Below are 56,979 nucleotides of genomic sequence, written 5' to 3'. Positions count from 1 at the left end.
CGCGAGCTGGTCCACGGCGCGTGACGCGGCCTCGGCGGGCAGGCGCGTGATACCGGCGCACGGCCCGATCGTCACGCCGGGGCGCAAGCCGCCCGCCATGGCCGCGAGCCGGGACAACCGGGCCGGGTCGGAGGCGTCCGTGTGCAGGTCCACCGGGCAGCCGTGTTCGGAGGCCACATCCAGGACGGTCTCGACGTAACCCGTGGGATCGGGGTCCAGGTCGGGGCAGCCGCCCACCACGGAGGCGCCCATCTTGAGCGCGTCGCGCAGCATGGCCAGCCCGTCGGCCCCGGCCGCGCCGGTCAGCAGCCGCGGCATCGCCACCGTCGTCAGCTCCGAGAGCCCCCCGCAGCGAGCGCCGGGCGTGCAGGACGGCGCCCAGCGCGCCGAGCCCCTGGACGTCGCCCACGCGCACGTGCGCGCGTACCGCTGTCGCGCCGTGCCCGAGCTGCAGCAGGGCCGCCTCCGTCGCCCGGCGCTGCACGTCCTCCGGGGCGTACGACACCGGGCCGGGGTGTTCGGCGGACAGCGCGGTGTCGCCGTGGGCGTGCGGTTCGGCGGGAGCCGGCAGGAGCAGGTAGCCGCTCAGGTCCACGCGCGTGGCGCCCGACCGGGCCGGGCCCGGGGCCAGACTGCCCGCCGTGCCCACCGCCTCGATGCGTCCGCCTCCCAGCCGTACGTCCACGGTCCGGCCGTCGGTGAGCCGCGCCCCGCACAACAGCAGGGTGGCCGGGGCGGACTGGCCCGAGGATCCCGAGGAGTTCGACGGCGGGTGGGGTTGCGGCTGGCTGTCGGGCATCGCGCTCCAGGGTCGGTGCCGGGGGCTCGGGCGGGCCCTCGCGTCAGGGAGGCGCGGGCGCCCGAAGATCACGCAGAGTGAGTCGAGCCTAGGGTGGCGAGCCGCGCGGGGCGCGCAGGAGCGCAATAGTCGTACCGGTGTGGTCCGCCCTTGGCGGTACATCTGTCGCCCACCCGCGTGGCCCCAACCCGCCTCGGCGACGCCCACCCGAGTCGCTCCGGCCGCTTCCACGACGCGCACCCGAGTCGCTCCGGCCCACTTTCCCGACGCGCACCCGAGTCGCTCCGGCTCGCCTCGGCGACGCCACCGCGCGCGTGGGCGTCGCCCCTCCCGACGACGCCACCGCGCGCGTGCCCGCTCCGCTGCCGAGAGCGCGATGCTGTGCCACTCCGCGACGACGCCCCCGCGCGTGCCCGCCCCTCGCACCACGTGCTCGAGTTCGGCGCCCGGCGAGCGACGCGCACGCCCCGCTCCCTGACCGGCCCGGCCCCCTCTCCCGCGGCCGTCGGCCGGCCGCCGTTGCGGCTCATGAGGCCGTTGCGCGGGCCGGGATGGGAGGTGCGGTGGGCGGCCGGATACGGATTTGGGTGAACGGCGGCGGACCGTGTAATGTCTTCATCGCTCGCCCCAATAGCTCAGTCGGCAGAGCGTCTCCATGGTAAGGAGAAGGTCAACGGTTCGATTCCGTTTTGGGGCTCTGGTGTGAGAGGTTCCCGTCGAAAGGCGGGGCCCGATCGCATCGCAGCGGTGTAGCTCAGTCGGTAGAGCAAGCGGCTCATAATCGCTGTGTCACCGGTTCAAGTCCGGTCACCGCTACTGACAGTAGCCGATTGCGGGGTCGGTCCTTCGATCGGCTACTCTTTCTTGCGTTAAACCAGTCAATCCGTTCGTCTTAGGAGCACTCACGTGGCTGCCACCGACGTCCGCCCGAAGATCACGCTGGCCTGCGTGGAGTGCAAGGAGCGGAACTACATCACCAAGAAGAACCGGCGTAACAACCCGGACCGTCTTGAGATGAAGAAGCACTGCCCGCGTTGCAACGCGCACACCGCGCACCGCGAGACGCGATAAACAGGCTCATACGCGAGGCCGTCCCCTTCCGGGGGGACGGCCTCGCGTCGTTTCACCGGCTCGCCCGCTGGGCGGTCACCGGCTCACCCGCTGGTCGGCCACCCGTCCCTCGCGCAATTCCCGGCCGGGATCCGGCTAATTTGGGGCCAGCACAGTAAAGATCAGGAGGTGCCGGGCCATGGCGCTCGACCAGTCCTTCGTAGGACGGACCTACCCGCCCACCGCGCCCTATGAGGTGGGCCGGGAGAAGATCCGTGAATTCGCCGAGGCGGTGGGCGAGACCAACCCGGTGTACACGGATCCCGAGGCCGCGAAGGCGTTCGGCCATCCTGATGTGATCGCCCCGCCGACCTTCGTGTTCTCGATCACTTTCCGGGCCGCGGGACTGGTCATCGAGGACCCTCAACTCGGCCTCGACTACAGCCGCGTGGTGCACGGCGACCAGAAGTTCGCCTACAGCCGCCCGGTGCGCGCCGGCGACCGGCTCACGGTCACCTCCGCCATCGAGGGGATCAAGTCCCTCGCGGGCAACGACATCCTGGACATCCGCGGTGAGGTGCACGACGAGGCGGGCGAGCATGTCGTGACCGCCTGGACCAAGCTCGTGGCCCGCGCGGCCGAGGAGGCGTGAGGACCTGATGGCGGCGAAGATCGCGTACGACGACGTCGAGGTCGGCACCGAACTGCCGGCGCAGACCTTCCCCGTGACCCGTGCCACGCTCGTGCGCTACGCGGGTGCCTCCGGGGACTTCAATCCGATCCACTGGAACGAGAAGTTCGCCAAGGAGGTGGGCCTGCCGGATGTCATCGCACACGGCATGTTCACCATGGCCGAGGCGATCCGTGTGGTCACCGACTGGACCGGGGACCCGGGCGCGGTCGTGGAGTACGGCGTCCGCTTCACCAAGCCCGTCGTCGTGCCGAACGACGACCAGGGCGCCCTGATCGAGGTCAGCGGCAAGGTCGCGGCCAAGCTCGACGACAACGCCGTACGCGTGGACCTGACGGCGACCAGCGACGGCCAGAAGGTGCTGGGCATGTCCCGGGCGGTCGTACGACTGGCCTGACGGCTTGCGCGCAGTGCTGAGGTAAGGGGCGTCCTCCCGGTGGGGCGCCCCTTACATGCATGATGGGGGCGCCCCCTGTAGCCGGAGGCCTTGCCAAGTTAGTGATTGAGTACTAACTTACGATCCATGGTCAGGATGAGCGCAGAGGAGCGGCGCGAGAGCGTCATTCGTGCGGCGATCGAGGAGTTCGCGCAGAAGGGCTTCTATGGCACGTCCACGGAAGCGATCGCGACCCGCGTGGGCGTCTCGCAGCCGTACCTCTTCCGGCTCTTCGCGGGCAAGAAGGCGATCTTCGCCGCGGCGTCGCTGCGGTGCGTGGAGGACACCTGCCAGGTCCTCGAGGAGGCGGCCGAGGCCCTGGAGGGCGAGGAGGCCCTGCACGCCATGGCGAATGCCTATGTGCGGCTGATCACGGAGCAGCCCGAGAAGCTCCAGATGCAGATGCAGACGTACATCACGGTCGCGGCGGCCGAGGCGGAGGGTGGCCACGAGTTCGGTGAGGCCGTACGGGCCGCCTGGATGAGGCTCTGGGACACGGTTCACCTGCCGCTGGGAGCCGACGACGGCGAGACGACGACCTTCCTGGCGTACGGAATGCTCATCAACACCCTTGCTGCCATGGGGTTTCCGCCTGAACACCGGGTCTGGCAGGGAATGTACCCGTCGGCCCGGATCACCGGGCGGCTGGAGAAGTAGCGCATCGAGGCGGTGTCCCCGCCTCTTCAATGCCTGATTTCACGCCCGAAAAAGTTAGTTATCAATAACTAACTAGCGAATGCTCTCTGGGGGAGAGATGTCGGATCGGACAGCGCGGGGCAGCGCACGGCGCGGAAGCGCCGCCTGGGCCCTCGTCATCACCAGCGTCGCCGGATTCATGGCGGCCCTCGACAACCTCGTCGTCACCACGGCCCTGCCCTCCATCCGCAAGGATCTCGGCGGTGCGCTGGACGACCTCGAGTGGACCGTGAGCGCCTACACGCTCACCTTCGCCGTCCTGCTGATGTTCGGCGCCGCGCTCGGCGATCGCTTCGGGCGCCGCAGGCTCTTCATGGCCGGACTCGCCGTCTTCACCGGCGCCTCCGCCGCCGCGGCCATGGCGCCCGGCATCGGCTCCCTGATCGCCGCCCGCGCGGTCCAGGGCGTCGGCGCGGCCGTGATGATGCCGCTCACGCTCACCTTGCTGACCGCGGCCGTACCCGCCGCCAAACGCGGGACCGTGTACGGCATCTGGGGCGCCGTCAACGGGCTCGCTGTCGCCTCCGGACCGCTCATCGGCGGCAGCCTCACCGAGCACGTCTCCTGGCACTGGATCTTCTGGCTGAACGTTCCGCTCGGCCTGATCACGCTGCCGCTCGCCCGTCTGCGCCTCGCCGAGTCCCACGGCACCGGAGCCCCGCTCGACGTCCCCGGCACCCTGCTCGCCAGCGGCGGGCTCTTCGGGATCGTGTACGGCCTGGTCCGCGGGCCCGCCGACGGCTGGACCGACGCCGTGGTGCTCACCGCGCTGTTCGCGGGAGCCGCGCTGCTCGCGGGTTTCGTGCACCACGGCATCCACAACAAGAACCCCATGCTGCCCATGCGGCTGTTCCGGTCCCGCGCCTTTTCCGGGATCAATGCGGCCAGCCTGCTGATGTTCGTCGGCATGTTCGGCTCGATCTTCCTGCTCAGCCAGTACATGCAGGGCGTGCTCGGCTACTCGCCCACCGAGGCGGGTCTGAGGATGCTGCCCTGGACGGGCATGCCGATGCTCGTCGCGCCGGTGGCCGGGATCCTCTCCGACCGCATCGGCGGCCGGCCGGTCGTCGCCGTGGGCCTGTTGCTGCAGGCCGTCGGTCTCGGCTACATGGCCGTCGTGGCCACCGCGGACGCCTCCTACGCCGCCCAGCTGCCCGCCCTGATCGTCAGCGGGGTCGGCATGGCCCTGTACTTCGCGCCGGCCGCCAACCTGGTCATGTCCAGCGTCCGTCCGCAGGAGCAGGGCATCGCCTCCGGCGCCAACAACGCGCTGCGCGAGGTGGGCGGTGCGCTCGGTATCGCGGTGATGTCGTCGATCTTCTCCGCGCAGGGCGGGTACGAGAGCGCGCAGAGCTTCGTGGACGGCCTGCGGCCCGCCCTGGTCACCGGCTCGGCGGTGGTCGCCCTCGCCGCGGTCGCTGCCCTGGTGATCCCGGCCCGGCGGAACACCGCCAGGCTCGCCGCGGCGGACGGGCGGACACTCGCGACCGGCTCAGGAGCCTCTGCCGAGGCTCCCGCCTCGGAGACGCCCGCGACGGCCTCGTCGACCGCTGCTCCGCAGGCCACCGCCGTGGAGACCGCCGCCGTGGAGACCGCCGCCTCGGAGGCCAGTGCCATGGAGACCACTGCCGGCTGAAGCCTGCCCCGCAGCCTCGCCCCGTAACTCGCCCGGAAACCTCGCCACCAGGAGATCGCGATGCCCGGAATCCCGGCACTTCCCTGGATCGTGCCGAACACTCCGCCGCAGCACACCGAGGTGCACGTCTTCGCCTCGCGCTTCGAGACCCGCACCTTGTGGGGCGCGCTCCGCTTCCTCGTTCGAACGCCGGCCGTGTGGCGGCAGGTCGGCCGGGCACCCGGCGCCCACGGGGCCTCCCTCAAGGCACAGCCCTTGCGGAAGACCTTCTGGACACTGTCGGCCTGGGAGTCCGCCGACGCGCTGAAGGCCTTCACCCGCTCCGGTGTCCACCGGCCCGCCTCGCGTGCCCTGGCCGCCCAGATGCGCGACGCGGCGTTCGCCTCCTGGCAGACCTCCAGCGACCAGCTGCCCGTGAGCTGGGAGGAGGCGGAGCGGCGGCTTGCGTAGCCCGCCGGGCGGCCGTCCTTCGCTTCGCGTACGCGCGCGTGGGCTTCGAGAGGAGTCCACGCGCGCGTGTACGTGTGTCCCCACAGGGCAGCGGGTCCCCCCCGCGTGGATACGGCGCTGTCGGAGCCGTCTCGTAGTCTTGGGCCCGTGCAGGTACTCCACGACGCCCCTCTTGCCCCGCTGACCACCTTCCGGCTGGGCGGTCCCGCGACGCGGCTGGTCACCGCGGTGACCGACGCCGAGGTGATCGCTGCCGTCCGTGAGGCCGACGACAGCGGGACGCCGCTGCTGGTCATCGGCGGCGGATCGAACCTGGTCATCGGCGACAAGGGCTTCGACGGCACCGCCGTACGCATCGCCACGCGCGGTGTCGAACTGCGGGGCACGACGCTGGAGCTGGCGGCCGGCGAGGTGTGGACGGACGCCGTCGCCCGCACGGTCGAGGCCGGGCTCGCCGGGATCGAGTGCCTGGCCGGCATCCCCGGGTCCGCGGGCGCCACCCCGATCCAGAACGTGGGTGCCTACGGCCAGGAGGTCTCCGCCACTCTCACCGAGGTCGTCGCCTACGACCGGCGCGCCGGCGAGACCGTCGCGCTGACGAACGAGGAGTGCGCCTTCTCGTACCGTCACAGCCGCTTCAAGGCGGACCCGGAGCGCTATGTCGTGCTGCGTGTCCGCTTCGAGCTGGAGGACGCGGGCGGGCTGTCCGCGCCCGTCAAGTACGCCGAGGCGGCCCGCGCGCTCGGCGTCGAGCCGGGCGACCGGGTGCCGCTGGCCGACGCCCGCGCGACCGTGCTGAAGCTGCGGGCCGGGAAAGGCATGGTCCTCGACGCCGAGGACCACGACACCTGGTCCGCCGGGTCCTTCTTCACCAACCCGATCCTCACCGACGAGCAGTTCGACGCGTTCCACGCGCGCGTGCGTGAGCGGCTGGGCGACGGCGTCGAGCCGCCCGCCTACCGGGCGGGGGAGGGCCGTACGAAGACCTCCGCGGCCTGGCTGATCGACAAGGCGGGCTTCACCAAGGGCTACGGCAGCGGGCCCGCCCGCATCTCCACCAAGCACACCCTCGCCCTCACCAACCGGGGCGACGCCACCACCGAGGACCTGCTGGCGCTGGCCCGCGAGGTGGTCGCCGGGGTCCGCGAGGCCTTCGGGGTCACCCTGGTCAACGAACCGGTGACCGTCGGCGTGAGCCTGTAGCGCCCTGGTGGCCGTGGGCTAATAGGCCACGCCCACCCCCTGCTTCACCGTCCCCTCGTCGTCGATCATCGCCAGCATCGCGTGCGCGACATCCGCGCGTGCGATGAAGCGGCCCTTGCGCGGGAAGCCGCCGACGACGGTGCGGTAGCGGCCGGTGAGCGGTTTGTTCTGCAGGCGCGGTGGCCGTACGGACGTCCAGTCGGTGCTGCTGCGGGCCAGCTCGGCCTCTGTCCCGCGCAGGTCGGTGTAGACGTCCTTCAGGACGGCCGACACCACGCCGCGCATGGCCCGGTCCAGGGGGCCGTCGCCCTCGGGAGCGGGACCGACGGGAGCGGCGCTGACCACGAGCAGTCGGCGTACCCCCTCCGCCTCCATGGCGCGCAGGACCGTGCGGGTCAGCCGGGTGGTGACCCCGGCGTCCTTGCGGCTGCGCGCGCCCAGGCCGGAGAGGACCGCGTCCTGGCCCCGGACGGCGGCGCGCAGCTCCTCGGGGTCGGTCAGGTCGGCGCGGAACACCTCCAGCGCGTCCCCGGTGACGTCGAGCCGCGCGGGATCGCGGACCACGGCGGTCACCCGGTGCCCGGCGCCGAGCGCCTGACGCACGATCTCCCGGCCGATGCCGCCGGTGGCGCCGAAAACGGTGAGGTTCATGAGTGCTCCCGTACTCGGGATGGGTGGGTGAGTATTCACTCACCCCTGCTCCCTCTAGAGTGGGTAAGCACTCACCCACCCGTCAAGCCCGATTGGAAACCCCCATGGAGCCGAAGCCGGCGCGTGTCCGCATCCTCGACGCCGCCCACGAGCTGATGCTCACGGTGGGACTCGCCCGCGCCACCACCAAGGAGATCGCCCGCGCGGCCGGCTGCTCCGAAGCGGCCCTCTACAAGTACTTCGACAGCAAGGAAGAGCTGTTCGTGCGCGTGCTCCGCGAGCGGCTGCCCCGGCTCACCCCGCTCCTCAACAGCCTCGCCGCCGAACCCGGACAGGGCACCCTGGAAGGCAACCTCACCGAGATCGCCCGCGAGGCCGCCCTCTTCTACGAGCAGAGCTTCCCGATCGCCGCCTCCCTGTACGCCGAGACCCAGCTCAAGCAGCGCCACTTCGACGCGCTGCGCAAGCTCGGCGCGGGCCCGCACCGGCCCATCCAGGACCTGGACACCTACCTCCGCGCCGAACAGGCCCTCGGCCGCGTCCACGCCGACGCCGACACCCTCGCGGCCGCCTCGCTGCTGCTGGGCGCCTGTGCGCAGCGCGCGTTCGCCTACGACGCGACCGACGCGGGGGAGCGGCCACCGCTCGACGCATTCGCCGCGCGGCTCGCGAAGACGCTGCTGGGCGGAATCTCCGTCGCACCGGGCTCCGCGTGAGCATCACGCCGAGGGCATGACAAGCACATCCGGACTGGGGGCGTCCCGGCTCGGTACATCCGGCCCGGCACCTCAGAGCCCAAAGCCTCCGGCCTCTACGAGCACCGCGCCGTCCAGCCCCGGCAGCCGCTGCGCCAGACCTCGCTGCGCGACCCCGCCGAGTACGGCGTCCTGACCGGAGACGTCTCCACCGACACGGCGAAGTCCGACGCGGCCATGTCCGACGCGGCCATGTCCGACGCGGCCATGTCCGACGCGGCCAAGTCCGGCGCGGCCATGTCCTGCGCCCGCGCGCGGGCTGGGGCTCCGGCAGAAAGGGGTCGTCAAGGGGTCGTCTCCTCCTCACGGACCGCGTCCGGGGCCTCTGGACCGTGTCCGGGCCCTCGCGGACGGTCCCGCCAGCACCCCGCACAGTCCCGAACCCCGCCCAGTCCCGAGGTGCTGATCGGCTTCCAGGCCTGTCCGTCCTGGGCCCACCTCAGACGGCCGGGCGCGCCAGCCAGTCGTCGACGCCGGCCAGAAGGCGCGCCCTGACGTCCTCCGGGGCAGCCGAGGCCCGCACCGACTGGCGGGCCAGTTCGGCGAGTTCGGCGTCCGAGAAGCCGTGGGCGTGCCGGGCGATCTCGTACTGTGCCGCCAGCCGGGAGCCGAACAGCAGCGGATCGTCGGCGCCGAGGGCCATCGGGACGCCGGCCTCGAAGAGGGTCCGCAGCGGCACGTCCTCGGGCTTCTCGTACACGCCGAGCGCCACGTTCGACGCCGGGCACACCTCGCAGGTCACGCCCCGGTCGGCCAGCCGCTTCAGCAGCCGCGGGTCCTCCGCCGCGCGCACCCCGTGCCCGATCCGCGAGGCGTGCAGGTCGTCCAGGCAGTCGCGCACCGAGGCCGGGCCGGTCAGCTCGCCGCCGTGCGGAGCCGACAGCAGACCGCCCTCGCGCGCGATGTGGAAGGCCCGGTCGAAGTCCCGCGCCATGCCCCGCCGCTCGTCGTTGGAGAGCCCGAAACCGACCACGCCCCGGTCCGCGTACCGCACCGCAAGGCGGGCCAGTGTGCGGGCGTCCAGCGGGTGCTTCATACGGTTGGCGGCGACCAGCGCACGCATGCCGAGACCCGTCTCCCGGGAGGCGGTGTCCACCGCGTCCAGGATGATCTCCAGCGCCGGGATCAGCCCGCCCAGCCGGGGCGCGTACGACGTCGGGTCCACCTGGATCTCCAGCCAGCCCGAGCCGTCCTTCAGGTCCTCCTCGGCGGCTTCCCGGACCAGGCGCTGGATGTCCTCCGGTTCGCGCAGACAGGAGCGCGCCGCGTCGTACAGCCGCTGGAAACGGAACCAGCCCCGTTCGTCCGTGGCCCGCAGCTTGGGCGGTTCGCCGCTGGTCAGTGCTTCCGTCAGGGCCTCGGGCAGTCGTACGCCGTACTTGTCGGCCAGTTCCAGGACGGTCCCCGGCCGCATCGAACCGGTGAAGTGCAGGTGCAGATGGGCTTTCGGCAGCTCAGCGAGGTCACGTACACGCTCCATCCCAGGATCCTGCCGTACACACCTGTCACACCGGTAGCCGTTTCCCCGTACGTGGTCTTGCTCGCACACAGAAGCGGGCCGCCTCCCCCAGGGGAAACGGCCCGCACGCGCGCGTGGAGCGCAAAAACGGGAACTAGTCCCGCGCCTCCGCCAGCAGCTTCTGCATGCGGCTCACGCCCTCGACGAGGTCCTCGTCACCGAGCGCGTACGACAGCCGCAGATAGCCCGGCGTGCCGAAGGCCTCGCCCGGGACGACCGCGACCTCGGCCTCCTCCAGGATCAGCGCGGCCAGCTCGACCGTGTCCTGCGGGCGCTTGCCGCGGATCTCCTTGCCGAGCAGGGCCTTGACCGACGGGTAGGCGTAGAACGCGCCCTCGGGCTCCGGGCAGAGCACGCCGTCGATCTCGTTGAGCATCCGCACCATGGTCTTGCGGCGGCGGTCGAAGGCCTCGCGCATCTTCGCCACGGCCTCAAGGTCACCGGAGACGGCGGCCAGGGCGGCCACCTGGGCCACGTTGGAGACGTTCGAGGTGGCGTGCGACTGCAGGTTGGTGGCGGCCTTGACGACATCCTTCGGACCGATGACCCAGCCCACGCGCCAGCCGGTCATGGCGTACGTCTTCGCCACGCCGTTGACCACGATGCACTTGTCGCGCAGCTCGGGGAAGAGCGCCGGCAGGGACACCGCGGCGGCGTCGCCGTAGACCAGGTGCTCGTAGATCTCGTCGGTGAGCACCCACAGGCCGTGCTCCAGGGCCCAGCGGCCGATCGCCTCGGTCTCGGCCTCGGAGTAGACCGCGCCGGTCGGGTTGGACGGGGAGACGAAGAGCACGACCTTCGTCTTCTCCGTGCGTGCCGCCTCCAGCTGCTCGACCGTGACGCGGTAGCCGGTCGTCTCGTCGGCCACCACCTCCACCGGGACACCGCCCGCGAGCCGGATCGACTCCGGGTACGTCGTCCAGTACGGCGCCGGGACGATGACCTCGTCGCCCGGGTCGAGGACGGCGGCGAACGCCTCGTAGATGGCCTGCTTGCCGCCGTTGGTGACGAGGATCTGCGAGACGTCGGGCTCCCAGCCGGAGTCACGCAGCGTCTTCGCGGCGATCGCGGCCTTCAGCTCGGGCAGGCCGCCGGCCGGGGTGTAGCGGTGGTACTTGGGGTTCTTGCAGGCCTCTACGGCCGCCTCGACGATGTAGTCCGGAGTCGGGAAGTCGGGCTCGCCGGCGCCGAAGCCGATCACCGGACGCCCGGCGGCCTTCAGGGCCTTGGCCTTGGCGTCCACGGCGAGGGTGGCGGATTCGGAGATCGCGCCGACTCGGGCGGAGACCCGGCGCTCGGTGGGAGGGGTTGCAGCGCTCATGGAGCCCATCGTTCCAGACCGTAAACGTCCCCGGCACACGGGTTTCACGGACTGAACAGCCAGGGGTCTAGGCATGAACACGGATCCGAATCCGGGCTCCGGCCAGGACGATCTTTGGTCATGTGGCCCCGGACGGGCACTTTCTGTTCGACGCCGGGCCCCGGACCACGTACACTCTCACCTCGTTGGCCTTCAGCAGCCACCGCCGAAACCGGTGCACACCGCGCACCCGGCCGGATGCGGTACGTTGGGGGGCACACAGAGGGTCGTAGCTCAATTGGTAGAGCACCGGTCTCCAAAACCGGCGGTTGGGGGTTCAAGTCCCTCCGGCCCTGCTACACACACCGCCAGGATGTGTGCGCATGTACGTACAGCGATTGCACCGCCGTGCGGCTCAGACCGGGCGCGGCACGGCCACGACCCGGAATCAGGTGAGGCAGAATGACGGACGCCGTGGGCTCCATCGACACGCCTGATGCCCAGGACGAGGCGCTCGAGTCGAAGAAGAAGGCCCGCAAGGGTGGTAAGCGCGCCAAGAAGGGCCCGCTGAAGCGCCTTGCCACCTTCTACCGTCAGATCATCGCGGAGCTCCGCAAGGTCGTCTGGCCGACGCGCAACCAGCTGACGTCGTACACCACCGTGGTGATCTTCTTCGTCGCCATCATGATCGCGCTGGTGACCGTGATTGACTATGGGCTCAACCACGCGGCCAAGTACGTCTTCGGCTGAGCCAAGAGCGAAGGGCGCCGTGGCACCGGCGCCCGTTTTCGCATGTTCCACCCCTATGTATCCAGGAAGAAGCAGCCATCGTGTCTGACCCGAACCTGAACGACGACGCCATCGAGTCTCGCGGAACCGCTGCCGAGATGGTGGGCGACGAGCTCGACATCGTCGAGGGCGCGGACGAGCAGGACGAGTTCGAGGCTGCCGAGGCCGAGGCGGGGGAGCCGGCCGAAGAGGCTGCCCTGAACGTCGAGAACGAGGACGAGGCCGCCGAGGCCGAGGAGGCCGCCGAGGACGAGGCCGAAGAGCCTGCCGCCGAGGCTGCCGAGGAGGAGCCGGCCGAGCCCGTCGACCCCGTCGCGGCCCTGCGCGAGGAACTGCGCACTCTGCCCGGCGAGTGGTATGTCATCCACACCTACGCCGGTTACGAGAACCGCGTGAAGACCAACCTGGAGCAGCGCGCCGTCTCGCTGAACGTCGAGGACTACATCTTCCAGGCCGAGGTGCCGCAGGAAGAGGTCGTCCAGATCAAGAACGGCGACCGCAAGACGATCAAGCAGAACAAGCTGCCGGGTTACGTCCTGGTCCGCATGGACCTGACCAACGAGTCCTGGGGCGTCGTCCGCAACACCCCGGGTGTCACCGGCTTCGTCGGCAACGCCTACGACCCGTACCCGCTGACCCTGGACGAGATCGTCAAGATGCTCGCCCCGGAGGCCGAGGAGAAGGCCGCCCGCGAGGCCGCCGAGGCCGAGGGCAAGCCCGCCCCGCAGCGCAAGGTCGAGGTCCAGGTGCTGGACTTCGAGGTCGGCGACTCGGTCACCGTCACCGACGGCCCGTTCGCCACGCTGCAGGCGACCATCAACGAGATCAACCCCGACTCGAAGAAGGTCAAGGGCCTGGTGGAGATCTTCGGCCGCGAGACGCCGGTCGAGCTGTCCTTCGACCAGATCCAGAAGAACTGACACCTTCGGCGATAAAGCCACCGGCCAGGTCAGACGAGCTGTCACCGCTTGTCTGACCTGCTCGGTTTTTGGCCGCGCATCCATACCCGTTATCGTTGTGCGGTATGCCTGCGTCAGGATCGCGATCCTCTCGTGGGCATGGACCCGAATGAAAGGACCCGGAGAGCTATGCCTCCCAAGAAGAAGAAGGTCACGGGGCTCATCAAGCTCCAGATCCAGGCCGGTGCCGCCAACCCGGCCCCGCCGGTCGGCCCCGCGCTGGGTCAGCACGGTGTCAACATCATGGAGTTCTGCAAGGCCTACAACGCCGCGACCGAGTCGCAGCGCGGCTGGGTCATCCCGGTGGAGATCACGGTCTACGAGGACCGCTCCTTCACCTTCGTCACCAAGACGCCGCCGGCCGCGAAGATGATCCTCAAGGCCGCGGGCATCGAGAAGGGCTCCGGCGAGCCGCACAAGACCAAGGTCGCCAAGATCACCGAGGCGCAGGTCCGCGAGATCGCCCAGACCAAGATGCCCGACCTCAACGCGAACGACCTGGACGCGGCCGCGAAGATCATCGCCGGCACCGCGCGCTCCATGGGCGTCACGGTCGAGGGCTGAACCCACCCCCAGCAGTAATGCGGCCGTAGCCGGTCGCACGTGGCAGGGCCTGCTCGGCCCAGAGACCACGACTCCTTTCAGAACACACAGGAGCAAGTTGTGAGCAAGCGCAGCAAGGCTCTCCGCGCTGCGGACGCCAAGGTCGACCGGGAGAAGCTGTACGCCCCGCTCGAGGCCGTCCGTCTCGCCAAGGAGACCTCCACGACCAAGTTCGACGGCACCGTCGAGGTCGCCTTCCGTCTGGGTGTCGACCCGCGCAAGGCCGACCAGATGGTCCGTGGCACCGTGAACCTCCCGCACGGCACCGGTAAGACCGCCCGGGTCCTGGTCTTCGCGACCGGTGACCGTGCCGAGGCCGCGCGTGCCGCGGGCGCCGACATCGTCGGCGCCGACGAGCTGATCGACGAGGTGGCGAAGGGCCGTCTGGACTTCGACGCCGTCGTCGCCACCCCGGACCTCATGGGCAAGGTCGGCCGCCTCGGCCGCGTCCTCGGCCCCCGTGGTCTGATGCCGAACCCGAAGACCGGCACCGTGACCCCCGACACGGCCAAGGCCGTCACGGAGATCAAGGGCGGCAAGATCGAGTTCCGCGTCGACAAGCACTCGAACCTGCACTTCATCATCGGCAAGGCGTCCTTCGACGACGCCAAGCTGGTGGAGAACTACGGCGCCGCGCTGGAGGAGATCCTCCGTCTGAAGCCGTCCGCCGCCAAGGGCCGCTACATCAAGAAGGCCGCCATCACCACCACGATGGGCCCCGGCATTCCGGTCGACCCGAACCGCACCCGCAACCTCCTCGTCGAGGAGGACCCGGCCGCCGTCTGAGCCTCCCGCTCACCCGGTAGCCGCGTCAGGTACGCGTAAGCAAAGGACGGGCCCTGCAACCTTCCAGGTGCAGGGCCCGTCCTTTCTTTGTACGAGCTTTCTTTGCACGAGCTGTCGCACGACTGTCAGTGGCCCGGGCCACGGTGCGGGCACACGACTTGCATGGGGGTAGGACACGATGAAGAGCACGACGGCACGCCGGATGGCCCTCTCCGTGGCGGTGGTCGCCGCGCTGACCGGGGTGGCCGCTTGCGGCTCCTCTGACTCCGGGAAGGGCGGCAAGGCGGCCGGCGGCGCCGCGATCCACGTCAGCCCCATCGCCGCGCTGCGCTCCGCCGAGCAGTCCACCGACAAGGCGGACTCGGCCAAGGTGCGCTCCACCACGTCCATCGGCAACCTGATGACGATGACGGCGAACGGCGCGCTCACCTGGGGCGACGGCCTCAAGGGCAACCTCACCATCACCTACACCGGCGGCAAGATGGCCGACATGATGCGCCAGGCTGGCACACAGTCGATGGAGGCCCGCTATCTGCCGGACGCCTACTACGCGCACATGAGCGACACCTACGCCCAGCACACGGGCGGCAAGCACTGGATCAAGTACTCGTACGACGAGCTGGCCAAGCTCGGCGGCGCCTCCGGCTCGTACCTGAAGGGCCAGCTGCAGAACTCCACGCCGGACCAGTCCGTGAAGATGCTCCAGGCCTCCGGTGACGTGAAGAAGGTCGGCGAGGAGACGGTCTCCGGCGTCCACACCACGCACTACGCGGGCACGGTGAACGTCGCCGACCTCGCCGGCAAGAACGGCAACCTCAACGCGGACCAGCTGGCGGCCCTGAAGAAGCAGCTCGACCAGGCGGGCGTCACCACCGACACCATCGACCTGTGGATCAACGACCAGAACCTGCTGGTGAAGAAGTCCGAGCAGGCCGACACGGCGAACGGCAAGATGACCAGCACGGCCTACTACAGCGACTACGGCGTGAAGGTCTCCGCCGAGGCACCCCCGGCCGGCGACACCACCGACTTCGCGAACCTGCTGAAGTCCGGCGGCATGACCGGTGGCATGACGGGCGGCATGTCCGGCGGCACTGGCACCGGCACCGGCAGCGTGGCGGGTGGCTCCGGCACCAGCTCCTGAGCCCGGTGACGTAGCGGGACCGGGGCGCCGTAGAGCCCGATTTGCTCGGCGGCGCCCCGGTCCCGTACTCTCTTGCAGAAGCCAAAGACCGCTGGTCGTTGCCGTGCGCTCTGAACGAGGGCGCGGTGGCCGAAGGATCCGCTGAAAAGTGGGCGACCCGCGCAGGTGTCAGTGGAAGAACTCCCGGAGTACGCGCGCCGAGCGCGTGTGCGGCCGGTCGAGTCCGCCCCGTGCGCCTGCGCCGGGGCGTTTCGTTTTCCCCAGTCCTCCTTCGGGTCCGCGCGGTCCGAATCACCCGGAAGGAGGCCGAGGCTCTATGGCGAGGCCCGACAAGGCTGCCGCGGTTGCCGAGCTGACGGACAAGTTCCGCAACTCGAACGCCGCCGTGCTGACCGAGTACCGCGGTCTTACCGTGGCGCAGCTCAAGACGCTGCGCCGTTCTCTCGGTGAGAACGCCCAGTACGCCGTGGTGAAGAACACGCTGACCAAGATTGCGGCCAACGAGGCCGGGATCACGCTGGACGACCAGCTCTTCGCTGGTCCGACGGCCGTCGCCTTCGTCACCGGTGACCCGGTGGAGTCGGCGAAGGGTCTCCGTGACTTCGCCAAGGACAACCCGAATCTCGTCATCAAGGGCGGTGTCCTTGACGGCAAGGCGCTGTCCGCCGACGAGATCAAGAAGCTTGCGGACCTCGAGTCCCGCGAGGTTCTGCTCAGCAAGCTGGCCGGTGCCTTCAAGGCGAAGCAGTCCCAGGCTGCCTCCGTCTTCCAGGCGCTGCCGTCGAAGCTCGTCCGCACCGTGGACGCGCTGCGCGCCAAGCAGGCCGAGCAGGGCGGTGCCGAGTAATTCGGCTCGCTTTCTGACCCGTAGCGAAGCCGCGGGTCGCAGCGGGCCAACGTACGCCCGCCTTATCCAGTACATCCGGCACCTGCCGATTTGAGTGGAAGGACCGCCATCATGGCGAAGCTCACCCAGGACGAGCTGCTCGAGCAGTTCGAGGGCATGACCCTCATCGAGCTCTCCGAGTTCGTGAAGGCCTTCGAGGAGAAGTTCGACGTCACCGCCGCCGCTGCCGCGCCGGTCGTCGTCGCCGGTGGTGCCGCTGGTGGCGCCGCCGCCGAGGCCGAGGAGGAGAAGGACGAGTTCGACGTCATCCTCACCGGCGCCGGCGAGAAGAAGATCCAGGTCATCAAGGTCGTGCGTGAGCTGACCTCGCTGGGTCTGAAGGAGGCCAAGGACCTCGTCGACGGCACCCCGAAGCCGGTCCTCGAGAAGGTCAACAAGGAGGCCGCTGACAAGGCTGCCGAGGCCCTCAAGGGCGCCGGTGCCTCCGTCGAGGTCAAGTAAGACCTTCCGGGTCCGCACGGACTCGAACGCGCGCCGAACAGCGGCCTTGGGGCGCCATGAAAAGTGCCTCGTAGGGCTGTAACGCGAACGCAGCGAAGAGCGATCATCCATCCGGGTGGTCGCTCTTCGTCGTCTCCGGCGGGCTCGACCACGGTTACCTTGCACTCGTCTCGGCGAGGGGTATGGTGATCTTCGTCGTGTCTCCGGACGGTCTGCTTTGGGCTGGGGGGCCTTGACGAACCGCACGCAGCGCGCAATTCTCAGGACGCGTCGTCACAAGGATCCGAATCCGAGGCATGGATCGACGGCGAAGAGGGCAGTATCAACGTGCGTTGAGGGCAGGCATGCCGAGGGCGTTGACAAGAGCGGTGAGCACAGCGAGGGTCTCGACAAACCCGCACTGGACATCAGTGTGCCAAGTGGCTACACTGACCCTTTGCGCTGCCTGTTAGCTGTCCCCTGCCCGTCACCAGGGGTCTGCCCTCACTCAAGCACGGATGACAAAAGCCCCTTGACCTGGGGTTTCTGTCCCTGTGTACGGGGGAGGGGCCGGCACGCGCGTAGTGAGTCCGAGCCCTCGGAAGGACCCCCTCTTGGCCGCCTCGCGCAATGCCTCGACCGCGAATACGAACAACGGCGCCAGCACCGCCCCGCTGCGCATCTCCTTTGCAAAGATCAAGGAGCCTCTCGAGGTTCCGAACCTGCTCGCGCTGCAGACCGAGAGCTTCGACTGGCTGCTCGGCAACACCGCCTGGCAGAGTCGGGTCGAGGAGGCTCTGGAGAACGGTCAGGACGTCCCCACCAAGTCCGGTCTGGAGGAGATCTTCGAGGAGATCTCCCCGATCGAGGACTTCTCCGGGTCGATGTCCCTGACGTTCCGGGACCACCGCTTCGAGCCGCCGAAGAACTCCATCGACGAGTGCAAGGAGCGCGACTTCACGTACGCCGCCCCGCTCTTCGTCACTGCCGAGTTCACCAACAACGAGACCGGTGAGATCAAGTCCCAGACCGTCTTCATGGGCGACTTCCCGCTCATGACGAACAAGGGCACCTTCGTCATCAACGGCACCGAGCGTGTCGTGGTGTCCCAGCTGGTTCGCTCCCCCGGTGTCTACTTCGACTCCACCATCGACAAGACGTCCGACAAGGACATCTTCTCCGCCAAGATCATCCCGTCCCGGGGTGCCTGGCTGGAGATGGAGATCGACAAGCGCGACATGGTCGGTGTGCGTATCGACCGCAAGCGCAAGCAGTCGGTCACCGTGCTGCTGAAGGCGCTCGGCTGGACGACCGAGCAGATCCTCGAGGAGTTCGGCGAGTACGAGTCCATGCGCGCCACCCTGGAGAAGGACCACACCCAGGGCCAGGACGACGCGCTGCTCGACATCTACCGCAAGCTGCGTCCGGGCGAGCCCCCCACGCGTGAGGCCGCGCAGACGCTGCTGGAGAACCTCTACTTCAACCCGAAGCGCTACGACCTCGCCAAGGTCGGCCGCTACAAGGTGAACAAGAAGCTCGGCGCGGACGAGCCGCTGGACGCCGGCGTCCTCACCACCGACGACGTCATCGCCACCATCAAGTACCTGGTGAAGCTGCACGCCGGTGAGACCGAGACGGTCGTCGAGTCCGGTCGCACGATCATGGTCGAGACCGACGACATCGACCACTTCGGCAACCGCCGTATCCGCAGCGTCGGCGAGCTGATCCAGAATCAGGTCCGTACGGGTCTCGCCCGTATGGAGCGTGTCGTGCGCGAGCGCATGACCACGCAGGACGTCGAGGCGATCACGCCGCAGACCCTGATCAACATCCGCCCGGTCGTGGCGTCGATCAAGGAGTTCTTCGGTACGTCGCAGCTGTCCCAGTTCATGGACCAGAACAACCCGCTGTCGGGGCTGACGCACAAGCGTCGTCTGAACGCCCTCGGCCCGGGTGGTCTCTCCCGTGAGCGGGCCGGCTTCGAGGTCCGTGACGTGCACCCCTCGCACTACGGCCGCATGTGCCCGATCGAGACGCCGGAAGGCCCGAACATCGGTCTGATCGGCTCGCTCGCCTCCTACGGCCGGGTCAACGCGTTCGGTTTCGTCGAGACCCCGTACCGCAAGGTGGTCGACGGCCAGGTCACCGACGAGGTCGACTACCTGACCGCCGACGAGGAAGACCGCTTCGTCATCGCGCAGGCCAACGCGCCGCTCACCGAGGATCTGCGGTTCGCCGACCGCGTCCTGGTGCGCCGCCGTGGCGGCGAGGTCGACTATGTCTCGGGTGACGAGGTCGACTACATGGACGTGTCGCCGCGCCAGATGGTGTCGGTCGCGACCGCGATGATCCCGTTCCTGGAGCACGACGACGCCAACCGTGCCCTCATGGGCGCGAACATGATGCGCCAGGCCGTGCCGCTGATCAAGTCCGAGGCCCCGCTCGTCGGCACCGGCATGGAGTACCGCTCCGCGGTCGACGCCGGCGACGTGGTCAAGGCCGAGAAGGACGGTGTGGTCCAGGAGGTCTCCGCGGACTACATCACCACCGCCAACGACGACGGCACGTACATCACGTACCGTCTGGCCAAGTTCTCCCGGTCCAACCAGGGCACCTCGGTCAACCAGAAGGTCGTCGTCAACGAGGGCGACCGCGTGGTCGAGGGCCAGGTCCTCGCCGACGGCCCGGCCACCGAGAACGGCGAGATGGCCCTCGGCAAGAACCTGCTCGTGGCGTTCATGCCGTGGGAGGGTCACAACTACGAGGACGCGATCATCCTGTCGCAGCGCCTCGTGCAGGACGACGTCCTCTCCTCGATCCACATCGAGGAGCACGAGGTCGACGCCCGTGACACCAAGCTCGGCCCGGAGGAGATCACCCGGGACATCCCGAACGTCTCGGAGGAGGTCCTCGCCGACCTCGACGAGCGCGGCATCATCCGCATCGGTGCCGAGGTCATCGCCGGCGACATCCTCGTCGGCAAGGTCACCCCGAAGGGCGAGACCGAGCTGACCCCCGAGGAGCGCCTGCTGCGCGCGATCTTCGGTGAGAAGGCCCGTGAGGTCCGTGACACCTCGCTGAAGGTGCCGCACGGCGAGACCGGCAAGGTCATCGGCGTGCGCGTCTTCGACCGCGAGGAGGGCGACGAGCTGCCGCCGGGCGTGAACCAGCTGGTCCGCGTCTACGTCGCGCAGAAGCGCAAGATCACCGACGGTGACAAGCTCGCCGGCCGTCACGGCAACAAGGGTGTCATCTCGAAGATCCTGCCGATCGAGGACATGCCGTTCCTGGAGGACGGCACCCCGGTCGACATCATCCTCAACCCGCTCGGCGTACCGTCCCGAATGAACCCGGGACAGGTCCTGGAGATCCACCTCGGCTGGCTCGCCAGCCAGGGCTGGGACGTCTCCGGCCTCGCCGACGAGTGGGCGCAGCGCCTGCAGACCATCGGTGCCGACCAGGTCGCCCCGCGCACCAACGTCGCCACCCCGGTCTTCGACGGTGCCCGCGAGGACGAGGTCACCGGCCTGCTGGCCAACACCCTGCCGAACCGCGACGGCGACCGTATGGTCCTGCCGTCCGGCAAGGCCCGGTTGTTCGACGGTCGTAGCGGTGAGCCGTTCCCCGACCCGATCTCGGTCGGCTACATGTACATCCTGAAGCTGCACCACCTGGTCGACGACAAGCTGCACGCCCGCTCGACCGGTCCGTACTCGATGATCACCCAGCAGCCGCTGGGTGGTAAGGCGCAGTTCGGTGGCCAGCGCTTCGGTGAGATGGAGGTGTGGGCCCTCGAGGCCTACGGCGCCGCGTACGCCCTCCAGGAGCTGCTGACCATCAAGTCCGACGACGTCACCGGCCGCGTGAAGGTCTACGAGGCGATCGTCAAGGGCGAGAACATCCCCGAGCCCGGCATCCCCGAGTCCTTCAAGGTGCTCATCAAGGAGATGCAGTCGCTCTGCCTGAACGTGGAGGTGCTGTCCAGCGACGGTATGTCCATCGAGATGCGTGACACCGACGAGGACGTCTTCCGCGCTGCGGAGGAGCTCGGCATCGACCTGTCCCGGCGCGAGCCGAGCAGCGTCGAAGAGGTCTGACGGGAGTCGGGCGGGCCTCCTGACCAGGAGGCCCGCCGACCCCCAGGCCCCCGTTTCAGACCACAGACTTACGACCCTGAGAGGGATTGACGCATAGTGCTCGACGTCAACTTCTTCGACGAGCTCCGGATCGGCCTGGCCACCGCTGACGACATTCGGCAGTGGAGCCACGGCGAGGTCAAGAAGCCCGAGACGATCAACTACCGCACCCTGAAGCCCGAAAAGGACGGACTCTTCTGCGAGAAGATCTTCGGTCCGACCCGGGACTGGGAGTGCTACTGCGGCAAGTACAAGCGCGTCCGCTTCAAGGGCATCATCTGCGAGCGCTGTGGCGTCGAGGTCACGCGCGCCAAGGTGCGCCGTGAGCGGATGGGCCACATCGAGCTGGCCGCGCCCGTCACGCACATCTGGTACTTCAAGGGCGTCCCGTCGCGCCTGGGCTACCTGCTCGACCTGGCCCCGAAGGACCTGGAGAAGGTCATCTACTTCGCGGCGTACATGATCACGTACGTCGACGAGGAGCGCCGTACCCGCGACCTGCCCTCCCTGGAGGCGCATGTCTCGGTCGAGCGCCAGCAGATCGAGAACCGCCGCGACGCCGACCTGGAGGCCCGCGCCAAGAAGCTCGAGGCCGACCTGGCCGAGCTGGAGGCCGAGGGTGCCAAGGCCGATGTGCGCCGCAAGGTGCGCGAGGGTGCCGAGCGCGAGATGAAGCAGCTGCGCGACCGCGCGCAGCGCGAGATCGACCGCCTCGACGAGGTGTGGAACCGGTTCAAGAACCTCAAGGTCCAGGACCTGGAGGGCGACGAGCTGCTCTACCGCGAGCTGCGTGACCGCTTCGGCACGTACTTCGACGGCTCGATGGGTGCCGCGGCGCTGCAGAAGCGCCTGGAGTCCTTCGACCTGGAGGAGGAGGCCGAGCGGCTCCGCGAGATCATCCGCACCGGCAAGGGCCAGAAGAAGACCCGTGCCCTCAAGCGCCTGAAGGTCGTCTCCGCGTTCCTGCAGACGTCCAACAGCCCCAAGGGCATGGTCCTGGACTGCGTCCCGGTCATCCCGCCGGACCTGCGTCCGATGGTGCAGCTGGACGGTGGCCGCTTCGCGACCTCCGACCTGAACGACCTGTACCGCCGTGTCATCAACCGCAACAACCGCCTGAAGCGCCTTCTCGACCTCGGTGCGCCCGAGATCATCGTGAACAACGAGAAGCGCATGCTCCAGGAGGCCGTCGACGCGCTCTTCGACAACGGCCGTCGTGGTCGCCCGGTCACGGGCCCCGGCAACCGTCCGCTGAAGTCGCTGTCCGACATGCTCAAGGGCAAGCAGGGTCGCTTCCGTCAGAACCTGCTCGGTAAGCGAGTCGACTACTCGGCGCGTTCCGTCATCGTCGTCGGCCCGCAGCTGAAGCTGCACCAGTGCGGTCTGCCGAAGGCCATGGCGCTGGAGCTGTTCAAGCCGTTCGTGATGAAGCGCCTGGTCGATCTGAACCACGCGCAGAACATCAAGTCCGCCAAGCGCATGGTGGAGCGCGGCCGCACCGTCGTGTACGACGTCCTCGAAGAGGTCATCGCCGAGCACCCGGTGCTGCTGAACCGTGCTCCCACCCTGCACCGCCTCGGCATCCAGGCCTTCGAGCCGCAGCTGGTCGAGGGCAAGGCCATCCAGATCCACCCGCTCGTCTGCACCGCGTTCAACGCGGACTTCGACGGTGACCAGATGGCCGTGCACCTGCCGCTGTCCGCGGAGGCGCAGGCCGAGGCCCGCATCCTGATGCTGTCCTCGAACAACATCCTCAAGCCGGCTGACGGCCGTCCGGTGACGATGCCGACCCAGGACATGGTGCTGGGCCTGTACTTCCTCACCACGGACTCCGACGCCCGCGTGGTCAAGGGCGAAGGCCGGGCCTTCTCCTCGGTCGCTGAGGCGATCATGGCGTTCGACGCGGGCGAGCTGTCGATCCAGTCGCACGTCGACATCCGCTTCCCGGTGGGCACCATCCCGCCGCGCGGCTGGACCCCGCCGGCCCGCGAGGAGGGCGAGCCGGAGTGGCAGCAGGGCGACAGCTTCACCCTGAAGACCACCCTGGGCCGTGCGCTCTTCAACGAGCTGCTGCCCGAGGACTACCCGTTCGTCGACTACCAGGTCGGCAAGAAGCAGCTCTCCGAGATCGTCAACGACCTCGCCGAGCGCTACCCGAAGGTCATCGTGGCGGCGACGCTCGACAACCTGAAGGCGGCCGGCTTCTACTGGGCCACCCGTTCCGGCGTCACCGTCGCGTTCTCCGACATCGTCGGCCCGCCGGAGAAGCCGCAGATCCTCGAGCACTACGAGGAGCAGGCCCTCAAGATCCAGAAGCAGTTCGAGCGTGGTCTCGTCACCAAGGACGAGCGCACGCAGGAACTGATCGTCATCTGGAACAAGGCCTCCGGCGAGGTGGCCGAGGCGATGCAGGCGAACTTCCCGCGTACCAACTCGATCTACATCATGATCGAGTCCGGCGCGCGAGGAAACATGATGCAGCTGCGTCAGATCGCCGGTATGCGTGGTCTGGTGTCCAACGCCAAGAACGAGACCATCCCGCGGCCCATCAAGGCGTCGTACCGGGACGGCCTCACGGTGCTGGAGTACTTCATCGCCACCCACGGTGCCCGTAAGGGTCTGGCGGACACCGCCCTGCGTACCGCCGACTCGGGTTACCTCACCCGTCGTCTGGTGGACGTCTCGCAGGACGTCATCATCCGCGAGGAGGACTGCGGCACCGAGCGTGGCCTCAAGCTCCACATCGCGGAGCGCGACGCGGACGGCGTGCTGCGCAAGGCGGACAACGTCGAGACGTCCGTGTACGCGCGCTGCCTCGCCGAGGACATCGTGGTCGACGGCAGGGTGCTGGCCCCGGCCGGTACCGACCTGGGCGACGTGCTCATCGACGAGCTGGTCAAGCACGGTGTCGCGGAGGTCAAGACCCGCTCGGTCCTGACCTGTGAGTCCGCCGTCGGCACCTGCGCGATGTGCTACGGCCGTTCTCTCGCGACCGGCAAGCTGGTCGACATCGGTGAGGCGGTCGGCATCATCGCCGCCCAGTCCATCGGTGAGCCCGGTACCCAGCTGACGATGCGTACCTTCCACACCGGTGGTGTGGCCGGTGACGACATCACGCAGGGTCTGCCGCGTGTCGTCGAGCTCTTCGAGGCCCGTACCCCGAAGGGTGTCGCCCCGATCTCCGAGGCGAGCGGCCGCGTCCGCATCGAGGAGACCGAGAAGACCAAGAAGATCGTCGTCACCCCGGACGACGGCAGCGACGAGACGGCGTACCCGATCTCCAAGCGTGCCAAGGTCCTGGTCAGCGAGGGCGAGCACGTCGAGGTGGGCCAGCAGCTCACCGTGGGTGCCACGAACCCGCACGATGTGCTGCGCATCCTGGGCCAGCGTGCCGTCCAGGTCCACCTGGTCGGCGAGGTCCAGAAGGTCTACAACTCGCAGGGTGTGTCGATCCACGACAAGCACATCGAGATCATCATCCGGCAGATGCTCCGCCGCGTGACGATCATCGAGTCCGGCGACGCCGAGCTGCTGCCCGGCGAGCTGGTCGAGCGCTCGAAGTTCGAGACCGAGAACCGTCGTGTGGTCCAGGAGGGCGGTCACCCGGCCTCCGGTCGTCCGCAGCTGATGGGTATCACCAAGGCCTCGCTGGCGACGGAGTCCTGGCTGTCGGCCGCCTCCTTCCAGGAGACGACCCGAGTCCTGACGGACGCGGCGATCAACGCCAAGTCCGACAGCCTCATCGGCCTCAAGGAGAACGTCATCATCGGTAAGCTCATCCCGGCCGGTACGGGCCTGTCCCGCTACCGCAACATCCGGGTCGAGCCGACCGAGGAGGCCAAGGCCGCGATGTACTCGGCCGTCGGCTACGACGACATCGACTACTCGCCGTTCGGCACCGGCTCCGGCCAGGCCGTTCCGCTGGAGGACTACGACTACGGTCCGTACAACCAGTAAGGCGTGCGTCTGACGCACTGAAGGGCGGTCACCCCAAGGGGGTGGCCGCCCTTCGGCGTGGTGCGCTCACAGGCGTTCCTGGAGCCTTTGCGGCGGTTTCGCGGAGGGCCGGCGGGCCTGGAATCGTCGATTCGAAGATCACGTAGCGTACAGCGGCTTGACATGGGGCGCAGGCCCAGGCCGCCGGGCTCCATTTGTTTTGACCACAGCGAATGAGGTAGGTACGCTCAGACCTTGTGCCTGGGGTGTGCCCTGGCTCTCGTGCGTGCCTTCAAACCGCATTGCGAGCCGCGTTCGGCCACCGTAATCTGCGCCCTTTTCGCCTTGCGGCGAAGGTCTGCGGGATTCGACACACCCGACCGCGTGGGTCGGCGACGTTCCAGGTTAGCTGTACCCATCGGCACACAGAAACCGGAGAAGTAGTGCCTACGATCCAGCAGCTGGTCCGTAAGGGCCGGCAGGACAAGGTCGAGAAGAACAAGACGCCCGCACTCGAGGGTTCCCCTCAGCGTCGTGGCGTCTGCACGCGTGTGTTCACGACCACCCCGAAGAAGCCGAACTCGGCCCTGCGTAAGGTCGCGCGTGTGCGTCTGACCAGCGGGATCGAGGTCACCGCTTACATTCCGGGTGAGGGACACAACCTGCAGGAGCACTCCATCGTGCTCGTGCGCGGCGGCCGTGTGAAGGACCTGCCGGGTGTTCGCTACAAGATCATCCGTGGCTCCCTCGACACCCAGGGTGTCAAGAACCGCAAGCAGGCCCGTTCCCGCTACGGCGCCAAGAAGGAGAAGTAAGAATGCCTCGTAAGGGCCCCGCCCCGAAGCGCCCGGTCATCATCGACCCGGTCTACGGTTCTCCTCTGGTCACGTCGCTCATCAACAAGGTGCTGCTGAACGGCAAGCGCTCCACCGCCGAGCGCATCGTCTACGGCGCCATGGAGGGCCTGCGCGAGAAGACCGGCAACGACCCGGTCATCACGCTGAAGCGCGCTCTCGAGAACATCAAGCCGACCCTCGAGGTCAAGTCCCGCCGTGTCGGTGGCGCCACCTACCAGGTCCCGGTCGAGGTCAAGCCCGGCCGTGCCAACACCCTGGCGCTGCGCTGGCTGGTCGGTTACTCCCGCGCCCGTCGCGAGAAGACCATGACCGAGCGTCTCCTCAACGAGCTTCTCGACGCCTCCAACGGCCTCGGTGCGGCCGTGAAGAAGCGCGAGGACACCCACAAGATGGCCGAGTCCAACAAGGCCTTCGCGCACTACCGCTGGTAGTCGCTACCCACATCGAGACCGAGAGAAGACTGAAGCCTTATGGCTACCACTTCACTTGACCTGGCCAAGGTCCGCAATATCGGGATCATGGCCCACATCGACGCGGGCAAGACGACCACCACCGAGCGGATCCTGTTCTACACCGGCGTGTCCTACAAGATCGGTGAGGTCCACGACGGCGCTGCCACCATGGACTGGATGGAGCAGGAGCAGGAGCGTGGCATCACGATCACCTCTGCTGCCACCACCTGTCACTGGCCGCTGGAAGACGTCGACCACACCATCAACATCATCGACACCCCGGGCCACGTCGACTTCACCGTCGAGGTGGAGCGCTCCCTGCGCGTGCTCGACGGTGCCGTGACGGTGTTCGACGGCGTCGCCGGCGTCGAGCCGCAGTCCGAGACGGTGTGGCGTCAGGCGGACCGCTACGGCGTTCCGCGTATCTGCTTCGTCAACAAGCTCGACCGGACCGGTGCCGAGTTCCACCGCTGTGTCGACATGATCACTGACCGCCTGGGCGCTCAGCCGATCGTGATGCAGCTGCCGATCGGCGCCGAGGCCGACTTCAAGGGCGTCGTCGACCTCGTGACGATGAAGGCCCTGGTCTGGTCCGCCGAGGCCACCAAGGGCGAGATGTACGACGTCGTCGACATCCCGGACACGCACACCGAGGCTGCCGAGGAGTACCGCGGCAAGCTGCTCGAGGCCGTGGCCGAGAACGACGAAGAGATCATGGAGCTGTACCTGGAGGGCGTGGAGCCCACCGTGGAGCAGCTGTACGCCGCGATCCGTCGTATCACCATCGCGTCCGGCAAGGGCACCGGCACCACCGTGACCCCGGTGTTCTGTGGCACCGCGTTCAAGAACAAGGGCGTCCAGCCCCTGCTCGACGCGGTTGTGCGCTACCTGCCGTCCCCGGTTGACATCGAGGCCATCGAGGGCCACGACGTCAAGGACCCCGAGGTCGTCGTCAAGCGCAAGCCGTCCGACGAGGAGCCCCTCTCGGCGCTGGCGTTCAAGATCATGAGCGACCCGCACCTCGGCAAGCTCACCTTCGTCCGGGTTTACTCGGGCCGCCTGGAGTCCGGCTCTTCGGTGCTGAACTCCGTCAAGGGCAAGAAGGAGCGCATCGGCAAGATCTACCGTATGCACGCCAACAAGCGTGAGGAGATCGAGTCGGTGGGCGCCGGCGACATCGTCGCCGTCATGGGCCTGAAGCAGACCACCACCGGTGAGACGCTGTCCGACGACAAGAACCCGGTCATCCTGGAGTCCATGGACTTCCCGGCGCCGGTCATCCAGGTCGCCATCGAGCCCAAGTCGAAGGGCGACCAGGAGAAGCTGGGCGTCGCGATCCAGCGCCTGGCCGAGGAGGACCCGTCCTTCCAGGTCCACTCGGACGAGGAGACCGGCCAGACCATCATCGGTGGTATGGGCGAGCTGCACCTCGAGGTGCTGGTCGACCGTATGCGCCGTGAGTTCAAGGTCGAGGCCAACGTCGGCAAGCCGCAGGTGGCCTACCGCGAGACGATCCGCAAGGCCGTCGAGCGCGTCGACTACACCCACAAGAAGCAGACCGGTGGTACCGGTCAGTTCGCGAAGGTGCAGATCGGCATCGAGCCGCTCGAGGGTGGCGACACCTCGTACGAGTTCGTGAACAAGGTGACCGGTGGTCGTATCCCGAAGGAGTACATCCCTTCGGTCGACGCCGGTGCGCAGGAGGCCATGCAGTTCGGCATCCTCGCCGGTTACGAGATGACCGGCGTCCGCGTGATCCTGCACGACGGTGCCTACCACGAGGTCGACTCCTCCGAGCTGGCCTTCAAGATCGCCGGTTCGCAGGCCTTCAAGGAGGCCGCGCGCAAGGCTTCGCCCGTGCTCCTTGAGCCGATGATGGCCGTCGAGGTCACCACGCCCGAGGACTACATGGGTGAGGTCATCGGCGACATCAACTCCCGCCGTGGCCAGATCCAGGCCATGGAGGAGCGGGCTGGTGCCCGCGTCGTTAAGGGCCTCGTGCCCCTGTCGGAGATGTTCGGCTACGTCGGCGACCTCCGCAGCAAGACGTCGGGTCGCGCAAGCTACTCGATGCAGTTCGACTCCTACGCCGAGGTTCCGCGGAACGTCGCCGAGGAGATCATCGCGAAGGCCAAGGGCGAGTAACGCACCGCGTTCACACGCTTTAGGCTTGACTCCGGAGCCGCCAGGGGCATTCACCCGCATTCGTGGGGGATTGCCCCCGGCCCCGGGCTTTCCAGCAAAGATCACCTGGCGCCGATGAAGCAAGGCGTTCAGAACCACTCCACAGGAGGACCCCGTGGCGAAGGCGAAGTTCGAGCGGACTAAGCCCCACGTCAACATCGGCACCATCGGTCACATTGACCACGGTAAGACGACCCTCACGGCCGCCATTACCAAGGTGCTGCACGACAAGTACCCGGACCTGAACGAGGCCTCGGCCTTCGACCAGATCGACAAGGCTCCTGAGGAGCGCCAGCGCGGTATCACCATCTCCATCGCGCACGTCGAGTACCAGACCGAGGCGCGTCACTACGCCCACGTCGACTGCCCGGGTCACGCGGACTACATCAAGAACATGATCACCGGTGCCGCGCAGATGGACGGCGCCATCCTCGTGGTCGCCGCCACCGACGGCCCGATGCCGCAGACCAAGGAGCACGTGCTCCTGGCCCGCCAGGTCGGCGTTCCGTACATCGTCGTCGCCCTGAACAAGGCCGACATGGTGGACGACGAGGAGATCCTGGAGCTCGTCGAGCTCGAGGTGCGTGAGCTCCTCTCCGAGTACGAGTTCCCGGGCGACGACGTCCCGGTCGTCAAGGTCTCGGCGCTCAAGGCGCTCGAGGGCGACGCCGAGTGGGGCAAGTCCGTCCTGGACCTGATGGACGCCGTCGACTCCGCCATCCCGGAGCCGGAGCGTGACGTCGACAAGCCGTTCCTCATGCCCATCGAGGACGTCTTCACGATCACCGGTCGCGGTACGGTCGTCACCGGCCGTATCGAGCGTGGTGTCCTGAAGGTCAACGAGACCGTCGACATCATCGGCATCAAGACCGAGAAGACCACCACCACGGTCACCGGTATCGAGATGTTCCGCAAGCTGCTCGACGAGGGCCAGGCCGGTGAGAACGTCGGTCTGCTGCTCCGCGGCATCAAGCGCGAGGACGTCGAGCGCGGCCAGGTCATCATCAAGCCGGGCTCGGTCACCCCGCACACCGAGTTCGAGGCGCAGGCCTACATCCTCTCCAAGGACGAGGGTGGCCGCCACACGCCGTTCTTCAACAACTACCGTCCGCAGTTCTACTTCCGTACGACGGACGTGACCGGCGTGGTGACCCTCCCCGAGGGCACCGAGATGGTCATGCCGGGTGACAACACCGAGATGAAGGTGGAGCTCATCCAGCCCGTCGCCATGGAAGAGGGCCTGAAGTTCGCCATCCGTGAGGGTGGCCGCACGGTGGGCGCCGGCCAGGTCACCAAGATCGTCAAGTGACCTCGTTGAGCGTCTGACGCGACGCACGAACGGGCCCATGTGACCTCGGTCGCATGGGCCCGTTCGCATGTGCGGTCTTGATAAGGTTGCTTCCGAAACGGGAGGAGCCGGTGATGCCTGTGTGCATTTCTGAGCTGAAGCGTCACCTTGTTGAGGGCCGATTCTCAAGACCAGAACCCGGTTGGCACTGACCGGGCAGACTTACGGCCAATCTCGATCACCGGACAGGTGATCTCGATGTGTATCCGGTCATACGTCACATGCCATCTGTGTATATGCCATAGGTATCTTGCTCCGTTGACCAGGCGGGGCTTTCTCCACGCGGCTTCTTTCACCACGCGTGTCGACAATCACCGACGTGCCGTCAGCTTCTGCTGACACGCCGTTCGGGTCATAGCTGTACTTGCCGGAAGCTCATCCGGCGACCGACCGATCCACGGGGGATCCACGGGGGAGGAGTAGGTCCATGTCTCTTGTCGAGCGTGACCATGAGCTCGACCTGTTGTATCAGCGTTTGTCCGACTGCCTGGCCGGTGCGTCATCCGTCACTCTCGTCGGAGGAGCTCTCGGCCTCGGGAAGACCGCGCTGCTGCAGACCCTGTCGGCGAGAGCGGCGGAGTCGCCCTCGGTGACGGTACTCACGGCGTACGGGAACCGCAGCGGCCAGCCCGAGCCGCTCGACACGGTCACTCAGCTGCTCCGCGGTGTGGAGCTGTCCGCGGACGACAGGGAGGAGATCGGGCACCTGCTGGCCAAGGGCCGGCAGGCCGCGCTGGCCGGTGACCCCGGTGTCGAATGCGTGGACCAGGTTCCCACCGGCCTCTTCCACCAACTCGCGGCCGGGCTGGTCCGTGCCCTGGGAGACCGGCCGCTGGTCATCCTGATCGACGACGTCCACCTCGTGGACAGCGCCTCGCAGCAGTGGCTGCTCCATCTGGCCAGGTATCTCACAGAGCTGCGGGCCATGATCGTGCTGACCAACTGCGAGGGGCCCAACCCCGTATCTCCGTTGTTCCACACGGAGTTGCTGCGGTTGCCCTCGTACCGGCGGCTGACCCTCAAGCCGATCTCGCCGGCCGGGGCCGGACAGATCGTCAGCATGCTGTCCGGCGAGGACGACGCGGACCTCGGCGCCGGGTTCCACGTCATCACCGGTGGCAACCCCCTCCTGTTGCGCGCGTTGGTCCAGGACCGCATGGCGGCCGGCAGCGCACCGGGCACCCTGTTCCGGCAGGCGGTGTTCGCTTGTCTGTACCGTTCCCAGCCGCAGGTGCGCTGGACGGCCGAGACCGTGGCGCTGCTCGGAGACTGTGCCAGCCCCGCGCTCGTGGGCAAGCTGCTGGACCTGGGCGAGGAGGAGGTGGCGGCGAATCTGGACGCCCTGCGGGCGATGGGCGTCCTGGCCGACCTGGGCTTCCGCCACCCCGACATCCGGTCGGCCGTACTGGAGACCTGCCAGGAGCGGGCCCAACTCCACGCGTCGGCCGCGCGGTTGCTCTACTGGGAGGGCTCACCCATCTCCGTGGTGGCCGAGCATCTGCTCGCCTCCGGCCGGGCGGCGGAGCCCTGGCAGGCCCAGGTCCTGGAGAGCGCGGCCGATGAGTCGAGGGACCCTGAGCAGGCCAACGCCTATCTCGAACTGGCCTACCAGGACAGCGCGGACACCGGGCATCGAACGCGGCTCGCGTTGCGGCTGGCGCGGAGTGCGTGGCGTACCCAGCCGGCCACGGTGGCGGGGAGTCTCGTCCGTCTGGAGCGGCTGCCCCAGACGGAGTACGGCACGATCCTGGCCGTCGCCGCGCACCGGTTCTGGTCGGGCAATCCACGGGAGGCCGCCCGTGGCCTGGAGGAGGCGACGACCCGGGTGGCGGGCCGGGACGACCATGCCGCGATGGCCCTCTGGGTCGCACGGTTGTGGCTCTCGACCGCCTGTCCCGCTCTGCCGGAGCCACCGGACCTCCCGGACGCCGTCGAGCCCCAGCTCGGCGTGGACCAGACCCGGCGGGCGGCGAGCGCACTGCGCGCGCTGGTGCGCGGTGAGTGCGCGGACACCAGCGCCGCACAGGCGCAGGAGGTGCTGCGGATCGTCTGGCTCGACGACGGGATGTCGGCGTGGGCGGCCGCGATCGCGGTGACCGTGCTGTGCCACGCGGAACGGCTGGACGCCGCGGCCGCGGCATGCGACCGGCTCCTGGAGGGGGCCGGCCGGCATCGCGGGTGCGAGGGCATCTTCGCCGTATTGCGGGCGGAGATCGCCGTGCGGCAGGGCAATCTGCCGCTGGCGGAGCGGTATGCGCAGGAGGCGGCGGACCGGTTGCCGGTCGCGCACTGGAGTCTGATGGCGGCAGTCCTGCAGGGGATCCGGCTCGCGGTGGCGGTCGGCAGCGGAGATCTCGCGCGGGCGGCGGCGCTGGCCAGCGCGCCCCTGCCCGAGGCCCTGCTCGACACCCGCTATGGCATGCGCTACCTGTACCGGCGTGGCCAGTACTACCTCGCGGCCGGTCAGTCGCACGTGGCGCTGAGCGACTTCCTGTCGGCGGGACGGCTCGCCCAACGCTGGGGAGTGCGCCTGCCCGCGCTCGGGGAGTGGCGGGTGGGCGCCGCCGAGGCGTATCTCGCCATCGGGAATCCCGCCCAGGCGCGGCGACTGCTCGACGAACAACTCGCGTTGCTCGGACCCGGCGACCACCGGATCCGCGGCTCGGCGCTACGCGTTCTCAGTGGGCTGGTCCCCCGGAGCGAACGGATCGCCTGCCTGCGTCAGGCGGGCGACGCGTCCAGGGCGGGCGGCGACCGCCTGGAACTGGCCCGGGTCGCGGCCCAACTGCACGACGCATGCCGTACGGCGGGCAAGAACGACCTGGCGAAGATCGCCGCGTTGCAGGCGCTCAAACTGGCCGACGAATGCCGTGCGGTTCCGTTGCAACGACAGTTCGTCGCTCATCGTCCCCCGGCTCCCGCCGCCCCGGGAGACATCGAGTCCGACAGGCTGACGGTGTCGGAGCTCAAGGTGGCGTCTCTGGCGGCACGCGGGCACACCAACCGTCAGATCGCGGGTGAGCTCCACGTGACCATGAGCACCGTGGAACAGCATCTCACCAAGGTTTACCGGAAGTTGAATGTGAGACATCGCAAGGAGCTGGTGTCCCGCATGGAACACGCCGTCTGAGAGAACCGCATCCCGGGCGCGCCGCAACGGAGCGGCGTGCCCGAGGTTCGTGCTGCCCTGTGGCTGGCCGTATTGTCCCGCTTCATTCCGCGCCGTCCCTTGTGCGCTCCCGCGCGCCAGGCGCGTCCCCATGCGAAGGGAAGATGTGTGCCCATAGGAATCCTGGACGTCGGCTCGTACGTGCCGCCGACGGTCGTCGACAACCACCGGATCAGCCTGTGGACCGGGAAGCCGGCGGACTGGGTGACGGAGCGGACCGGGGTGCTGGAACGCCGCTACGCGGACCCCGGCACCACCACCTCCGACCTCGCCGTACCCGCGGTGCGTGACGTTCTCGACCGTCTCGACGACCAGCAGCGGCAGCGACTGGCCGCGCTGATCGTGGCGACGTCCACGCCGGACGTGCCCCAGCCGGCCACGGCAGCCATCCTCCAGCACAAACTGGGACTGCAGGGACTGGCCGCCTTCGACGTGAATGCCGTGTGCAGCGGTTTCCTGTACGGACTGGCGGTCGCCGAGGGAATGCTCGCCACTCGTCGGCACGGGTCGTACGCGATCCTTGCCGCAGCGGACATGTTCTCCACGATCATGGACCGCTCGGACCGGCGTACGGTGAGCCTGTTCGGCGACGGCGCGGGCGCCGTACTGCTCGGGGAGGTACCGGACGGGTACGGCATCCAGGCCATCCGGCTCGTCGCCAACGGCGAGCTGCACCACTACGTGGGCGTCGAGGCGGGCGGTACGCGCACGCCGCTGGACGACCGGGCGCGCAGCGCGGGGGAACATCTCTTCCGCATGGACGGCCGTGCCGTACGCGATTACGCGCTCTCGGTGCTCGACAAGCTCACCGGCGAGGTGCTGGAGGAGTGCGGGCTGCGGCTGGAGGACATCGGGCGGTTCGTCCTCCACCAGGCCAACACCAGGCTGATCGAGACATTCGCCGATCGGGCCGGGATCGACCGGGCCAAGGTCGTCTTCACGGCGCCCCGGCTGGGCAACACCGTGGCCGCGTCGATCCCGCTGACACTGCAGGCGGCGCAGGAGGAACGGCCCTTCGAGCGCGGTGAGCGAGTGCTGCTGGCCGCGGTGGGCGGCGGGATGACGGCTGGGGCGGCGGTGCTCACCTGGTACTGACAGGGAAGAGGGCCGAGGACGGTCAGGGCGCGGGCATCGCCGACGGTGCGGCACCCGGTGATGGCCATGGCGGTGTCCAGTTCCGCTCGCAGCAGCTCCAGGGCTTCGGCCACCGCCTCCTCCGCGCCGACGGCGAGTGCCCAGAGTGCCGGACGGCCCACGAGCACGGCGTCCGCGCCGAGCGCCAGGGCGCACAGGATGTCGCTGCCCGAGCGGATGCCGCCGTCGAACAGGACGGTGCAGCGATCGCCCACGGCGTCGCGCACCCGGGGAAGCACGGCTGTGCCGGCCACCGACCGGTCGAGCTGCCGGCCGCCGTGATTGGACACCACCACCGCGTCGGCTCCGACCTCCGCCGCGCGGGTGGCGTCCTGCGGGTGCAGGATGCCCTTGACGACCAGGGGGAGCGATGTCTGGGCGCGCAGCCACTCCACGTCGGACCAGTTCAGCGACGGATCGAAGGTGAGCGCCGTGTGCCCGGCGATGGCCGAGTTGCCCTCGTGGCGTTCCCGGGCCGCAGCATTCTGCTCCGCGCCGAAGTTGGCGGCATGGATGTGGTCGGGCAGGCTGAAGCCGCACCTGAGATCGCGCAGCCTGCGTCCCATCACCGGCATGTCGGCGGTGAGCATGAGGGCGCCCACGCCCGCGGCCTCGGCCCGCTGGATCAGCTCCCGGGTCTGGCCGCGGTCCCGCAGCCAGTACAGCTGGAGCCACAGGGCGCCGCCGACGGCCGCGACCTCCTCCAGCGCGACGCTGCTGAGCATCGGAAGGACGAAGGGCACCCCGGCCCGCTTGGCCGCGCGGGCCATCGCGTTCTCTCCGTCGGGGTGCAGCAGTTTCTGGTACGCCATCGGCGCGATCGCCACGGGCAGCGCGCAGCTGTCCCGCAGCAGCTCGCCCCGCGTACTGCGCCGGCTCACATCGGCGAGTACCCGGGGCACCAGTCGTATCGCGCGCAGCGCCTCGGTGTTGAGATGAACGGTGGACTCGTCGCCGGCGCCGCCTGCCACGTACCCCCAGACATCGGCGGGCAGTAGCGAGGCGGCGGCGGCGGACAAGTCCTCGAGGCAGACGGGGACCGGACGGCTCATCCGGTCCTGAGCTTCGCGACGTAGCCGGCCAGCTCCCCCACCGAGCCGAAGTCGTCCAGTTCCTCGTAGGGGATGAGCACGTCGAAGACCCGCTCGGTGGCCGAGATCAGCTCGACCGTGGACAGCGAGTCCATGTCGAGGTCCCGCCGGAACGCGGTGTCGGCGGTGATCGCGCCCGTGAACTCGGTCTGCTCGCGGATCAGTTCGGCGAGCCTGTCCAGGATTTCTTGCTCCGGCATCGGAATGATGACCTCCGGCTCTCTCAATACAGGGTGACGACTTGTCCGGCGTAGGTGAGGCCGGCGCCGAAACCGAGGAACAGGGCCCGGTCGCCGGGACGTACGCGGCCCTCCTCGCGCAGCCGGCACAGCGCCAGCGGGATGGAGGCGGTCGAGGTGTTGCCGCTGTCCACCACGTCACGCGCGACCTGGTCGGGTTCGAACTTCAGCTCGGTCGCGATCGCGTCGATGATGCGGCGGTTGGCCTGGTGCAGCACCAGCCACGCCACGTCCGACAGCTCCACACCGGCCATCGCGCACGCTCGTCGCGCCGCGGTCGGCATGTGGTCCAGCGTCCACTTGAAGACCTGGCGGCCCTTCATCGCGATGTGCTCGCCGTCCTCGGGCACCCACAGCGCCTCGCGGTGCTCACCGGCCGAGCCCCACACGGCCGGGCCGATGTCCAGGCGGTCCGAGGACGAGACGACGACGGCGCCGGCACCGTCGGCCAGCAGCGCGTAGACGTCGGAGATATCCGGTGTGGTCCAGTCCGTCAGCCGCTCCGAACCGACGACGAGGACGTGCCGTGCGTTGCCGAGCCGCACCGCGTCGGAGGCCACGGCGATGCCGTAGGTGAGGCCCGCGCAGGCCGCGTTGAGGTCGTAGGCGCCCGCGCCCGTGCAGCCGAGGCGGGCGGCGAGCTCGGGCGCGCCGGACGGGATCGGCCGCAGCATGGTCTGGGTGGCCAGGATGACGAGGTCGATCTCGTCCGGGGTCACGCCCGCGTCGCGCAGCGCGGCGCGGGAGGCGTGCTCGCCCATGTCGACGATGCTCTCCCCGTCACCGGCGTGCCCTCGCGTGTGGATGCCGGTGCGGGTCTCGATCCATTCCACGGTGACGGGAGCCCGCTCGGCGATCTCCTCGTTGGTGACCGTGCGCCGGGGCCGGTATCCGCCCAGCCCACTGATCCGCGAGCCGGACACCGCGCTCACCACTCCACCGGGAGGGTGCGCAGCGTGCGGATGACCGTGACCATCTGGTGCCACCACTCGGCGGGGTCGCCCGCGCCGAGGCGCAGCGTCGGCAGCCGCCGGGCCAGGGCCGCGAAGACGGCCTGCAGCTCGACGCGGGCGAGCGCGGTGCCGGCGCAGTAGTGCGGGCCGTGGCCGAAGGCGACGTGCGGGTTGTGCTCGCGGGTGAGGTCGAGGGTGTCCGGGTTCTCGAAGACCTCGGCGTCCCGGTTGGCGGACGCCAGCAGGGCCAGCATGGGCTCGCCCTCGCGGACCGTGTGCCCGCCGATCTCGATGTCCTCGGTGGCGTAGCTGCCGAAGCCGAAGATGTCGCCGATGGAGATGAAGCGCAGCAGCTCCTCGACCGCCGTCGGCACGATCTCCGGCCGCTCGCACAGCTCCCGGTACTTCTCCGGCTGGCTCAGCAGCACGTAGACGGAGTTGGCGATGTGCGCGGTCACCGGGTCGTGACCGCCCAGCAGCAACGAGATCACCGCCTTGCACAGGTCCTCCTCGGTGAACCTGTCCTGCGCGTCCCACTGTGCGACCAGGGCGCTGACCAGGTCGTCTCCGGGTTCCTTGCGGCGCCGCGCGATCAGGGAGGCGGTGTACTCCATCAGACCCATGAAGTTCGTCATGAACTCCTGCGGCGCCAGGCCGGCGGTGACCAGCAGTGCCGAGGACCAGGCGTGGAACTGCTCGCGGTCCTCCTCGGGCACCGCGTACATCTCGCAGTTCACGGCCACCGGGAACGGCTTGGCCAGCGCCGTGACCAGGTCGGCGGAGTCGCCTTGGGCCACCATGGCGTCGATCAGGTTCTCGGCGATGGACTCGATGCGGGGGCGCAGGCCCTCGATCCGCTTCTTCGTCAGCGCCCGCGCCACCATGCGGCGGGCCTCGGTGTGCTCGGGCGCGTCCATGAACGGGATGGTGTGCGCGTAGCCGCCGGGGCTGAAGCCGGGTGCGTTCTTGCCGAGCGCAGCCTTGCGGCTGAAGCGGGATTCCAGCAGGAACGCGCGCACGTCGGCGTGGCGGGTGGCCATCCACACCGGTTCGCCGAAGGGCAGCTGCATCTGCGGCACCGGATCGTCCCTGCGCAACTCGTCGTAGGCCGGATAGGCGTCGAGCCGGTCCAGCGGGCACAGGGGGTGCACCTTCGGTGCGGGTTCGGTCATCGCGGAAGGCCCTTCGTGAGCGCACATCGTGGCCGGTGGCGGCCGTACCGGGGGAGAGCGGCCACCATCTGAACCCAGCCCGTTGCGCCGGGCAAGCCCCCTAGATCCCCGGTCCGCCCAAGCCCCCCTAGGGGATCGCCGGAGCACCACAGTGTGACCGTCCGGGCCCCTGGGGGAGGCCCGGAATTCGGCCCGCCGCAGGTCAGGGGGGCATCAGGGGTTCGTCTCGGCGTACGGCGCTACCTAGGGTGATCGCCGGACTGGAATCCCGCTGTCTACGCCCTGGGAGTGCGTGTTGTCCTCCGATGGATCTCTGCCGCTTTCGGCTGCCCAAGAGGGTGTGTGGTTCGCCCAGCAACTCGACGAGAACAGCCCGGTGTACACGGCGGGGGAGTACGTCGACATCCAGGGGCCGCTGGATGTCGAACGGTTCTGCCGCGCCGTACGACGGGCCGTGGACTGGGCCGAGGCACTGCACTTCCGGGTCGCCGCGACCCCGGAGGGGCCCCGGCAGATTCCCGTGGCGGACCTTCAGTGGTCGATGCCGGTGGTCGATGTGTCGGCCGAGGCCGATCCGCACGCCGCCGCGCTGGACCTGCTGCGCGAGCAGACCGGCCGGCCCTTCGACCTGGCCGAGGCCCCGCTGTTCCGGTTCACCCTGGTGCGGTTGGCCGAGGACCGGTACCTCTGGTCGCACCTGTACCACCACGTCCTGCTCGACGCCTACGGTGTCTCCCTGATGGCCCGTCGGGTCGCCGCCGAGTACGCGGAGCCGTCGGCCGGGACCGGCCCGGACACGCCGCGGTCCCCGGTGGGTCCGCTGCTGGCGGAGTCGGCGCGGTACGAGCAGTCGGCGCGGCGTGCGGAGGACCGTGCGGCCTGGGCACGCTACTTCGCCGGCGGATTCACCCCGACCGTGCTCGCGGGCAGCGCACGGCCCGTGTCGCACGGGTTCCTGCGACACGGGGTGGAGCTGTCCGCGGCGGAGACGGACGCGCTGCGCTCGGATGCCGACCGGCACGGCAGCACCCTGGTCCGGCTGATCACCGCAGCCTTCGCCGCCTACGTCGGACGGCATACCGCGAGCCAGGATGTGCTGCTCAGCCTGCCCGTGCACGGCCGCAGCAGCGCTCTCGCCCGGTCCACGCCCGGCATGGTGACCAACATGCTGCCGGTCCGGGCCACGCTCCAGCCCGGCGAGCCGGTCCCGCAGGCCGCCGCGCGCCTGGGCCGGGAACTGCTGTCGGTGCTGCGCCACCATCGCTACCGCGGCGAGGAACTCCGCCGCGACCTCGGTCTCGCGGCCACGGACGCCCGGTTCTTCGGCCCGGTGCTGAACATCCAGGAGTTCGGCCACAGCCTCACCTTCGGCGGACACCCCGCGTCCGTGCACAACCTGTCCAACGGCCCCGTGGAGGACCTGGCGGTCAACGTCCACGTGTGGCCGGACGGTCTGCGCATCGACGTCGACGGCAACCCCGCCGCGTACAGCGCTGAGGACGTCGCCCGCCATGCGGTGCGCTTCACACGGTTCCTGCGTGCCTGCGCCGCCGCGGGGCCGGAGCGCCCGATCGCCTCCGTCGACCTGCTCGACACCACCGAGCTCACCGCGCTGGCCGCCCGCAACGACGCCGCGCTCCAGGCTCCGGGCACCGATGTCGTCGCGCTCGTCGCCGCGCAGGCCGAGCACACCCCCGGCGCGCCCGCCGTCGTGCACGGCGAGCGGTCGCTGACCTACGGCGAACTCGCGGACCGCGTGGGCCGGTTGGCCCGTCTGCTGGCCGAGCGGGGCGCCGGACCGGGCCGGCTGGTCGCGCTGGCGCTGCCCCGCGACCTCGACCTCGTACCGGCGCTGCTCGCGGTGCTCCGCACCGGCGCCGCGTTCCTTCCGCTGGATCCCGAATTTCCCGCCGAGCGGCTGAGCGCGGTGCTGGCCGAGGCAGACCCGGCGCTGCTGCTGACCACCGAGGAGCTCGCCGGGCGGCTGCCCGGCACCTGCCCCCGGCTGCTGCTCGACCGGGCCGGCACCGCTCCTGAGCCGGCCGCGGCCGCGCCGGCGCCGTATCTGCCCGAGGCGCCCGCGTACGTGCTGTACACCTCGGGTTCGACCGGTCGCCCCAAGGGTGTGTGTGTCTCGCGCGGCAACCTCGCCAACTTCCTCGCCGCGATGCGGCGGATCGTCCCGCTCACCGAGGCCGACCGCCTGCTGGCCGTGACCACGGTCGGCTTCGACATCGCCCTGCTGGAGCTGCTGCTGCCGCTCGTGTCCGGGGCGGCCGTCGTCCTCGCCGGCACGGACCAGGTCCGCGACCCGGCCGCGGTCGCCGGGCTGCTCGCCGACAGCACCGTCATGCAGGCCACGCCGACGCTGTGGCGTGAGGTGGCCGGGCGGCACCCGGAGGCGGTACGCGGCAAGCGGGTCCTGGTCGGCGGGGAACCGCTCGACTCCGCGCTGGCGGCCCGGCTCGCGGCCGACGCACGGGAGGTCGTCAACCTCTACGGGCCGACCGAGACGACCATCTGGTCGACCACGGCGCCGGTCACCGGCGACGGCACGGCGATCGGCCGTCCGATCGGCAACACCCAGGTGCATGTCCTCGACTCCGGGCTGCGGCCCGTCCCGGACGGGGTGCCCGGAGAGCTGTACGTCGGCGGCCACGGCGTCGCCGCCGGATACCTCGGACAGTTCGGCCTGACCGCGCAGCGCTTCGTCGCCGACCCGTTCGGCGTGCCCGGTTCCCGGCTGTACCGCACCGGTGACCTGGTGCGGTACCGGGCGGACGGGGACCTGGAGTTCCTCGGGCGGGTCGACGACCAGGTGAAGATCCGCGGCTTCCGGGTCGAACTCGGGGAGGTCGAGGCCGCACTCGGCCGGCGGGCCGGCATCACCGCGGCGGCGGCCACCGTGCGCGAGGACGCGGCGGGCGACCACCGGCTCGTCGCCTACGTGGTACCTGCCGACGGCACCACCGCGGACCCGGTGGAACTGCGGCGGTACCTCGCGGAGCGGCTGCCCGGCTACATGGTGCCGAGCACGTTCGTGGTGCTCGACGCGCTGCCGCTGACCGCCAACGGCAAGGTGGACCGCAAGGCCCTGCCCGAGCCACGGCCCGACGCCGTCGTCCGCGGCCGGGGCCACCGCACCCCGCAGGAGGACATCCTGTGCGGGCTGTTCGCCGAGGTGCTCGGGCTGACCCGGGTCGGCATCGACGACAACTTCTTCGAACTCGGCGGCCACTCGCTGCTCGCCAATCAGCTGGTGGTGCGCATCAAGGAGACCCTCGGCGCCGAACTGACGTTCCGCAGTCTCGTCGACGCCCCCACGGTCGCCGAACTCACCCGGTCCCTCGGCGTCGACACCACGGAGAGCGCGTTCGACGTGCTGCTGCCCATCCGTGCGTCCGGCACCAGGCCGCCGCTGTTCTGCCTGCACCCCATGGGCGGACCGAGCTGGATCTTCGCCGGACTGATGCGGCACCTCGACGCCGACCACCCGATCTACGGCCTTCAGCCGCGCAGCCTGGCCCGGCCGGAGCCGCTGCCCGACAGCATCGAGGAGATGGCCGCCGACTACATCGAGCAGATCAAGACGGTCCGTCCCGAGGGGCCGTACCACCTGCTCGGCTGGTCCTTCGGCGGGATCGTCGCCCACGCCATGGCGACGCAGCTCGCCGAGGCCGGGGACGAGGTCGGCCTGCTCACCGTCATGGCCGACTACCCCTCCGAGGACGACATCACCAACCACCGCATCCCCAGCGAGCAGGAGTTCTTCGCCGCCGCCGTGGCCTCGACGGGCTACGACATGAGCAAGCTGGAGCCGGGCAAGCCGCTGGAGGCCGCGTTCGTGGCGGAGACGCTGCGCACGGGCAACAGCCCCTTCGCGCTGTTCGGCGAGTACAACCTGCTGGCGCTCATCGAGATCTACAAGAACAGCGTGCGGATCATGGCTGAGCACAAGCCCCGGCCGTTCGAGGGCAACACCCTCTTCTTCCGGCCGACGCTGGCCAAGGACGGCACGCCCAAGACCGCCCCGGACGAGGTGTGGCTGTCGTATCTGAGCGGGTCCGTCGAGGTGCGTGACGTGGAGACCCGGCACGAGACCATGACCCAGCCCGAGCCGCTGGCCCAGGTCGGCACACGGGTCGCGGACCGGCTGCGTGAGCTGGAGGGCCGATCGTGACCGCCACGCTCGTCACACGCTTCGCCGAGGTGGTGCGCCGTACCCCGGACGCCACCGCCGTCGTCCACGGCGACACCGCCCTGACCTACGCGGAACTCGACCGCCGGGCCGACCGGGTCGCGCAGGTGCTGCGCGAGCGCGGTGCCGGGCCGGAGTCGCTGGTCGGCGTCCTGCTGCCGAGATCGGCCGACCTGGTGGCCGCGCTGCTGGGCGTGCTGAAGTCGGGGGCCGCCTATCTGCCGATCGACCCCGCCTCGCCGGCCCGGCGGATCACCGCCACGCTGGCCGACGCCGGGGCCGGCCTGCTCCTGACCGACACCGACACCTGGACCGAAGCCGACGGACCGGTCCCCGTGGTGCGTATCGGCGCCTGCGCCGGGAACACCGGGAACACCGCGGACACCGCGGACACCGCACCGAGCGTGGCGGTCCGGCCCGGGAACCGGGCGTACGTCATCTACACCTCCGGTTCCACCGGCACCCCCAAGGGCGTCGAGGTCACCCACGCCAATGTGCTGCGGCTCTTCGACGTGGCCCGGCGGCAGTTCGCGTTCGGACCCGACGACGTGTGGACGCTGTTCCACTCGTACGCCTTCGACTTCTCCGTGTGGGAGCTGTGGGGTGCCCTGCTGTACGGCGGCACCCTGGTGGTCGTCCCGCAGGAGACCGCCCGCTCGCCGCGGGATTTCCGGCGCCTGCTCGCCGAGCGGGGCGTCACCGTGCTGAACCAGACGCCGTCGGCCTTCTATCCGCTGTCCCGGGCCGACGCCGAGGCCGAGGGCGAACTCGCCCTGCGGTACGTGGTGTTCGGCGGTGAGGCGCTCGACGTGGCGCGGCTCGCGGACTGGTTCGCACGGCATCCCGACGGGCCCGAACTGGTCAACATGTACGGGATCACCGAGACCACCGTGCATGTCACGTACGGCACCGTGACGGCCGGCACACGGGCCGGGCTGGGCAGCCCGATCGGTGTGCCGCTGGACGACCTCGCCGTCTACGTGCTCGACGAGTGGCTGTCTCCGGTGCCGCCGGGCGTCGCCGGCGAGGTGTACGTCTCCGGCGCCGGGCTGGCCCGCGGCTACCTGGGCCGGCCGCAACTGACGGCCACCCGGTTCGTCGCCGATCCGTTCGCCGACGACGGCTCCCGCATGTACCGCAGCGGCGACCGGGCCCGGTGGCGGCCCGACGGCACGCTGGAGTACCTGGGGCGGGCGGACCGGCAGGTCAAGATCCGCGGATTCCGTATCGAACTCGGCGAGATCGAGGCCGCGTTGCTCCGGCTGCCCGAGGTGGCCGACGCGGCCGTGATCGTCCGCGAGGACGGCCCCGACACCGTGGGCGAGGAGGCGGACCGGCGCATCGTGGCGTACGCCGTACCCGGCGGTCCGGACGGGGTGGACCCGGCAAGGGTCCGTGAGGAACTCGCGGGCACCCTGCCCGGCTACATGGTGCCCGCCGCCGTGGTCGTGCTGCCCGCGCTGCCGCTGACCGTCAACGGCAAGCTCGACCGGGCGGCGCTGCCCGCACCCGACGCGCCGCAGGCGGCCCGCGCCCCGGGCTCCCCGCAAGAGGCCCTGCTGTGCTCGCTGTTCGCCGAGGTGCTCGGGCTGCCCGAGGTTGGTCCGGACGACGACTTCTTCGCCCTCGGAGGGCACTCCTTGCTGGCCGTCCGGCTGGCTCGCCGGATCGAGGAGGAGACGGGCACCGGGATCCCGGTGCAGGCCCTGTTCGAGACCCCCGGTGTCGCGGCCCTCGCCCAGTGCCTCGGCAACCCCGCCGAGGACCGTCCCGCCGACGGAGCCCGGCCCGTTCGGCCGGCCCTCACGGCACGCACCCGGGGCGAGCGCCCGGAGCGGCTTCCGCTGTCGTTCGCGCAGCGCAGGCTGTGGGCGCTCGGCGAGCTCGACGGACCCCACCCCGCCTACAACATCCCGCTGGCACTGCGCCTGCGCGGCCCGCTCGACCGGGCGGCGCTGGCGGCGGCCCTGACCGACGTGGCGCGCCGGCACGAGAGCCTGCGTACCGTCTTCCCGGCGACCGGCGGCACCCCGCACCAGGAGATCGCCGACCGGGTGCCGGAACTGCGCACCGTGCCGCACTCCGCGGAGGCGGTCGCCGCGGCGGCCGCGCACGCCTTCGACCTCCGCACCGAGACACCGGTACGCACCACGCTGTTCGAGGCCGGTCCCGAGGACCACCTGCTGCTGGTCGTCATCCATCACATCGCCGGTGACGGCTGGTCGCTGGCACCGTTCGCGGCCGACCTCTCCGCCGCCTACGCGGCCCGGCGCGAGGGCCGGGCCCCGGACTGGGCGCCGCTTCCCGTGCAGTACGCCGACTACACCCTGTGGCAGCGGGAGGCCCTGCGGACCGAGGAACCCGCACTCCTCGCGTACTGGCGTGCGGCACTGGACGGGGTGCCGTACCTCGAACTGCCCACCGACCGGCCACGGCCGGCCGTCACCGGTCACCGCGGCGGTCAGGTGCCGCTGCGCTTCCCGGCCGGGCTGCGCGAGCGGCTGTCCGCGCTCGGCGCGGCCCGTCACGCCTCGCTGTTCATGGTGCTGCACGCCGGTCTGGCCGCACTGTTCTCGCGGCTCGGAGCGGGCGAGGACATCGTGATCGGCTCGCCGCTCGCCGGGCGGACGGACGACGCGCTGGCGGGGCTCGTCGGCAACTTCGTGGACACCGTGGTGCTGCGCACCGACGTGTCGGGCGACCTGACGTTCGCCGACCTGCTCGACCGGGTCCGCCGGGCCGACCTCGACGCGTACGCGAACTCCGGCATTCCCTTCGAGCGGCTGGTCGAGGAACTCAACCCGGAGCGGACCCTGTCCCGGCAGCCGCTGTTCCAGGTCGTGCTGATGCTGAACAACGTCCCCACGGCCGAGCACCGGCTCACCGGACTGGACGTCACCACCGAGCACGTGCACAACGGCACCGCCAAGTTCGACCTGTCCTTCGGCCTGCAGGACGGCCCGGACGGGATCGAGGGGCACGTCGAGTACAGCGCCGACCTGTACGACCGGGAGACGGTCGCCGCTCTCGCGGCCCGCTGGGTGCGGCTGCTCGAAGCGGCCGTCGCGGAGCCCGGGCGACCGATCGGCTCCCTGGAGATCCTCGACGCGGCCGAGCGGACGCGCCTGCTGGAGCAGTGGGGCAGCCGCCCCGCCGCCGTCCCGGGTCCCGGCGAGACGGTGGTGAGCCGCTTCCGCGCGCAAGCCGCCCGCACACCCGACGCGGTGGCGGTGCGCGAGAACGGCCGCACGCTCACCTACCGGGACCTCGACGCCCGCTCCGACGGCCTTGCCCAGGCCCTCGCCCGGCAGGGCGCCGGCCCCGAGACGACGGTGGCCCTGGCCATGCGCCGCTCCACCGATCTCGTCGTCGCCACGCTCGCGGTGCTCAAGGCCGGTGCCGCCTACGTGCCGCTGCACGAGACCCACCCGGTCGCCCGGATGCGACTGGTCGTGCGGGACGCGGGCGCCACCCTCGTCCTCACCGACGAGAGCACCCACCCGACGGCCGTGGAGCTCGGCGTCCCGGTGCTGCGCGCCGACACCGCCGACGCCTGCGAGGACCGTTGCGACGGGACGGCGCACCCCGACCAACTGGCCTACGTGATGTACACCTCGGGCTCCACCGGCACCCCCAAGGGTGTCGCCGTGACCCACCGGGACATCCTCGAACTGGCCGGGGACGAGGTGTGGCGCGGGGGAGCACACCGGCGCGTGCTGCTGCGCTCGCCGCACGCGTTCGACGCCTCCACCTACGAGCTCTGGGTGCCGCTGCTGAGCGGCGGCGAGGTCGTCGTCGCCCCGGCGGGTGAGCTCGATGTCACCGAGCTGCGCCGGATCGTCCTGGGCGAGCGGATCACCGGCCTGTTCCTGACCACGGCTCTGTTCAACCTGATGGCCGAGCAGTGCCCGGACGCGTTCGCCGCGGTCGGCGAGGTGTGGACGGGCGGCGACTTCGTCTCGCCCGAGGCCATGCGCCGGGTGCTGGAGCGCTGCCCGGGCCTGACCGTCGTCCATGTCTACGGCCCGACCGAGACCACCACCTTTGCCACCTGCTTCCCGCTGAGCGGGCCGGCGGCCGTCGGACGGGACACCGTGCCCATCGGCCGCCCGCTCGCCGGTACCCGGGCCCATGTGCTCGACGCCCGCCTCCAGCCCGTCCCCGTGGGCGTACCCGGCGAGCTGTACCTCGGCGGCGCGGGGCTGGCGCGCGGCTACCTGGACCGGCCCGCGCTGACCGCGGAACGGTTCGTGGCCGACGTCCACGGGCCCGCCGGCTCCCGCATGTACCGCACCGGCGACCTGGTGCGGTGGAACGCCGACGGCGCGATCGAGTTCCTCGGCCGGGTCGACGACCAGGTCAAGATCCGCGGCTTCCGCATCGAACTGGGCGAGATCGAGGCCTTCCTGGCCACGCTGTCCGGCGTCGGCCGCGCGGTGGCCGTCGTCCGGGAGGACAGGCCGGGCGACAAGCGGATCGTCGCCTACGTGGTGCCCGTACAGGGTCACCCCTTCGACGCCGCGGCGCTGCGGGACGCGCTCGCCGAACGGCTGCCGGAGTACATGGTGCCGGCCGCGTTCGTGGAGCTGGAGCGGATTCCGCTCAACGCCAGCGGCAAGCTCGACCGCCGCGCGCTGCCCGCGCCCTCCTACACCGTCCCGGGCGCCGGACGCGCCCCGCGCACCGAGCGCGAGCGGCTGCTGTGCCGGCTCGTCGCGGATGTGCTGGGGGTGCCCGAGGTGCCCGCGGACGCCGGGTTCTTCACGCTCGGCGGGGACAGCATCTCGGCGATCCAACTGGTCGGCCGGGCCCGCGCGGCCGGACTGGAGTTCACCCCGCGCGACGTCTTCCGCACCCCGGTCCTCGCCGACCTGGCCCGCACCGCCACGGCCGCCGACGGCCCGTCGGGCGGCGACGTGGTCGCCGCGCACGGCCCGCTGCCGCTCACGCCCATCGTGCGCTGGCTGCGCGACCTGGGCGGCCCGGTGCGGGGCTTCCACCAGTCCGCGCTCATCCAGGTGCCCGCCGACGCGGACCTTCAGCGGCTGGAGGCCGCCCTGCGCACGCTGGTGGCACACCACGACGCGCTCCGGCTGCGGCTCGACCCCGCCGACGGCGACTGGAGCTGGGAGGTCCTGCCCGACGCCCACCCCGAGCCGCTGGTGCGCCGTGCCGAGAAGGACCTCGCCGCCGAACGGGCCGCACTGGGCGACCGGCTCGACCCGTACGCCGGAAGGATGCTGCACGCCGTGTGGTTCCCCGAGGACCGCCGCCTGCTGCTGGCCGTGCACCACCTTGCCGTCGACGGCGTGTCCTGGCGGATCCTGCTGCCGGACCTCGCGGCGGCCTGGCGTGGCGAGCCCCTCGCACCCGTCGGCACCTCGCTGCGCCGCTGGGCGCTGCTCACCGAGAAGGCCGACCGGAGTGCGGAACTCCCCGTGTGGCGCGAGATCCTCGCCACCGAGGACCCGCAGCTCGCCACCCGCCCGCTCGATCCCCGCCGGGACACTCAGGGCACCCTGCGGCGGCTCGTCCGCTCGCTGGGCCCCGAGCTGGTCCGGCCGCTGCTCGGCGACGTACCGGCCGCCTTCAACGGCACCGTCAACGACATCCTGCTCACCGCGTTCGCCCTGGCCGTGACCCGCTGGCGGGGGCCCGGGGCGGTGCTGGCCGACCTGGAGGGGCACGGCCGGGAGGACCTGATCGAGGGCGCCGACCTGACCCGTACCGTCGGCTGGTTCACCTCCATCGCCCCGGTACGGCTGGACCCGAGGGTGGACTCCTGGGACGGGACGGCGGCGGCCGAGGCGGTGCGCCGGGTCAAGGAGGCCCTGCGCGCCAGGCCCGACCAGGGAGCCGGGTTCGGCTTCCTCGGCCTGGACGCCCGCCGACCCCAGCTGGCCTTCAACTACCTGGGCCGCTTCCCGGCGCCCGTCGGGGCGCGGGACTGGGAGCTGGTCCCGGAGGCCGGTGCCTACGGCGGCGGTGCCGACGACGCCATGCCCGCGCCGCACGTCCTCGAACTCAACGCCCTCACCCGTGACCACGGCGACGGGCCCGAGCTGACCGCGACCTGGTCCTGGCCGGCCGGGCTGCTGGACGAGGAGTCCGTCGACCGGCTGGCCGGCCTCTGGTTCGCCGCGCTTGAGGCGCTCGCCGACCACGCGCCGACGGCGGACGCCGGCGGCCTCACCGAGGACGACCTGTCCTTGATCTCACTGAGCCAGGCGGACATCGACCGCCTCGAATCCGCATGGAGGAACGCACGATGACGTCCGGGCTGGCCGACATCCTGCCCCTGACGCCGCTGCAGGAGGGCTTGCTCTTCCACGCGCTCTACGACGACCGCGGAGCCGACGTCTACAACGTCCAGCTCGCCGTCGAGGCCGAGGGCGAGCTGGACGCCGACGCCCTGCAGGCGGCGCTGCGCGCCCTGCTGGCGCGCCATCCCAACCTGCGCGCCGGGTTCTGGCACCAGGACGTCGAGCAACCCGTGCAGGTGATCCCGCGCACGGTGGACGTGCCCTGGTCGGTCGTGGACCTCACCGCCCTGCCCGAGGACGAGCGAGCGTCCCGGCTGGAGCGACTGCTCGCCGAGGACCACGCCCGACGCTTCGACCTGGCCCGGCCCCCGCTGCTGCGCGCCACCCTCGTGCACACGGCGCCCGACCGCCACCTGTTCCTGCTCACCCACCACCACGCGCTCTTCGACGGCTGGTCCCTGCCGCTCGTGCTGCGCGAGCTGTTCGCCCTCTACGCCACCCACGGCGACGACCGCGCCCTGCCCGCCGTGCGGCCCTACCGCACCTACCTGGCCTGGCTCGCGCGCCGCGACCGCGACGCCGCGCTGCGGGCCTGGCGGGCCGCCCTCGACGGCGTCACCGAGCCGACCCGGATCGCCGCCGACGGCGACACGCCCGTACGGCCCGTGCGCCGTGCCCTGGAGCTGCCCGCCGATGTCACCGCACGGCTGCGGGACCGCGCACGGGAGCACGGCCTCACCCTCAACACGGTCGTCCAGTGCGCCTGGGGCGTGCTGCTCGGCGCGCTGACCGGCCGTGACGACGTGGTGTTCGGCGCCACCGTCTCCGGCCGGCCCGCCGACCTGCCGGGCGTCGACGAGATGGTCGGTCTGTTCATCAACACACTGCCGTTGCGGGTGCGCCTGCGGCCCACCGCCACTCTCGCCGAGCTCGGCGCCGAGGTGCAGGCCCGGCAGGCCGACCTCATCGAGCACCAGCACATCGGGCTCGCCGAGGTGCAGGGCGCCATCGGTGTCCCGCAGCTGTTCGACACCGCCCTGGTCTTCGAGAACTACCCCGTCGACCGGGGCCTGCTGCCCGCGGTCGACGGACTGCGCATGCTGGGCCTGAGCAGCCGGGACGCCTCGCACTACGCGGTGACGCTCGCCGCGATCCCGCGCGAGAGCCTGCACCTGAGGCTCGACTGCCGGCCCGACCTGTTCACCGCCGAGGAGGCGGAGGCGCTCGGCGCCCGCCTGCTGCGGCTGCTGCGGGCCGCGGCCGACGGGCTGGACCGCCCGGTGGCGGAGCTGGACCTCCTGTCGCCCGAGGAGCGCCGGCACCTGACCGAGACGGTCAACGACACCGTCGTGGCCCGGCCCGGGGCGGACACCGTGGTGCGGCGGTTCGCGCAGACGGCGCAGGCGACACCCGGTGCCGTGGCCGTCGGCGACGGCGAGCGGGAGCTGACGTACGCCGAACTCGACGCCTGGGCCAACCGGCTCGCACACCGCCTGCTCGGCGCGGGCGTCGGACCCGAGACCGCCGTCGCCGTGTGCGTGGAACGCTCGGTCGAACAGGTCGTGGCGACCCTCGCCGTCCTGAAGGCGGGCGGCACCTATGTCCCCCTGCACACCGGGCACCCCGTGGAGCGCCTCCAGCTGACGCTCAAGGAGACCTGCGCGGCCGTCCTGTTCGCCGACGACACCACCCCCGAGTTCGCGCACCACGCCACCGTCCTGCGGGTCGACGACGCCTCCGGGATGCCGGACGACGCCCCGGACGTGCCGCTGCGGCCGGACGCGCTGGCGTACATCATGTACACCTCGGGCTCGACCGGAACGCCCAAGGCCATCGGCATCACCCACGACGACGTCCTCGGCCTCGCCCTCGACCGCCGCTGGCGCTCCGGCCCCGGCGAACGGGTGCTGCTGCACTCGCAGTACGCCTTCGACATCTCCACGTACGAGCTGTGGATGCCGCTGCTCACCGGCGCCCGGCTGGTCGTCGCGCCCCCGGGCGACCTCGACGCGCACACCTACCGCCGGATCCTCACCGAGCAGCGCATCACCTGCTTCATGGTGACCGCCGGCCTGTTCGCCCTGCTCGCCGAGGAGCAGCCGGACGCCTTCGCCGGCGTCCGCGAGATCTGGACGGGCGGCGACCTGGTGTCCACCACCGCCCTGGAACGCGTCCGCAAGCTGTGCCCCGGCACACAGCTGCGCCATCTGTACGGCCCGACCGAGACCACGCTCGGCGCCACCGCCCACGCGGTGGACGGCACCCGGCCGGTGGAGACTCCGCTGCCGATCGGCACCCCGCTCGACAACATGCGCGCCTACGTCCTCGACGGCGCCCTGCGGCCCGTCCCGGTCGGCGCCGTCGGCGAGCTGTATCTGGCGGGCACCGGTCTGGCCCGCGGCTACCTCGGCATGCCCAGGGCCACGGCCGAGCGGTTCGTCGCCGACCCGTTCGGCCCGCCCGGCTCCCGGATGTACCGCACCGGCGACCTGGCCCGCCGCCGGGCCGACGGCGCGCTGTACTTCCTCGGCCGAGCCGACGACCAGATCAAGGTCCGCGGCCACCGGATCGAGCCCGGCGAGGTCGAGGCGTGTCTCGGCCGTCACGCCCGGGTGGGCCGGGCCGCGGTCGTGGTGCGGGACGGCAGGCTGGTCGCCTATGTCGTGCCGGACCGTGCGGGCGTCGACGTGACCGCCCTGCGCGAGCACACCGCCCGGTTGCTGCCCGCGTACATGGTGCCCTCGGCGTTCGTTCTCCTCGACGAGCTGCCCCTGACCACCAACGGCAAGGTGGACCGGCGAGCCCTGCCCGAGCCCGGCCGGCCCGAGGGCGCCCTGCGCGCCCCGCGCACCGATACCGAGGCCCGGCTGTGCGCCCTGTTCTCCGCCGTCCTCGGAGTCGGTGAGGTCGGCATCGACGCGGACTTCTTCGACCTCGGCGGTCACTCCCTGCTCGCCACCCGGCTGGTGAGCCGGATCCGCTCGCAGCTCGGCGCGGAACTCGGCGTGCGTGACCTGTTCGAGGCACCGACCGTGGCCGCGCTCGCCGCCCGGATCGGGGACACCGGCACCGAGCGGACGCCGCTCGGCCCCCGCACCCGCCCCGACCGGATCCCGCTGTCGTACGCGCAGAGCCGGCTGTGGTTCCTGCACCGTCTGGAGGGCCCGAGCCCCACCTACAACATCGTCCGTGGCCTGCGCCTCACCGGGGAGCTGGACGTGCCCGCGCTGCGGGCCGCGCTCGCCGATGTGATCGCCCGGCACGAAGTGCTGCGCACGGTGCTGCCCGAGACCACGGGGGAGCCGTACCAGCGGATCCTCCCGCCGTACCGGCCGGAGCTGCCCGAGGTGCGCCTCGCTCCGGAGGATCTCGACGCGGCCGTCGAGGCCGCCGTACGGCACGCCTTCGACCTCGACACCGAACCGCCGTTGCGGCCCACCCTGTTCACCCTCGGCCCCGACGACCACCTGCTGCTGTTCCTGCTGCACCACGTGGCGGGCGACGGCTGGTCGATCCGGCCGCTGGAGCGCGACCTGGCCGCCGCCTACGCGGCCCGGCGCGAGGGCCGGGACCCCGACTGGGCGCCGCTGCCCGTGCAGTACGCCGACTACACGCTGTGGCAGCGCGAGCTGCTCGGCGCCGAGTCCGACGACGACAGCCTGATCAGCCGGCAGCTCGCCTTCTGGCGCGAGGCGCTCGACGGCCTGCCGGAGCAGATCCCGCTGCCCGCCGACCGGCCCCGCCCCGAGCGCTTGAGCTTCCAGGGCGCCGAGGTGCCCGTCGAGATCGGCGCCGGCCTGCACCGGCGGCTCGCCGCACTGGCCGCCGAGCACGGCGTGAGCCTGTTCATGGTGCTCCAGGCGGGCCTGGCGGCGCTGCTGACCCGGCTCGGAGCCGGCACCGACATCCCCATGGGCAGCCCGATCGCCGGCCGCACCGACGAGGCCCTGGAGGACCTGGTCGGGTTCTTCGTCAACACGCTGGTGCTGCGCACCGACACCTCCGGCGACCCGGACTTCGCCACGCTCCTCGACCGGGTCCGGGAGACCGACCTGGCCGCCTACGCCCACCAGGACGTGCCCTTCGAGCGGCTGGTCGAGGTGCTCAACCCCGAGCGGTCGCTGGCCCGGCAGCCGATGTTCCAGGTGCTGCTCGCGCTGCAGAACATGGAGCGCTCCGTGATCGGTCTGCCCGGTGTGCGCGCCGAGGTGGTCGCGCCGGGCGCCGGAGTCGCCAAGTTCGATCTCTCGTTCGCCCTGCGGGAGCTGCGCGACGGCGACCGGGAGCCGAACGGCATCACGGGCGTCGTCGAATACAGCACCGACCTGTTCGAGGCGGCCACCGTGGAGTCGGTCGTCGCCCGTCTGGTCCGGCTCCTCGACGCCGTCGCCACCGCACCCGGCACCCCGCTGAGCGGGCTGGAACTCGTCGGCCCGGCGGAGCGGCACCAGTTGCTCGACGGCTACAACGACAGCCGTCGCGACCTCGAACCGATGGACACGGTCACCCTGTTCACCCGGGCGGCCGGTCAGGATCCCGACGCCGTCGCCCTCGTCCACGAGGACCGGGTCGTCCGCTACGGCGAACTGGCCGAGCGGGCCGACCGGCTGGCCCACTGGCTGCGCGCGGCCGGGGTCGGTGCCGAGTCCGTCGTCGCCGTGCGCATGAAGCGCTCGCCCGAGCTGGTGACCGCCGTGCTCGGCATCTGGAAGGCCGGAGCCGCCTATCTGCCCGTCGATCCCGACTACCCGGCCGAACGCATCGCGTACATGCTCGACGACGCCCGGCCGGCCTGTGTGCTCGACGAGTTGCCCGACCTCACCGGGCTGCCCGGGACCGACCCCGGAGTGCGCCCGCACCCGGACTCGCCCGCGTACCTCATCTACACCTCCGGCTCGACCGGCCGGCCCAAGGGCGTCGTCGCCTCGCACCGGGGCGTGCACAGCCTGCTGGCCACCCAGCGTGAACGGCTCGGCGTGGGGCCCGGAAGCCGGGTCCTGCAGTTCGCCTCGCCCAGCTTCGACGCGGCCTTCTGGGAGATCTGCATGGGCCTGCTCTCCGGCGCCACCCTGGTGCTGGCGCCGGCCGACCGGCTGCTCCCGGGCGTCGCCCTCGCCTCCGTCGTGGCCGAGCACGGTGTCACCCACGTCACGCTGCCCCCGTCCGCGCTCGCGGTGCTGCCCGAGGACGCGCTGCCCGGCGTCACCCTCGTCGTCGCCGGCGAGGCCTGCCCGCCGGACCTGACCGCACGCTGGTCCGCCGGGCACCGCATGATCAACGCCTACGGGCCCACCGAGACGACCGTGTGCGCCACCACGAGCGCCCCGCTGTCCGGCGCCGGCGTGCCGCCGCTGGGCACACCGGTGGTCAACGCACGGGTGTACGTGCTCGACGCATATCTGCGGCCCGTCCCGCACGGAGTCGTCGGCGAGCTGTACCTCGCCGGCGCCGGACTCGCGCGCGGCTATCTGAACCGGCCCGCGCTGACCGCCGAACGGTTCGTCGCCGACCCCTTCGGCGCACCCGGCTCCCGGATGTACCGCACCGGCGACCTGGCGCGCCGCCGCGCCGACGGCACCCTGGAGTTCGCCGGGCGTGTCGACCACCAGATCAAGGTGCGCGGCTTCCGTGTCGAGCCGGGCGAGGTCGAGGCCGCGCTCACCGAGCACCCCTCGGTGGCCGGCGCGGTCGTCGTCGCCGACGGGGACCGGCTCGTCGCCTACGTGGTCGAGGACCACGCCGACGCGGCGGCCGACCCCGCCGCCGGAACCCGCCAGGTCGACCAGTGGCACGCCGCCTTCGAGGCGCAGTACGGCACGGACGGTGACGCCGCCCTCGGCGAGGACTTCGCGGGCTGGAACAGCACCTACGACGGTGCGCCGATCCCCCTGGAGCACATGCGGCAGTGGCGCGCCGACGCCGTCGACCGCATCCTCGGCCTGGCGCCCGAGCGGGTCCTGGAGATCGGCGTCGGCTCCGGACTGATCCTTGCGAAGGTCGCCCCCCAGTGCGCCGAATACTGGGGCACCGACCTGTCCGAGTCGGCCGTGGAGAGGCTGCGTGAACGGCTCGCCGGCCAGCCGCTGGCCGACCGGGTCACCCTGCGCGCCCAGCCCGCCCACGACGTGACGGGGCTGCCCGAGGGGTACTTCGACACGATCGTGCTCAACTCCGTCGTCCAGTACTTCCCCGACGCGGGCTACCTCCAGGACGTCCTGCGCGCGCTCGCCCGGCTGCTCCGGCCCGGCGGTGCCGTGTTCCTCGGCGATGTGCGCAACGTGCGGACGCTGCCCACGCTGCGCACCGCGGTGGAACTCCTGCGCGGCGGCCGCGCGGACGCGGCCGAGCTGCGCCGCCGGATCGACTCCGGCGTACGCGCCGAGGAGGAACTCCTCGTCGACCCCGACTACTTCGCCGCGCTCCCGGCGGCCCTGCCCGCGTTCAGGCACGCCGACGTGTGGCTCAAGCGGGGCGCCCAGCGCGACGAACTGACCGCCCACCGCTACGACGTGGTCCTGAGCACCCTGTCCGTCGCCCCGGCCGGTCCGGACGAGGCCCCGGTCCGGCTGCTCTGGGGGCACGACGTGCGCGACCTCGACGGCCTGGCCGCCGCCCTCGGGCGGGCCGGGACCACCCGGGTCCGGGTCACCTCGGTGCCCAACGCACGACTCGCCGCCGAGAACACCGCCCGCGATCTGCTCGCCGCCGGTGACGCGACGTCCGCGGCCCGGTCGCTGGCCGCGGACGGCCATGTCGCGGGTACGGCACCGGGGCCGGTGGACGCCGGTGGCGCACCGCACCCGGAGGAGTTCGCCGCCCTCGCCGGCCGGCTGGGCCTGAGCGCCGAGTCGACCTGGTCCGGGCACGGCACCGACGGTGACCTGGACGTGCTGTTCACCGATCCCGCACGGCCCCTGCGCTGCGGGGAGCTGTACGAGCCCGGACCGGCACGGGAGCCGTTGGCCAACGACCCGGCCCGCTTCGCCGACGCCGGGGCGCTGGTGGTGCGGCTCGCCGGCCATCTGCGGGACAAGCTGCCGGCGCATCTGGTCCCGGCGGCCATCGTTCCCCTCGACGCCTTCCCGCTGACGCCGAACGGCAAGCTCGATCGTGCGGCCCTGCCCGCCCCCGAGTATCTGACGCAGGGCGGCGGACGGTCCCCGCGCACCCCGCGCGAGGAACTGCTGTGCGGTCTGTTCGCCGAGGTCCTGGGGCTGCCACGGGTCGGCGTCGACGACGCCTTCTTCGCCCTCGGCGGTCATTCGCTGCTCGCGGTCAGGCTCATCAGCCGGATCCGGGAGGTGTTCGACGTCGACATCGAGGTACGGCACCTGTTCGAGGCGCCGACCGTCGCGGAGCTGGCCCGGCTGATCGAGAGTGCCGCCGGCGACCGGCCCCGGCTCGCCCCGTACCCCCGTCCGGACGTCGTGCCGCTCTCCTTCGCCCAGCAGCGCCTGTGGTTCCTGGCCCGGCTCGACGGCTCCAGCGCCGTCTACAACTTCCCGCTCGCGCTGCGGCTGCGCGGCCGGCTGGACACCGCCGCGCTGTCCGCCGCGCTCACCGACGTGGTGGCCCGGCATGAGACCCTGCGCACCGTGTTCGCCGAGGACGGCGGATCCCCCCGCCAGCGGATCCTCGTCGCCGGTCCCGCACCCTTCGAGACCGCGGACAGCAGCGAGTCCCGGCTCGCCGAGGACCTGGCCCGAGCCGCCGGACACGCCTTCGACCTGAGCACTGAACCGCCGCTGCGTGCCACACTGTTCCGGCTCGGCCGGGAGGAGCACGTGCTGCTCCTGCTGCTGCACCACGTGGCGGGCGACGGCTGGTCGCTCGCGCCGCTGGCCCGCGACCTGGCCGCCGCCTACGCGGCCCGGCGCGAGGGCCGGGACCCCGACTGGGCGCCGCTGCCCGTGCAGTACGCCGACTACACGCTGTGGCAGCGCGAGCTGCTCGGCGACGAGTCCGACGAACACAGCGCGGCCGCCCGCCAGGTCGCCTTCTGGCGCCGGACGCTCGCGGGCGTGCCCGAGGAACTGCCGCTGCCGCTGGACCGTCCCCGGCCGCCGGTGCCGGACCACCGGGGTGCCCGCATCGCGTTCTCCGTCGGCGCCGGCACCCACCGCCGGCTCACCGAGCTGGCCCGGGACCGCCAGGCAACGGTGTTCATGGCCCTGCACGCGGGCCTGGCGGCGCTGCTGACCCGGCTCGGAGCCGGCACCGACGTCCCGGTCGGTGCCCCCGTCGCCGGCCGCACCGACGTGGCCCTGGACGATCTGGTCGGGTTCTTCGTCAACACGCTGGTGCTGCGCACCGACACCTCCGGCGACCCGGACTTCGCCACGCTCCTCGACCGGGTCCGGGAGACCGACCTGGCCGCCTACGCCCACCAGGACGTGCCCTTCGAGCGGCTGGTCGAGGTGCTCAACCCCGAGCGGTCGCGCTCCCGGCAGCCGCTGTTCCAGGTGATGCTGGCCCTGCAGAACACACCCGGTGCCGAACTGCGCATGCCCGGACTGGAGATCGCCGCCGCCGAGGTGCCGGTCGAGGTCGCCCGCTTCGACCTGACCGTGCACGTCCAGGAGTCGCGGGACGACGAGGGCGAACCTGCCGGACTCGACGGCGTCGTCGAGTACCGCACGGACCTGTTCGACCCCGCCACGGCACAGGCGATCGCCCGGCGTTTCGTCCGGCTGCTGGAGGGTGTCGCGGCCGACCCGCGGTGCCCGATCGGTGACCTCGACCTGCTCGACGACAGCGAGCGCGGCGCGCTCATGCCCGTCCCGCAGCCGCTGCCCGGGGACGGCACGCTCGCCGCCCGGTTCGCGGCCCAGGCCGCCCGCACGCCGGACGCCACGGCGGTGACCTGTGGTACCGAGCGGCTGAGCTACCGGGAGCTGGACGCGCGCTCCAACCGCCTGGCCCGGCTGCTGCGCGAGCACGGAGCCGGACCCGAGCGCCATGTGGCCCTGCTGCTGCCGCGCTCGGCGGACCTGGCCGTCGCGGTGCTGGCGGTGCTGAAGACCGGTGCCGCCTATGTACCGCTGGACCCGGAA

33 protein-coding genes, 3 tRNA genes and 2 pseudogenes are annotated in these 56,979 nt (G+C 70.6%); 29 read left to right on the top strand and 9 right to left on the bottom strand.

Translation table 11 applies throughout. The features are described from left to right. A pseudogene (locus M878_RS66080) lies at window positions 1-799 on the bottom strand (amidohydrolase family protein); the annotation flags it as partial. Window positions 800-1,423: 624 nt separating this feature from the next. Here M878_RS66080 and M878_RS66075 point away from each other — a divergent pair. The 9 genes from M878_RS66075 to M878_RS66035 all read left to right on the top strand — a co-directional run bounded on the left by M878_RS66075 (window position 1,424) and on the right by M878_RS66035 (window position 6,961). Continuing rightward, window positions 1,424-1,496, top strand: a tRNA-Thr gene (locus M878_RS66075). A gap of 46 nt (window positions 1,497-1,542) precedes the next feature. Continuing rightward, a tRNA-Met gene (locus M878_RS66070) sits at window positions 1,543-1,615 on the top strand. 90 nt (window positions 1,616-1,705) lie between these two features. Beyond that, a complete protein-coding gene (gene rpmG / locus M878_RS66065; protein ID WP_003948671.1) occupies window positions 1,706-1,870 on the top strand; it encodes a 50S ribosomal protein L33 in 165 nt (54 codons plus the stop codon). A gap of 178 nt (window positions 1,871-2,048) precedes the next feature. Further along, the gene (locus tag M878_RS66060; protein ID WP_023547428.1) at window positions 2,049-2,501 is read left to right on the top strand and encodes a MaoC family dehydratase N-terminal domain-containing protein; all 453 of its coding nucleotides are present in this window, start codon (window positions 2,049-2,051) and stop codon (window positions 2,499-2,501) included. 7 nt (window positions 2,502-2,508) lie between these two features. Then, the gene (locus M878_RS66055) at window positions 2,509-2,937 is read left to right on the top strand and encodes a MaoC family dehydratase (RefSeq protein WP_023547427.1); all 429 of its coding nucleotides are present in this window, start codon (window positions 2,509-2,511) and stop codon (window positions 2,935-2,937) included. A 126-nt stretch (window positions 2,938-3,063) separates the two neighbouring features. Next, window positions 3,064-3,633 carry a TetR/AcrR family transcriptional regulator gene (locus M878_RS66050; RefSeq protein WP_023547426.1) on the top strand — a complete coding sequence of 190 codons (570 nt, stop codon included), beginning with the start codon at window positions 3,064-3,066 and terminating at the stop codon, window positions 3,631-3,633. Between the two features lie 178 nt (window positions 3,634-3,811). Beyond that, window positions 3,812-5,308: a DHA2 family efflux MFS transporter permease subunit gene (locus M878_RS66045; protein WP_425347932.1), complete on the top strand. Its 1,497-nt coding sequence runs from the start codon at window positions 3,812-3,814 to the stop codon at window positions 5,306-5,308. Window positions 5,309-5,377: 69 nt separating this feature from the next. Continuing rightward, window positions 5,378-5,758 (top strand): DUF3291 domain-containing protein, encoded by a 381-nt coding sequence (locus M878_RS66040; protein ID WP_031225062.1) that lies wholly within the window; start codon window positions 5,378-5,380, stop codon window positions 5,756-5,758. 147 nt (window positions 5,759-5,905) lie between these two features. Then, a complete protein-coding gene (locus M878_RS66035) occupies window positions 5,906-6,961 on the top strand; it encodes a UDP-N-acetylmuramate dehydrogenase (protein ID WP_023547423.1) in 1,056 nt (351 codons plus the stop codon). Between the two features lie 18 nt (window positions 6,962-6,979). Here M878_RS66035 and M878_RS66030 read toward each other — a convergent pair whose 3' ends face one another. Continuing rightward, the gene (locus M878_RS66030; protein ID WP_023547422.1) at window positions 6,980-7,612 is read right to left on the bottom strand and encodes an NAD(P)-dependent oxidoreductase; all 633 of its coding nucleotides are present in this window, start codon (window positions 7,610-7,612) and stop codon (window positions 6,980-6,982) included. Between the two features lie 104 nt (window positions 7,613-7,716). Here M878_RS66030 and M878_RS66025 point away from each other — a divergent pair, with 104 nt between their 5' ends. Continuing rightward, window positions 7,717-8,328, top strand: a complete 612-nt coding sequence (locus M878_RS66025) for a TetR/AcrR family transcriptional regulator (RefSeq protein ID WP_023547421.1) — start codon at window positions 7,717-7,719, stop codon at window positions 8,326-8,328. A gap of 95 nt (window positions 8,329-8,423) precedes the next feature. Here the strand turns inward: M878_RS66025 and M878_RS66020 are convergent, their stop codons facing one another. The 3 genes from M878_RS66020 to M878_RS66010 form a co-directional block, all read right to left on the bottom strand. After that, window positions 8,424-8,606, bottom strand: coding sequence for a hypothetical protein (locus M878_RS66020; protein WP_023547420.1), 183 nt, complete (start codon window positions 8,604-8,606; stop codon window positions 8,424-8,426). Window positions 8,607-8,806: 200 nt separating this feature from the next. Then, on the bottom strand, window positions 8,807-9,847 hold the full coding sequence (locus tag M878_RS66015) for an adenosine deaminase (protein ID WP_023547419.1): 1,041 nt from the start codon (window positions 9,845-9,847) through the stop codon (window positions 8,807-8,809). A gap of 133 nt (window positions 9,848-9,980) precedes the next feature. Further along, a complete protein-coding gene (locus M878_RS66010; protein WP_031225060.1) occupies window positions 9,981-11,207 on the bottom strand; it encodes a pyridoxal phosphate-dependent aminotransferase in 1,227 nt (408 codons plus the stop codon). A 262-nt stretch (window positions 11,208-11,469) separates the two neighbouring features. On the opposite strand from M878_RS66010, the gene M878_RS66005 reads away from it, so the two are divergent. The 16 genes from M878_RS66005 to M878_RS94325 all read left to right on the top strand — a co-directional run bounded on the left by M878_RS66005 (window position 11,470) and on the right by M878_RS94325 (window position 33,971). Next, window positions 11,470-11,542, top strand: a tRNA-Trp gene (locus M878_RS66005). A 106-nt stretch (window positions 11,543-11,648) separates the two neighbouring features. Then, a complete protein-coding gene (secE, locus tag M878_RS66000) occupies window positions 11,649-11,936 on the top strand; it encodes a preprotein translocase subunit SecE (protein WP_023547417.1) in 288 nt (95 codons plus the stop codon). A gap of 80 nt (window positions 11,937-12,016) precedes the next feature. Next, window positions 12,017-12,895, top strand: coding sequence for a transcription termination/antitermination protein NusG (gene nusG / locus M878_RS65995; RefSeq protein ID WP_023547416.1), 879 nt, complete (start codon window positions 12,017-12,019; stop codon window positions 12,893-12,895). 168 nt (window positions 12,896-13,063) lie between these two features. Continuing rightward, a complete protein-coding gene (gene rplK, locus M878_RS65990; RefSeq protein WP_023547415.1) occupies window positions 13,064-13,498 on the top strand; it encodes a 50S ribosomal protein L11 in 435 nt (144 codons plus the stop codon). A 99-nt stretch (window positions 13,499-13,597) separates the two neighbouring features. Continuing rightward, complete coding sequence (rplA, locus tag M878_RS65985) at window positions 13,598-14,323, top strand: 50S ribosomal protein L1 (RefSeq protein WP_023547414.1); 726 nt, start codon at window positions 13,598-13,600, stop codon at window positions 14,321-14,323. Between the two features lie 178 nt (window positions 14,324-14,501). Next, window positions 14,502-15,467 carry an SCO4651 family lipoprotein gene (locus M878_RS65980; RefSeq protein WP_031225059.1) on the top strand — a complete coding sequence of 322 codons (966 nt, stop codon included), beginning with the start codon at window positions 14,502-14,504 and terminating at the stop codon, window positions 15,465-15,467. A 316-nt stretch (window positions 15,468-15,783) separates the two neighbouring features. Next, window positions 15,784-16,314, top strand: coding sequence for a 50S ribosomal protein L10 (gene rplJ, locus M878_RS65975; RefSeq protein ID WP_023547412.1), 531 nt, complete (start codon window positions 15,784-15,786; stop codon window positions 16,312-16,314). Between the two features lie 111 nt (window positions 16,315-16,425). After that, on the top strand, window positions 16,426-16,815 hold the full coding sequence (rplL, locus tag M878_RS65970; RefSeq protein WP_023547411.1) for a 50S ribosomal protein L7/L12: 390 nt from the start codon (window positions 16,426-16,428) through the stop codon (window positions 16,813-16,815). A gap of 593 nt (window positions 16,816-17,408) precedes the next feature. Beyond that, on the top strand, window positions 17,409-20,891 hold the full coding sequence (gene rpoB / locus M878_RS65965; protein ID WP_023547410.1) for a DNA-directed RNA polymerase subunit beta: 3,483 nt from the start codon (window positions 17,409-17,411) through the stop codon (window positions 20,889-20,891). 96 nt (window positions 20,892-20,987) lie between these two features. Beyond that, window positions 20,988-24,887: a DNA-directed RNA polymerase subunit beta' gene (locus M878_RS65960; protein WP_023547409.1), complete on the top strand. Its 3,900-nt coding sequence runs from the start codon at window positions 20,988-20,990 to the stop codon at window positions 24,885-24,887. A 422-nt stretch (window positions 24,888-25,309) separates the two neighbouring features. Next, window positions 25,310-25,681 (top strand): 30S ribosomal protein S12, encoded by a 372-nt coding sequence (gene rpsL, locus M878_RS65955; RefSeq protein ID WP_003948652.1) that lies wholly within the window; start codon window positions 25,310-25,312, stop codon window positions 25,679-25,681. A gap of 2 nt (window positions 25,682-25,683) precedes the next feature. Continuing rightward, window positions 25,684-26,154 carry a 30S ribosomal protein S7 gene (gene rpsG, locus M878_RS65950; protein WP_003998848.1) on the top strand — a complete coding sequence of 157 codons (471 nt, stop codon included), beginning with the start codon at window positions 25,684-25,686 and terminating at the stop codon, window positions 26,152-26,154. Between the two features lie 39 nt (window positions 26,155-26,193). Beyond that, window positions 26,194-28,320: an elongation factor G gene (gene fusA / locus M878_RS65945; protein ID WP_023547408.1), complete on the top strand. Its 2,127-nt coding sequence runs from the start codon at window positions 26,194-26,196 to the stop codon at window positions 28,318-28,320. 154 nt (window positions 28,321-28,474) lie between these two features. Further along, window positions 28,475-29,668 (top strand): elongation factor Tu, encoded by a 1,194-nt coding sequence (gene tuf / locus M878_RS65940; protein WP_023547407.1) that lies wholly within the window; start codon window positions 28,475-28,477, stop codon window positions 29,666-29,668. 466 nt (window positions 29,669-30,134) lie between these two features. Then, complete coding sequence (locus M878_RS65935; RefSeq protein WP_023547406.1) at window positions 30,135-32,837, top strand: helix-turn-helix transcriptional regulator; 2,703 nt, start codon at window positions 30,135-30,137, stop codon at window positions 32,835-32,837. 147 nt (window positions 32,838-32,984) lie between these two features. Then, window positions 32,985-33,971, top strand: coding sequence for a 3-oxoacyl-ACP synthase III family protein (locus M878_RS94325; RefSeq protein ID WP_078630303.1), 987 nt, complete (start codon window positions 32,985-32,987; stop codon window positions 33,969-33,971). 44 nt (window positions 33,972-34,015) lie between these two features. Here the strand turns inward: M878_RS94325 and M878_RS48000 are convergent. The 4 genes and pseudogenes from M878_RS48000 to M878_RS65920 form a co-directional block, all read right to left on the bottom strand. After that, window positions 34,016-35,062 (bottom strand): annotated as a pseudogene (locus M878_RS48000) (alpha-hydroxy acid oxidase); the annotation flags it as partial. Next, window positions 35,059-35,301, bottom strand: a complete 243-nt coding sequence (locus M878_RS65930) for an acyl carrier protein (RefSeq protein WP_023547404.1) — start codon at window positions 35,299-35,301, stop codon at window positions 35,059-35,061. The gene M878_RS65930 and the pseudogene M878_RS48000, both read right to left, overlap by 4 nt. Before the next feature lie 23 nt (window positions 35,302-35,324). After that, window positions 35,325-36,272, bottom strand: a complete 948-nt coding sequence (locus tag M878_RS65925; protein ID WP_023547403.1) for a beta-ketoacyl-ACP synthase 3 — start codon at window positions 36,270-36,272, stop codon at window positions 35,325-35,327. After that, window positions 36,269-37,465: a cytochrome P450 gene (locus M878_RS65920; protein WP_023547402.1), complete on the bottom strand. Its 1,197-nt coding sequence runs from the start codon at window positions 37,463-37,465 to the stop codon at window positions 36,269-36,271. The genes M878_RS65925 and M878_RS65920 overlap by 4 nt, the downstream gene beginning before the upstream one ends. A gap of 292 nt (window positions 37,466-37,757) precedes the next feature. On the opposite strand from M878_RS65920, the gene M878_RS65915 reads away from it, so the two are divergent. The 3 genes from M878_RS65915 to M878_RS97510 all read left to right on the top strand — a co-directional run. Further along, on the top strand, window positions 37,758-41,645 hold the full coding sequence (locus M878_RS65915; protein ID WP_078630301.1) for a non-ribosomal peptide synthetase: 3,888 nt from the start codon (window positions 37,758-37,760) through the stop codon (window positions 41,643-41,645). Next, window positions 41,642-47,935, top strand: a complete 6,294-nt coding sequence (locus M878_RS65910; protein ID WP_023547400.1) for a non-ribosomal peptide synthetase — start codon at window positions 41,642-41,644, stop codon at window positions 47,933-47,935. The genes M878_RS65915 and M878_RS65910 overlap by 4 nt, the downstream gene beginning before the upstream one ends. Further along, window positions 47,932-56,979: non-ribosomal peptide synthetase (locus tag M878_RS97510; RefSeq protein WP_023547399.1), on the top strand; the 9,048-nt coding region annotated here is incomplete at its 3' end. The genes M878_RS65910 and M878_RS97510, both read left to right, overlap by 4 nt.

The sequence above is a fragment of the Streptomyces roseochromogenus subsp. oscitans DS 12.976 genome, assembly GCF_000497445.1.
GTDB classification, from domain to species: Bacteria; Actinomycetota; Actinomycetes; order Streptomycetales; family Streptomycetaceae; genus Streptomyces; species Streptomyces oscitans.
The sequence above is the reverse complement of the archived record's forward strand: the minus strand, read 5'-3'. Positions and strand labels throughout refer to the sequence as shown.

Excerpts from the sequence above, each read along its gene's own strand:
- M878_RS66060 (WP_023547428.1), top strand. The coding sequence starts at position 2,049 with ATGGCGCTCGACCAGTCCTTCGTAGGACGGACCTACCCGCCCACCGCG.
- M878_RS66055 (WP_023547427.1), top strand. The coding sequence starts at position 2,509 with ATGGCGGCGAAGATCGCGTACGACGACGTCGAGGTCGGCACCGAACTG.
- M878_RS66050 (WP_023547426.1), top strand. The coding sequence starts at position 3,064 with ATGGTCAGGATGAGCGCAGAGGAGCGGCGCGAGAGCGTCATTCGTGCG.
- M878_RS66045 (WP_425347932.1), top strand. The coding sequence starts at position 3,812 with ATGGCGGCCCTCGACAACCTCGTCGTCACCACGGCCCTGCCCTCCATC.
- M878_RS66030 (WP_023547422.1), bottom strand. The coding sequence starts at position 7,612 with ATGAACCTCACCGTTTTCGGCGCCACCGGCGGCATCGGCCGGGAGATC.
- M878_RS66025 (WP_023547421.1), top strand. The coding sequence starts at position 7,717 with ATGGAGCCGAAGCCGGCGCGTGTCCGCATCCTCGACGCCGCCCACGAG.
- M878_RS66020 (WP_023547420.1), bottom strand. The coding sequence starts at position 8,606 with ATGGCCGCGCCGGACTTGGCCGCGTCGGACATGGCCGCGTCGGACATG.
- M878_RS66015 (WP_023547419.1), bottom strand. The coding sequence starts at position 9,847 with ATGGAGCGTGTACGTGACCTCGCTGAGCTGCCGAAAGCCCATCTGCAC.
- M878_RS66010 (WP_031225060.1), bottom strand. The coding sequence starts at position 11,207 with ATGAGCGCTGCAACCCCTCCCACCGAGCGCCGGGTCTCCGCCCGAGTC.
- secE (WP_023547417.1), top strand. The coding sequence starts at position 11,649 with ATGACGGACGCCGTGGGCTCCATCGACACGCCTGATGCCCAGGACGAG.
- rplK (WP_023547415.1), top strand. The coding sequence starts at position 13,064 with ATGCCTCCCAAGAAGAAGAAGGTCACGGGGCTCATCAAGCTCCAGATC.
- M878_RS65980 (WP_031225059.1), top strand. The coding sequence starts at position 14,502 with ATGAAGAGCACGACGGCACGCCGGATGGCCCTCTCCGTGGCGGTGGTC.
- rplJ (WP_023547412.1), top strand. The coding sequence starts at position 15,784 with ATGGCGAGGCCCGACAAGGCTGCCGCGGTTGCCGAGCTGACGGACAAG.
- rplL (WP_023547411.1), top strand. The coding sequence starts at position 16,426 with ATGGCGAAGCTCACCCAGGACGAGCTGCTCGAGCAGTTCGAGGGCATG.
- rpsG (WP_003998848.1), top strand. The coding sequence starts at position 25,684 with ATGCCTCGTAAGGGCCCCGCCCCGAAGCGCCCGGTCATCATCGACCCG.
- fusA (WP_023547408.1), top strand. The coding sequence starts at position 26,194 with ATGGCTACCACTTCACTTGACCTGGCCAAGGTCCGCAATATCGGGATC.
- M878_RS65935 (WP_023547406.1), top strand. The coding sequence starts at position 30,135 with ATGTCTCTTGTCGAGCGTGACCATGAGCTCGACCTGTTGTATCAGCGT.
- M878_RS65930 (WP_023547404.1), bottom strand. The coding sequence starts at position 35,301 with ATGCCGGAGCAAGAAATCCTGGACAGGCTCGCCGAACTGATCCGCGAG.
- M878_RS65920 (WP_023547402.1), bottom strand. The coding sequence starts at position 37,465 with ATGACCGAACCCGCACCGAAGGTGCACCCCCTGTGCCCGCTGGACCGG.